This is a genomic window from Bacillus sp. AFS029637 (genome assembly GCF_002584985.1).
GTDB lineage: Bacteria > Bacillota > Bacilli > Bacillales > Bacillaceae_G > Bacillus_A.
Window position 1 is genome coordinate 1 of record NZ_NUPZ01000021.1, and the last position, 55,738, is coordinate 55,738.

At 33.6% G+C, this 55,738-nt stretch carries 52 protein-coding genes, 7 pseudogenes, 1 riboswitch and 1 other annotated feature; of the genes and pseudogenes, 42 read left to right on the forward strand and 17 right to left on the reverse strand.

Going from position 1 to position 55,738, the window contains the following annotated elements:
• Positions 1–239 (reverse strand): exosporium leader peptide-containing protein (locus tag COE49_RS09250; protein ID WP_141556625.1); only part of this gene is annotated, 239 nt, incomplete at its 3' end.
• A 316-nt stretch (positions 240–555) separates the two neighbouring features.
• Here COE49_RS09250 and COE49_RS09255 point away from each other — a divergent pair.
• Positions 556–1,092 (forward strand): C1q-like domain-containing protein, encoded by a 537-nt coding sequence (locus tag COE49_RS09255; RefSeq protein ID WP_088230335.1) that lies wholly within the window; start codon positions 556–558, stop codon positions 1,090–1,092.
• A gap of 417 nt (positions 1,093–1,509) precedes the next feature.
• On the opposite strand, the gene COE49_RS09260 is transcribed toward COE49_RS09255, so the two are convergent.
• Complete coding sequence (locus COE49_RS09260) at positions 1,510–1,704, reverse strand: hypothetical protein (protein WP_088230334.1); 195 nt, start codon at positions 1,702–1,704, stop codon at positions 1,510–1,512.
• Between the two features lie 314 nt (positions 1,705–2,018).
• Between COE49_RS09260 and COE49_RS09265 the strand changes: the two are divergent.
• From COE49_RS09265 to COE49_RS09275, 3 genes and pseudogenes are all read left to right on the forward strand, one after another.
• Positions 2,019–2,585: pseudogene (locus tag COE49_RS09265) on the forward strand (glycoside hydrolase family 25 protein); the annotation flags it as partial.
• A 390-nt stretch (positions 2,586–2,975) separates the two neighbouring features.
• The gene (locus COE49_RS09270; protein WP_088230333.1) at positions 2,976–3,827 is read left to right on the forward strand and encodes a peptidylprolyl isomerase PrsA; all 852 of its coding nucleotides are present in this window, start codon (positions 2,976–2,978) and stop codon (positions 3,825–3,827) included.
• Between the two features lie 738 nt (positions 3,828–4,565).
• Complete coding sequence (locus tag COE49_RS09275; protein ID WP_088230332.1) at positions 4,566–4,760, forward strand: hypothetical protein; 195 nt, start codon at positions 4,566–4,568, stop codon at positions 4,758–4,760.
• 218 nt (positions 4,761–4,978) lie between these two features.
• Here COE49_RS09275 and gerPF read toward each other — a convergent pair whose 3' ends face one another.
• Positions 4,979–5,194, reverse strand: coding sequence for a spore germination protein GerPF (gene gerPF / locus COE49_RS09280; protein WP_001141569.1), 216 nt, complete (start codon positions 5,192–5,194; stop codon positions 4,979–4,981).
• Between the two features lie 211 nt (positions 5,195–5,405).
• Here gerPF and COE49_RS09285 point away from each other — a divergent pair, with 211 nt between their 5' ends.
• From COE49_RS09285 to COE49_RS09300, 4 genes are all read left to right on the forward strand, one after another.
• Positions 5,406–5,741, forward strand: coding sequence for a hypothetical protein (locus tag COE49_RS09285; protein WP_088230331.1), 336 nt, complete (start codon positions 5,406–5,408; stop codon positions 5,739–5,741).
• Between the two features lie 314 nt (positions 5,742–6,055).
• Positions 6,056–6,778 carry an SDR family oxidoreductase gene (locus tag COE49_RS09290; RefSeq protein WP_140417330.1) on the forward strand — a complete coding sequence of 241 codons (723 nt, stop codon included), beginning with the start codon at positions 6,056–6,058 and terminating at the stop codon, positions 6,776–6,778.
• Positions 6,779–6,996: 218 nt separating this feature from the next.
• Positions 6,997–7,671 (forward strand): DUF6944 family repetitive protein, encoded by a 675-nt coding sequence (locus COE49_RS09295; protein WP_088230330.1) that lies wholly within the window; start codon positions 6,997–6,999, stop codon positions 7,669–7,671.
• A 195-nt stretch (positions 7,672–7,866) separates the two neighbouring features.
• Positions 7,867–8,079 (forward strand): YqaE/Pmp3 family membrane protein, encoded by a 213-nt coding sequence (locus tag COE49_RS09300; protein WP_088230329.1) that lies wholly within the window; start codon positions 7,867–7,869, stop codon positions 8,077–8,079.
• A 70-nt stretch (positions 8,080–8,149) separates the two neighbouring features.
• Here the strand turns inward: COE49_RS09300 and COE49_RS09305 are convergent, their stop codons facing one another.
• Positions 8,150–8,359, reverse strand: coding sequence for a KTSC domain-containing protein (locus COE49_RS09305; protein ID WP_140417329.1), 210 nt, complete (start codon positions 8,357–8,359; stop codon positions 8,150–8,152).
• A gap of 463 nt (positions 8,360–8,822) precedes the next feature.
• Here COE49_RS09305 and COE49_RS09310 point away from each other — a divergent pair, with 463 nt between their 5' ends.
• On the forward strand, positions 8,823–11,306 hold the full coding sequence (locus tag COE49_RS09310) for a transglycosylase domain-containing protein (protein ID WP_088230328.1): 2,484 nt from the start codon (positions 8,823–8,825) through the stop codon (positions 11,304–11,306).
• 79 nt (positions 11,307–11,385) lie between these two features.
• Here the strand turns inward: COE49_RS09310 and COE49_RS09315 are convergent, their stop codons facing one another.
• Positions 11,386–11,667 carry a hypothetical protein gene (locus COE49_RS09315; protein WP_088230327.1) on the reverse strand — a complete coding sequence of 94 codons (282 nt, stop codon included), beginning with the start codon at positions 11,665–11,667 and terminating at the stop codon, positions 11,386–11,388.
• A gap of 649 nt (positions 11,668–12,316) precedes the next feature.
• Here COE49_RS09315 and mmgD point away from each other — a divergent pair.
• The 6 genes from mmgD (at position 12,317) to COE49_RS09345 (ending at position 20,168) form a co-directional block, all read left to right on the forward strand.
• Complete coding sequence (mmgD, locus tag COE49_RS09320) at positions 12,317–13,438, forward strand: citrate synthase (RefSeq protein ID WP_140417328.1); 1,122 nt, start codon at positions 12,317–12,319, stop codon at positions 13,436–13,438.
• 98 nt (positions 13,439–13,536) lie between these two features.
• Positions 13,537–14,973, forward strand: coding sequence for a 2-methylcitrate dehydratase (prpD, locus tag COE49_RS09325; RefSeq protein WP_088230325.1), 1,437 nt, complete (start codon positions 13,537–13,539; stop codon positions 14,971–14,973).
• Between the two features lie 18 nt (positions 14,974–14,991).
• Positions 14,992–15,900 (forward strand): methylisocitrate lyase, encoded by a 909-nt coding sequence (gene prpB / locus COE49_RS09330; protein WP_000312630.1) that lies wholly within the window; start codon positions 14,992–14,994, stop codon positions 15,898–15,900.
• A gap of 154 nt (positions 15,901–16,054) precedes the next feature.
• Entirely contained in the window at positions 16,055–17,764 is a 1,710-nt protein-coding gene (locus tag COE49_RS09335; RefSeq protein ID WP_088230324.1) for an acyl-CoA dehydrogenase family protein, read from the forward strand.
• Positions 17,765–17,780: 16 nt separating this feature from the next.
• On the forward strand, positions 17,781–18,671 hold the full coding sequence (locus COE49_RS09340) for an NAD(P)-dependent oxidoreductase (RefSeq protein ID WP_098253446.1): 891 nt from the start codon (positions 17,781–17,783) through the stop codon (positions 18,669–18,671).
• A 36-nt stretch (positions 18,672–18,707) separates the two neighbouring features.
• Positions 18,708–20,168, forward strand: coding sequence for a CoA-acylating methylmalonate-semialdehyde dehydrogenase (locus COE49_RS09345; RefSeq protein WP_088230322.1), 1,461 nt, complete (start codon positions 18,708–18,710; stop codon positions 20,166–20,168).
• Positions 20,169–20,238: 70 nt separating this feature from the next.
• Here COE49_RS09345 and COE49_RS09350 read toward each other — a convergent pair whose 3' ends face one another.
• Complete coding sequence (locus tag COE49_RS09350; RefSeq protein WP_098945873.1) at positions 20,239–20,871, reverse strand: LysE family translocator; 633 nt, start codon at positions 20,869–20,871, stop codon at positions 20,239–20,241.
• 226 nt (positions 20,872–21,097) lie between these two features.
• Positions 21,098–22,153, reverse strand: a complete 1,056-nt coding sequence (locus COE49_RS09355; RefSeq protein WP_088230321.1) for an enoyl-CoA hydratase/isomerase family protein — start codon at positions 22,151–22,153, stop codon at positions 21,098–21,100.
• A 313-nt stretch (positions 22,154–22,466) separates the two neighbouring features.
• Between COE49_RS09355 and COE49_RS09360 the strand changes: the two genes are divergently transcribed.
• The 6 genes from COE49_RS09360 to COE49_RS09385 all read left to right on the forward strand — a co-directional run bounded on the left by COE49_RS09360 (position 22,467) and on the right by COE49_RS09385 (position 29,747).
• Positions 22,467–22,724, forward strand: a complete 258-nt coding sequence (locus COE49_RS09360; protein WP_001145041.1) for a hypothetical protein — start codon at positions 22,467–22,469, stop codon at positions 22,722–22,724.
• 184 nt (positions 22,725–22,908) lie between these two features.
• On the forward strand, positions 22,909–23,148 hold the full coding sequence (locus COE49_RS09365) for a DUF2584 family protein (RefSeq protein ID WP_088230320.1): 240 nt from the start codon (positions 22,909–22,911) through the stop codon (positions 23,146–23,148).
• Between the two features lie 15 nt (positions 23,149–23,163).
• The gene (locus tag COE49_RS09370) at positions 23,164–24,321 is read left to right on the forward strand and encodes an exonuclease SbcCD subunit D (protein ID WP_088230319.1); all 1,158 of its coding nucleotides are present in this window, start codon (positions 23,164–23,166) and stop codon (positions 24,319–24,321) included.
• Positions 24,318–27,407, forward strand: coding sequence for an AAA family ATPase (locus tag COE49_RS09375; protein WP_088230318.1), 3,090 nt, complete (start codon positions 24,318–24,320; stop codon positions 27,405–27,407). Before COE49_RS09370 ends, COE49_RS09375 begins: the two co-directional genes overlap by 4 nt.
• Positions 27,408–27,811: 404 nt before the next feature.
• The gene (locus COE49_RS09380) at positions 27,812–28,387 is read left to right on the forward strand and encodes a sigma-70 family RNA polymerase sigma factor (protein WP_088230317.1); all 576 of its coding nucleotides are present in this window, start codon (positions 27,812–27,814) and stop codon (positions 28,385–28,387) included.
• Entirely contained in the window at positions 28,377–29,747 is a 1,371-nt protein-coding gene (locus tag COE49_RS09385) for a DUF4179 domain-containing protein (protein ID WP_088230316.1), read from the forward strand. The genes COE49_RS09380 and COE49_RS09385 overlap by 11 nt, the downstream gene beginning before the upstream one ends.
• Positions 29,748–29,845: 98 nt before the next feature.
• Here COE49_RS09385 and COE49_RS27585 read toward each other — a convergent pair whose 3' ends face one another.
• Entirely contained in the window at positions 29,846–30,019 is a 174-nt protein-coding gene (locus COE49_RS27585; protein ID WP_088230315.1) for a hypothetical protein, read from the reverse strand.
• 342 nt (positions 30,020–30,361) lie between these two features.
• On the opposite strand from COE49_RS27585, the gene COE49_RS09395 reads away from it, so the two are divergent.
• Complete coding sequence (locus tag COE49_RS09395) at positions 30,362–30,661, forward strand: ArsR/SmtB family transcription factor (RefSeq protein WP_088230314.1); 300 nt, start codon at positions 30,362–30,364, stop codon at positions 30,659–30,661.
• A gap of 58 nt (positions 30,662–30,719) precedes the next feature.
• Here COE49_RS09395 and COE49_RS09400 read toward each other — a convergent pair whose 3' ends face one another.
• A complete protein-coding gene (locus COE49_RS09400) occupies positions 30,720–30,905 on the reverse strand; it encodes a YkvS family protein (protein ID WP_098945874.1) in 186 nt (61 codons plus the stop codon).
• 332 nt (positions 30,906–31,237) lie between these two features.
• On the opposite strand from COE49_RS09400, the gene COE49_RS09410 reads away from it, so the two are divergent.
• Positions 31,238–32,440, forward strand: a complete 1,203-nt coding sequence (locus COE49_RS09410; RefSeq protein ID WP_088230311.1) for an L-lactate MFS transporter — start codon at positions 31,238–31,240, stop codon at positions 32,438–32,440.
• A 513-nt stretch (positions 32,441–32,953) separates the two neighbouring features.
• Positions 32,954–33,496 (forward strand): chorismate pyruvate-lyase family protein, encoded by a 543-nt coding sequence (locus tag COE49_RS09415; protein WP_088230310.1) that lies wholly within the window; start codon positions 32,954–32,956, stop codon positions 33,494–33,496.
• Between the two features lie 30 nt (positions 33,497–33,526).
• Here COE49_RS09415 and COE49_RS09420 read toward each other — a convergent pair whose 3' ends face one another.
• The gene (locus COE49_RS09420; protein WP_001043907.1) at positions 33,527–33,799 is read right to left on the reverse strand and encodes an HU family DNA-binding protein; all 273 of its coding nucleotides are present in this window, start codon (positions 33,797–33,799) and stop codon (positions 33,527–33,529) included.
• 203 nt (positions 33,800–34,002) lie between these two features.
• Here COE49_RS09420 and COE49_RS09425 point away from each other — a divergent pair, with 203 nt between their 5' ends.
• Both COE49_RS09425 and COE49_RS09430 read left to right on the forward strand, forming a co-directional pair.
• A complete protein-coding gene (locus COE49_RS09425; protein ID WP_088230309.1) occupies positions 34,003–34,770 on the forward strand; it encodes a DUF3891 family protein in 768 nt (255 codons plus the stop codon).
• Positions 34,771–34,784: 14 nt separating this feature from the next.
• Entirely contained in the window at positions 34,785–35,315 is a 531-nt protein-coding gene (locus tag COE49_RS09430; RefSeq protein WP_088230308.1) for a DinB family protein, read from the forward strand.
• Between the two features lie 46 nt (positions 35,316–35,361).
• Here COE49_RS09430 and COE49_RS09435 read toward each other — a convergent pair whose 3' ends face one another.
• The gene (locus COE49_RS09435; RefSeq protein WP_098945875.1) at positions 35,362–36,729 is read right to left on the reverse strand and encodes an alanine/glycine:cation symporter family protein; all 1,368 of its coding nucleotides are present in this window, start codon (positions 36,727–36,729) and stop codon (positions 35,362–35,364) included.
• Between the two features lie 107 nt (positions 36,730–36,836).
• Positions 36,837–36,957: riboswitch (glycine riboswitch) on the reverse strand.
• Positions 36,958–37,164: 207 nt separating this feature from the next.
• A pseudogene (locus tag COE49_RS09440) lies at positions 37,165–37,741 on the reverse strand (hypothetical protein).
• A 117-nt stretch (positions 37,742–37,858) separates the two neighbouring features.
• Between COE49_RS09440 and COE49_RS09445 the strand changes: the two are divergent.
• The 6 genes from COE49_RS09445 to thrS all read left to right on the forward strand — a co-directional run bounded on the left by COE49_RS09445 (position 37,859) and on the right by thrS (position 43,301).
• Positions 37,859–38,203, forward strand: a complete 345-nt coding sequence (locus COE49_RS09445) for a hypothetical protein (RefSeq protein WP_098357256.1) — start codon at positions 37,859–37,861, stop codon at positions 38,201–38,203.
• Between the two features lie 145 nt (positions 38,204–38,348).
• A complete protein-coding gene (locus tag COE49_RS09450; RefSeq protein WP_088230306.1) occupies positions 38,349–39,167 on the forward strand; it encodes a nucleotidyltransferase family protein in 819 nt (272 codons plus the stop codon).
• A 12-nt stretch (positions 39,168–39,179) separates the two neighbouring features.
• Positions 39,180–39,338, forward strand: a complete 159-nt coding sequence (locus tag COE49_RS27590) for a PhzF family phenazine biosynthesis protein (RefSeq protein WP_176548482.1) — start codon at positions 39,180–39,182, stop codon at positions 39,336–39,338.
• A gap of 140 nt (positions 39,339–39,478) precedes the next feature.
• Positions 39,479–40,099: a YdbC family protein gene (locus tag COE49_RS09460; RefSeq protein ID WP_088230305.1), complete on the forward strand. Its 621-nt coding sequence runs from the start codon at positions 39,479–39,481 to the stop codon at positions 40,097–40,099.
• A gap of 186 nt (positions 40,100–40,285) precedes the next feature.
• The gene (gene rluF, locus COE49_RS09465) at positions 40,286–40,993 is read left to right on the forward strand and encodes a 23S rRNA pseudouridine(2604) synthase RluF (protein ID WP_140417327.1); all 708 of its coding nucleotides are present in this window, start codon (positions 40,286–40,288) and stop codon (positions 40,991–40,993) included.
• Between the two features lie 121 nt (positions 40,994–41,114).
• Positions 41,115–41,337, forward strand: a binding site (T-box leader).
• 44 nt (positions 41,338–41,381) lie between these two features.
• Positions 41,382–43,301: a threonine--tRNA ligase gene (gene thrS, locus COE49_RS09470; protein WP_088230304.1), complete on the forward strand. Its 1,920-nt coding sequence runs from the start codon at positions 41,382–41,384 to the stop codon at positions 43,299–43,301.
• A gap of 273 nt (positions 43,302–43,574) precedes the next feature.
• Here the strand turns inward: thrS and COE49_RS09475 are convergent, their stop codons facing one another.
• Positions 43,575–44,072 carry a DAPG hydrolase family protein gene (locus COE49_RS09475; RefSeq protein ID WP_098253441.1) on the reverse strand — a complete coding sequence of 166 codons (498 nt, stop codon included), beginning with the start codon at positions 44,070–44,072 and terminating at the stop codon, positions 43,575–43,577.
• A gap of 157 nt (positions 44,073–44,229) precedes the next feature.
• Between COE49_RS09475 and COE49_RS09480 the strand changes: the two are divergent.
• From COE49_RS09480 to COE49_RS28000, 8 genes and pseudogenes are all read left to right on the forward strand, one after another.
• Positions 44,230–44,376: pseudogene (locus COE49_RS09480) on the forward strand (TetR/AcrR family transcriptional regulator); the annotation flags it as partial.
• 12 nt (positions 44,377–44,388) lie between these two features.
• Positions 44,389–44,517 (forward strand): annotated as a pseudogene (locus COE49_RS09485) (IS3-like element ISBt2 family transposase); the annotation flags it as partial.
• Between the two features lie 269 nt (positions 44,518–44,786).
• Complete coding sequence (locus tag COE49_RS09490) at positions 44,787–45,554, forward strand: ABC transporter ATP-binding protein (protein ID WP_088233352.1); 768 nt, start codon at positions 44,787–44,789, stop codon at positions 45,552–45,554.
• A 12-nt stretch (positions 45,555–45,566) separates the two neighbouring features.
• On the forward strand, positions 45,567–47,450 hold the full coding sequence (locus COE49_RS09495) for an FtsX-like permease family protein (protein ID WP_088233351.1): 1,884 nt from the start codon (positions 45,567–45,569) through the stop codon (positions 47,448–47,450).
• 221 nt (positions 47,451–47,671) lie between these two features.
• Entirely contained in the window at positions 47,672–48,538 is an 867-nt protein-coding gene (locus COE49_RS09500; protein ID WP_098253440.1) for an ABC transporter permease subunit, read from the forward strand.
• A 1-nt stretch (position 48,539) separates the two neighbouring features.
• A complete protein-coding gene (locus tag COE49_RS09505; RefSeq protein WP_098945876.1) occupies positions 48,540–49,541 on the forward strand; it encodes an ABC transporter permease in 1,002 nt (333 codons plus the stop codon).
• A gap of 318 nt (positions 49,542–49,859) precedes the next feature.
• Entirely contained in the window at positions 49,860–50,150 is a 291-nt protein-coding gene (locus COE49_RS09510) for a heterocycloanthracin/sonorensin family bacteriocin (protein ID WP_098945877.1), read from the forward strand.
• A 219-nt stretch (positions 50,151–50,369) separates the two neighbouring features.
• Positions 50,370–50,507 (forward strand): annotated as a pseudogene (locus COE49_RS28000) (peptide ABC transporter permease); the annotation flags it as partial.
• A 45-nt stretch (positions 50,508–50,552) separates the two neighbouring features.
• On the opposite strand, the gene COE49_RS09515 reads toward COE49_RS28000, so the two are convergent.
• Both COE49_RS09515 and COE49_RS09520 read right to left on the reverse strand, forming a co-directional pair.
• On the reverse strand, positions 50,553–52,253 hold the full coding sequence (locus tag COE49_RS09515) for a pyruvate oxidase (protein WP_088233349.1): 1,701 nt from the start codon (positions 52,251–52,253) through the stop codon (positions 50,553–50,555).
• 81 nt (positions 52,254–52,334) lie between these two features.
• Entirely contained in the window at positions 52,335–53,072 is a 738-nt protein-coding gene (locus tag COE49_RS09520) for a ZIP family metal transporter (protein WP_088233348.1), read from the reverse strand.
• A 142-nt stretch (positions 53,073–53,214) separates the two neighbouring features.
• On the opposite strand from COE49_RS09520, the gene COE49_RS09525 reads away from it, so the two are divergent.
• Positions 53,215–54,096, forward strand: a complete 882-nt coding sequence (locus COE49_RS09525; RefSeq protein ID WP_140417548.1) for an MBL fold metallo-hydrolase — start codon at positions 53,215–53,217, stop codon at positions 54,094–54,096.
• Positions 54,097–54,161: 65 nt separating this feature from the next.
• On the opposite strand, the pseudogene COE49_RS09530 reads toward COE49_RS09525, so the two are convergent.
• Positions 54,162–54,380: pseudogene (locus COE49_RS09530) on the reverse strand (DUF2441 domain-containing protein); the annotation flags it as partial.
• A 196-nt stretch (positions 54,381–54,576) separates the two neighbouring features.
• Here COE49_RS09530 and COE49_RS09535 point away from each other — a divergent pair.
• Positions 54,577–55,470 (forward strand): alpha/beta fold hydrolase, encoded by an 894-nt coding sequence (locus COE49_RS09535; protein WP_088233346.1) that lies wholly within the window; start codon positions 54,577–54,579, stop codon positions 55,468–55,470.
• A 52-nt stretch (positions 55,471–55,522) separates the two neighbouring features.
• Here COE49_RS09535 and COE49_RS27820 read toward each other — a convergent pair.
• Positions 55,523–55,738: pseudogene (locus COE49_RS27820) on the reverse strand (hypothetical protein); the annotation flags it as partial.

Genomic DNA, 55,738 nt, shown 5'->3' on the forward strand with positions numbered 1-55,738 from the left:
CCCGTAGTCCCAGTAATGCCAGTAGGTCCAGTAACGCCGGTAGGTCCAGTAACGCCCGTAGTCCCAGTAATGCCAGTAGGTCCAGTATCTCCTGTGGCTCCAGTAACGCCAGTAGCCCCAGTAGGTCCGGTTGGTATTGTAAATGTTGGAGGAGGTGGTAGTGTCGGCCCAATCAAGTTAGGATCGAATGCAGCTCCGTAAAGAATTTCTTTTGAATTATATTTATTTTCTTTTGCCATAAAATCACCTCCAAAAATCGAAGTATTATTATTAGATGAAACTTGTAATTGAAATATGTAATTAGAGAGGGGAATCACTCAAATTTATCGTATTTTTTCCCGGTATTTAAATGTTGAATTTGTTAAATACGGAAGTTCTTTTCTGACCATTCTATATGGAACTGTATACAATTTATAAATCGAAAGGAATTGAGTTGTATATAAAAAATAAGAGTGTAAGTATAGAGCACCCTTATGAGAAATAATAATAATTAGTCCAAACTTTGTTAATCAATCTTGCATAATATGTAGTAATAAGCATGAAAGGGGAACTAGTATGTCTTGTTATTACTATTGTAAATATTGTAAGGAGTATAAAAAGAAACAGCATGACTGTTGTAAGAACACAAGTAAGTGTTATGACAACAAGGACAAGCTTGTAAGGGCATCTGCATTTAGAGCAAGAAATACGGTGGATCAAACTGTTCCTGCTAATACTTTTGTAAAGGTATTGTTCCAAAATGAACAATTTGATTTAGCAAATGAGTATAATCCAGCAACGTCTATTTTTATTCCGAAGACTAGAGGGGTTTATTCTATTATTGGAACAATTGGTTTCTTTCCAAACGATCTCAACTTAAATTATAGAGCACGTGTAGAAATTCGTGTGAATGGAAACGCTGCAATAGCTATAGATAACGACTTTTTTGGTCCGATAAATTTTGGAAATGTAGTAAGTGTTTCGACGATAATTCAATTGAATAAAGGAGATCAAGTTGAGGTCTATGCGCAAAGTAGTATAGATGGAGTTTTAAGTGCTTTAGAAGATGGGGCACATTTTGAAGCTGCAAGATTCCCTTCCCCAACTAAATGAAGTCGAAGATTAGATGTTTTGTAGAAAGTTTTAAGACCCTCATCAAACGGTGAGGTTTTTTTATTGTTTTCTAGTATATATAAGTGAATAAATTGAATATATTGTTATTTGAGCGTAATTCAGTCCCCTTCAACATTATTAAAATAGTAAGTTAAACAAAAATAAATGGTGCACAATTTTATATGTACAGAAGAATATGGAGGATGGTTCAACAAAAAAGAGCATACATAAAAAGTACGCTCTAAAGAAAGATAGGTTTTATGAGTGGATAATCTCCATACGATAATATATGCTCATTTAATGAAAACGTGTAAGGAATCAATACATTATCAATGGAATATCATAAAATGAGTAATTTAAGCCTATTAATGAAGTGTTTCTTTTAAAATTAGCTGTAAAAACTTTGAATTACGTGGATTAACAACGGGATAGGGATTGTACTTCGGTTTCATATTTCTTATAGTCTGGATATTGAGTGATAGTTTGGCATTTAGGGGTGAGAAGTTGATTAATTATAGAAACATTTGTAATTACTTCGTTACAAGGACCGAAAAATGTAACTTTTAGTTTTGAATTTGGTGGAATTTTGAATACGATAGGTTTTTTTTCCATGAAATCAGCTCCTAATATTGAGTGTGATATATGATTCACTTTTTGATTCATGTGAATAGGTGTATTAATATAATATGTAATTTTAGTGAAGTTGATTGTAATAATGTGAAAAGACATTTTCATTAAGAGAAAATGTTTTTTATTTAGCCAATTGAGGGGAAACAAATAAATGAATGGAAGTTTTTGATAATAGGTATATATTTGAAAAAATAATAATGATTCTCCTTATTTAAATAATAGATTACTAGTATTAGGCATATGAGACTTACAATAAAAAAAGCTTTGAATATGATAATAAAAAGGAGTTGAATTGTATGGGTTTTATTGTAGATATTTCAAAATGGAATGGAACTATTAATTGGGATATTGCAGCACCTCAGCTAGATTTAGTTATTGCTAGAGTTCAAGATGGCTCGAACACGGTGGATTTTATGTATCCAAGCTATGTGGATGAAATGAAAAAGCGCAGTATTCCATTTGGTAATTATGCATTTTGCCGTTTTATATCTATTGCTGATGCAAAGAAAGAAGCACAAAATTTTTGGAATCGTGGCGATAAATCTGCTAAGTTTTGGGTGGCGGATGTAGAAGTTCAAACGATGGTAGATATGCAAGGCGGAACTCAAGCATTTATAGATGAATTGCGTCGTTTAGGTGCAGAAAGAGTAGGATTATATGTAGGGCATCACACGTATGTATCGTTTGGAGCACGGAATATTGAGGCTGATTTTGTTTGGATTCCTCGTTATGGAGGAAATAAGCCAGCATATCCATGTGATATTTGGCAATATACGGATTCTGGAAATGTTTCCGGCATTGGAAAATGTGATGTGAATCAATTAATAGGAAATAAGTCACTTTCTTGGTTTATAGGTTCGAATTAAGTAAATCAAACTAGCATAGTGGATACGTAGTAGTCAAGTAATATTCTGTTAGGTACGGAGCAAATTACTAGGACAAGCTTGAATGTATGAATATTAAGGGGACTATAGCTGGATCAAAATCTTTCCATATGGGAAAGCGAAAAAAATACGGTGAATATCGGGCAAAATCATTGGATACTAGAAACACATTTGATTAGTCAGTAATGAAATGTGTTTTAATGTAAAAGTAAATAGTCTTCTTACTAATAAAATAGGAAGACTATTAACAATAGAAGATAAAAGAGCATAGTTGATTCAAATGAAATGAATTACATGCAGAAAACACACTGTTTTCACAATAACAGTGTATAGTTACTTTTACATATTGATAAAAGTGAGGTATTTGAATTGAAAAAGAAACAGTTATTTTTGGGAACGATTATTTCATGCGTAGTGTTGGCATTATCTGCATGCGGTTCCTCTGACAACGTAGTAACATCAAAAGTAGGTAACATTTCAGAGAAAGAATTAAGTAAAGAATTACATGAAAAATATGGTGAAAGTACTATATATCAAATGATGTTAAGTAAGGCATTGTTAGATAAATATAAAGTTTCAGATGAGGAAGCACAAAAGAAAGTAGAAGAAGCGAAAGAGAAAATGGGTGACAACTTTAAATCGACTTTAGAGCAATTAGGATTGAAAGACGAAGATGAATTAAAAGAGAAAATGAAGCCGGAAATTGCATTTGAGAAAGCGATTAAAGAGACTGTTACAGAAAAAGATGTAAAAGATAACTATAAACCAGAGATGAAGGTAAGTCACATATTAGTAAAAGATGAAAAGACTGCTAAAGAAGTAAAAGAGAAAATAAATAATGGTGAAGATTTTGCTGCTTTAGCGAAGCAATATTCAGAAGATACTGGTTCAAAAGAACAGGGTGGGGAAATACCTGGTTTTGCTCCTGGGCAAACTGTGAAAGAATTTGAGGAAGCTGCGTATAAATTAGATGCAGGACAAGTAAGTGAGCCAATTAAAACTACTTATGGTTACCATATTATTAAAGCGACTGATAAAAAAGAATTGAAGCCGTTTGATGAAGTGAAGGATAAAATTCGTAAAGATTTAGAAGAGCAAAGACTACAAGATACGACAGGTAAATGGAAACAACAAGTAGTTACTGATTTATTGAAAGCTGCTGATATTAAGGTAAATGATAAAGAATTTAAAGATACATTTGAATTTCTAGAAGAAAAATAATACGAATAGAGGAAAAACAGAAATTTAGCATGGAGCTAGATTTCTGTTTTTTGTTTTTATGTAAAAAAGAGAGAAAATAGGATCTTATTTGGATAATGATTTACAAATACAATGCAATATTACATCGGTGAATGTAATTAATAGTAGAATAAAGGGATTTAGATGAAAAGAAAGCGTAGATAAGAATAAACGGAATACTATATAAAAAAAAGTGTTAGATCATTGTATATAATTGTCGTAGTAAAACTCTTGAAGATTTGCTAAAACCTTATTCCGAAGCAACTAAAACAATATGTGAATGGATTTTTCATGAATAGTTGTATAATCTTAATTAGAAAAGGGAACTCATATAGAGTTCCCTTTTCTAATTAGTGTGTGTGTTATAAATAGATAGTAAGACAATACAATATTACATTTTAATATTAAGAATTACAATGTAAAATTATGGATAAAATTAAAAGAGAGAAATTAATTGTTTTATAGGTTGTTGATATTATAATGTTTTAGTTAATTAATTTTATTAAATATAAATCAAATATATTAATTTTCTTGAAGTGGATAAACATTATTTGAAGAATAATACATATAATTGTATTGAAAAAATATTGCCGTTATAGGAAATGACAAGCTGAGCATTCTATTAAGAAGGATGTTCTTTTTGCTATGAAAATGTTAGAAAAAAGAATGCTTACTTTTAATCGGATTAGTTATTAAAGAAATTAAGTTGGGAGAGATATTGTGAAAGTCATTTTTCAAAGAGAAGGTGGCGGGAAGGTTTTTGAATCGTATGATGAAAATATAAATGATTTAATGATTATATTAAAAGAAACGAAAGGGATAAAAATCGGGATGGTGGAATATGAAGTAGTAAAATATAAACTGGAGTATTTTCGTCATCCGAAAAAAGCAGAAACATGGTACGGATATTATTAATGTACAAGAAGTTGAAATGTAATATTTAGCTTTTTTACTGATGAATAAGGAAAAAAGAAAAAATCATCCGAAAAAGCAGCTAGCTTCATACTAGCTGCTGAGCCCCAGGGAAAGGGAGAAAAAGATAGGGTACTCCAAAATCAACAATAGCTGTGTAACAGCCTAGTTATAGTATAGACAAATTTAAAAATCCTAAACAGAACGATGGAAATATAGTGTTAGGCCGTACCTACTTGGTTTTGATCTGCAAGATCAGAATCAAACGTATTAGTCGCACTAACACCGCTAAAAGTATTAACAACAAAACCAACATTTGATGCACCAGATCCATTATAAGCTTTCGTATTTTCTTTCGGAGAAACGTTGTAGAAATCACCTAAGTTAAATGAACCGTTACTATTTTGTACAACTAAATTCCCTACAACTGATGGCATAATTTTCACCTGCTTTATAATTAATTGTTAACAATACTATATGGATTTATAGTCCAAATGGTTCATTTAACAAAAATTGTGGAATAGTAAAACGTGCGAATTACAGTTTAATCCTTTTACGAAAGTGTGTTAAAATTAATGTAAGGTTAAGTAACCCAAAGATTAATTTTGTATAATTAATATATATGAAAATAAAAGGAGGCAAAATGTTATGAATAATGTTATAAAAAGAGTGGATTTAACAGATGCAAAATCAAGTCCACTTGTTGCGCTAATTTATAGCAATGAAGTTATATTGGTTGAAGAAGCATTTTGTCCAAATGAAATAAAATTAAAGTTTAATGAAATAGCAATTTTATCGGCAATTAAAACAGCGCATATTACGAAAGTATCGATTAGGAAAGACCTCGAAGCGATTTTTCATGATACTGGTGTTTTATTAGTGAAGCAAAATGTTGATTATAGTAGCAATCAATCCATTACCATGCATTTTGAGCAATTCAAAAAGTTGCAAAATGAAATTGAGTATTTACATAAAAGTATGTAAATAGACTAGATGAAAATTCTTACATGAAAGTGGACTGTTTTGTGTTGGGAATTTTTTGATGAATCGCCCTGTAAACATAAATATAGTTTTATTAAGCTGCAAGATAATGTTTTTTTAAAATTGATATATTAGGTGTAGCTCGCATTTTTCAGTGTGAGAAATGTGGGGAATTAAAAGTAATATTGAATTTATAGAGATATAAACAGGAGTAACCGCTATGGTTATTCTTTTTTTACAATATCAAAAATGCTACTAAAGTATGAAGTGAGTTGATACTTTAGTAAATGGCTGTATGAAAGTGAAGAGAATAAAATATGGAAAGGGAGGCGAGGGAATTGAAGCAAAACGAAATTAGGAAACTTGTAATAATTACAGGAGTGACGCAAGGATTAGGCCGCGTAATGGTTGAAAGATTTCACGAATTGGGATGGAATATATGTGGATGTGGACGTTCAAAAGATAAAATTGAAGAACTAAAAAAACATTACGGTAATACACATGATTTTCAAATCATTGATGTTTCAGATTCTCAGCAAGTTAGTAGTTGGGCAAGTTATGTATTTCATAAATATAGAACCCCCGATTTGTTAATAAATAATGCATCAATTGTTAATCAAAATGCACCAATTTGGAAAGTTACAGCTAGTGAATTTGATAATGTAATGAATATAAACGTTAATGGTGTAGTAAATGTAATAAGAGCATTTGTCCCGGCTATGGTAGCTAGGAAAGAAGGAATTATTATTAATATGAGTTCTAGTTGGGGCAGAGAAGGTGAGGCTGAGCTTGCACCGTACTGTGCCTCAAAGTTTGCAATTGAAGGTATTACAAAATCTATGGCACTGGAATTACCTCATGGAATGGCTGTTGTCGCTTTAGATCCAGGAGGAAGCATTAAGACCCCGATGCTGTATTCATGTGCACCACAATATATAAATGAATCACCTACACCTGAAATGTGGTCACATAAAGCAATTCAATATATATTAAATATAACAATAGAGAACAATGGAGATTCATTGACGTGCCCAGGATAGCATCAAAAATAAGTATATATTGAATGATATAAATGTTTTTAATTGCATATATTTTCATTGAGAAATGTGTTGTTAAAAAAGTACCGTAAAGGTGCTTTTTTTGTATGATTAACACACTATAGAATGCACAAAATTACATATGCAAAATAAAATAAAAGATTAAGGGCGACATTTGTTTATTTCGAAAGCAGTAGAAAATTTTTGTATAGGTGATAAAAATGAATCTACGCAGTTTAAAAGTGACAGGGGCATGGTTTCAAGTAGGTGGAAATCTTACAGCGGCCATCGGAACAACAAGAGGATTTAATGGAGAAGAAAAAGTTGAATCGGATCTTGTTATTGTAGGAAGCTCATTGCAAGCCCTCGGGTATATATTACAAATTGTGGCAAATGATTATAGCGAAGATGAAGGGGAAAGAGAAAATCAAAATATATGTTTGGAGAATAAAAGGAAAATACTTGATGAAATGGGGATTGAATTATTAGCATTAGGAAATATATCAAATGTAATAGGAACGTATTTTAATATAAACGAACAACTGAAAGAGAATGATTATCTTATAATTGTCGGGAACAGTTTACAATCAATTGGTGCTTTTTTAGGTGTAGAAGCAGCATTGATGGAGAGAAAAGCCCTAGAAAGAATCATTATTCTAGGTAATTCTATGCAAAGTTTAGGGGCAGGACTTCAAGCTTATCAAGGTATTATTAATTTATCGAAGGATGAAATTGAAAATGAAGACAGTATTATGGATAAGAAGAATGAGAGGATAATAGCACTCATTGGTATTTGGATACAAGCAATCGGAACGGTTATTTCTGCAATTGGATTAACTATAATAGAGGGAGAGGAGAGAGTAGAAAACAATAAAGGGGTTAAAATGCCCATTTAAAAGAAGTATGTAAAATTTCAGTTTTACATACGGGATAACATTGATATAGTAGGTTTTTCTTTCATATGAATAGAATATATAACAGTAAAGAAGTTTTATTGTTTAATTGAAATGTATGAAACACCCAAATAATCGGGTTGGTCAGCGCATGAAAAGACGAGAAATGAAAAATATAAAACAAGGAGTTTTCAAGCGATGATGTATTTATTAGCAATTTTTCTTCCACCTGTAGCGGTATTATTTTGCGGAAAGCCATTTCAAGCAATACTAAATTTCATCTTGACATTAATATTTTGGGTACCAGGAGTTATACATGCAATTTTTGTTGTACATGAAAAAAAAGCTGATCGGCGTTTGAAAAAACAAATTCAAGCATATGATGAAATTAATAGGAGAAATAGAAGATAACTGGATCGTGAAAATCTTTTTAAACGAAAGGGGGAATTGTCCTCCTTTCGTTTTTATATGATGTTTAAGTTTAAATTTTAGTGTAGCGGTAAGAATTTTTAATATAAGTATTATGATAATAACTTTTAGAGTGTGCGTTTAATAAACCAGTGTAAATATTTTCTGGCACGTTAAAGAAATCATACATACCATTCTTTAATTGAATTCTTAAAATCATAGAAAAAGGATTATAGCCAACAGCAACTATATTTTTTGAGATAATGGGAGATAACTTCATCATTACGCAACTCCTTACTTTTTATTTTTGCTGATTTCTTGTATATATTGGGATGTGGTGTTGAAATCCTAATAATTAAAGAGGTATTATACTTATATGCAATATATTAAATGTTCGTTATACGTAATTATAAGGAAGTTCACACGAAGTACATATCGTTGTGCTATTTTTATTTCACCTTTGATTTATAAATAAGAAAATATTGACCATTTGAAAAAAAGGTATATTATTTATACGAGGTATTAAAAATTCACTTTGTACATTCTATGCTTTAAGGGGCAGCATTATTAAGAAAAATAGAAGTGAAAATAGTTTGTATAAAAAAAATTCTAAAAAGTATAATCTGTGAATTGGGAAAATATTGAATGCTCCAGGTCAATATACTTTCTTAATTAAATTTTTTAGAAAGTGACCTCAATATTTTTAAGTAAATCAACGGGAGAATTGAAAGGCAGGAGAAAGTAACATGTCAGAAAATTATCGTTCTCGAGAGGAGCGACGACAAGTTAAAAAGAAAAAACAGCCAGCTTCTAAAAATCAAAAACCAAAAGGTAAAACATCATTTTTTCGTAAGTTTTTAATTAGTTGTTTATTAATTGGTATTGTTGGTTTAGTGGCAGGTGTTGCTACCTTTTTCGTAATGATTAAGGACGCACCAAAACTTGAGAAAGCAAAACTTGTTAATCCGTTATCCTCAAAAATTTATGATAAAGATGGCAATTTGGTATATGAATATGGAAAAGAAAAAAGGACGAATGTAACGTATGATCAAATTCCTAAATTAGTAGAAGAAGCGTTTTTAGCGACAGAAGATGCACGTTTTTATGAGCATAGTGGAGTAGACTTTAAAGGTACTACACGTGCGATTTTAGTTAGTCTTAAAGGAGATTATGGTTCACAAGGTGGAAGTACGATAACGCAGCAAGTTATTAAAAACTACTTCTTATCGATGGAAAAAACGTCAAAGCGTAAGGTTCAGGAGATATATTTAGCGTATAAGCTAGAACAACAGTATTCAAAACATGAAATATTAGAGATGTATTTAAATAAAATTAATTTAGGTAACCGTTCATATGGAATCGCAACAGCAGCACAAAACTACTATGGTAAAGAATTAAAAGATTTAACATTACCAGAAGTTGCGATGCTAGCAGGTTTACCGAAAGCACCAAATAACTATGATCCAACGAAACCAGAAAATGTTCAAAGAGCAACAGAAAGAAGAAATACTGTTCTAGGCTTAATGAATCGACATGGCTATATTACAAAACAAGAAATGGAAGAAGCGTCAAAAGTTCCAGTAACAGATGGACTTAAGCCAGCAACAGAACTTCAAGCAATGCCATATCCTGCATTTATGGATGCGGTTGTGAAAGAGGTAGAAAAAGAATTACCGGATGCTAACATTGGTTCTGACGGTTTAGAAATTTATACAACATTGGATCAGGATGCACAAAAATTAGCTGATAATATTTTAAATACAAATATTATTGATTATCCAAATGATAAATTCCAAGGTGCTTTCACATTTATGGATACGAAAACAGGGGAAGTTCGTGCTATAGGTAGTGGACGCGGTGAAAATAAGGCAGTATTTAAAGGGCATAATATGGCAATCGAATTAGATCGTGCAGCTGGTTCGACAATGAAGCCAATCTTTGATTACGCTCCTGCTATTGAATACTTAAAATGGGCTACTTATCATCAAATTGATGATTCTCCATTTAAATATTCAACTGGACAAGAAGTTCGAAATGCAGACAGAAGTCATTTAGGTCCAATTACAATGCGTGAAGCATTAAAGATGTCACGTAATGTTCCTGCAGTTAAAACTGCAAAAGAAGTAGGAATTAGTAAATCGAAAGAATTCTCTGAGAAACTAGGCATTACATTTAATACAGCACCGACTGAATCAACAGCGATTGGTACAAATGAAGTATCACCAACTGAAATAGCAGGTGCTTATGCGGCATTTGGTAATAATGGTAAGTATACGAAGCCGCATTTTGTGAAGAAAGTAGTTTATCCAGACGGCAAATCACAAAGTTTTGGGCAAAAACCAAAACAAGTTATGGCGGATTCTACAGCATATATGATTACTGATATGCTTCGTTCTGTCGTTACATCAGGTACTGGTACAGCGGCCAATATAAGTTCTTTAGATGTAGCTGGTAAAACAGGTACAACAAACTATGATTCAAAACAATTAGCACAATATCACATTCCAGAAAGTGCAACTCGTGATAGTTGGTTTGCAGGTTATACGCCGCAATATACGATGGCAGTATGGACTGGATATATGAAAGATGGTAAAGACGAGTATATTAGTAGTAAAAATACGAAAATTGCACAGTTGATCTTTAAGGAAATGATGAGCGAGATGGCTACTGATAAATCGCGCTTTAAAATGCCAAGTAGTGTTATTCAAGAAGGTAGTGAATTGCGTATAAAAGGAGAGAAACGTGATTCTTCGCCAAATAGGAGCGTTCCTGATACAACTGAAAAGCCGCAACAAAATCAACAGCAAAAAACTGAAGACGAGAACAAGCAAGAAGAATTAAAGAAACAGGAAGAACTTAAGAAACAAGAAGAGCAAAAGAAACAAGAAGAGCTTAATAAGCAAGAAGAACAAAAGAAACAGGAAGAATTAAAGAAACAAGAAGAACAAAAGAAACAAAATGAAGGAAATACAACACCGCCGAATAACGGAGGAAATCAAGGGAATACAACGCCGCCAAATAACGGAGGAAGTCAAGGAAATACAACGCCGCCAAATAACGGAGGAAATCAAGGGAATACAACGCCGCCGAATAGCGGAGGAGGCCAAGGGAATACAACGCCGCCAAATAATGGTGGAGGTCAAGGGAATACAAACCCAACGCCACCAGTGACAACGCCACCGAATAATGATGGGAATGCAGGAGAGGCTCCTGTCAATAATGGACAATAAATAATACAAAAAGCACCATAAGTACCGGTAAAAACGGTTTCTTTGGTGCTTTTTGTATTATAACGAGTACTATTATTTTTTAAATGTTAAAAGTACCATAGAAATTTTGAAAATAAATGGATGGAAAATGATAAAAAACTTGAGTCGGGGGTAGTGGAGCATAACTTTGTTGATAAAAGGTAGTACTACTTGGATGCGTGCCATGATGCCAAAATGAGGGGGAGACTTGACCTGGAAATTGATATTGTTGCCAAGTTGAGGGAAGTTCAATGCCAACATCGGAACTTGCTGTATGGATGGCGGGAACATGTATTGAGGGAACAGACGGGACCACAGCAGTTATTCTTAAAGGTAGCCTCATGAAACGATCACTCCTAAGTTCAATAATAAAATAGTATATTCTTGTAGTGCATATGAAGGTACATATATAGAAATTTTAATCAAATATAGGTACAAATTCGTAGAGCACATTAAAATTGGTGATAGTGTCAGTTGAGAAGGGCGGTATTATATTTTTTTAGTTTGTAATAATTTATGGTACGTTCAAAACTGTGAATGAGTTGTAAGTTATCATGCGAAAATGAAAGAAATTTAATTTAATTATGTAAAATAATAACTTTACTAAAAATGAATAAGTTTTATATAAGAATTGTATTTATGGGATAGTGAAATAAATATCATAGAAAAACTGAGCTGTATATGTGTACAGATCGGTTTTTCTATTTCATAAATAAATGTGGAAGAATGATATATTTGACGGGAATATATGGATAATCCTTATATTTTGTTTTAAAAAGACATACAAGGAAGTCTGTCCTTTCTTTAGAAAATATGAAAACTATTCTTAAAAAATTGTATTGTTACATCGATAAAAGTATAGGAAACTTATCATTATAAAATAAATTGAAATCTTCTAAAAACTCTGATACATTGAAATAGAAATGTAGTTCCACAGTATTGTAAAGGCTTACAGTTATGTGCACGAAGATCTATTAGGATTGGAGGAAATAATGATGAAAGCTGAAGAAAAATTTTCCCCGGGATTAGATGGTATAGTAGCAGCGGAGACGAAAATCTCGTTTCTTGACACAGTAAAAGGTGAAATTGTAATTCAAGGGTATGATTTAATCGAACTCTCAAAAACAAAAGAGTATTTAGACATTGTGCACCTTTTATTGGAGGAACATCTACCGAATGAGGATGAAAAAGCAACAATTGAAAAGAAATTAAAAGAAGAATATGCGGTGCCAGAAGGTGTATTCAATGTATTAAAAGCATTACCTAAAGAAACGCATCCTATGGATGGATTACGTACAGGTGTGTCTGCATTAGCTGGTTACGATAATGATATCGAAAACCGCTCGTTAGAAGTGAATAAAAGCCGAGGGTACAAGCTATTAAGTAAAGTACCGAACATTGTAGCGAATAGCTATCATATTTTAAATAATGAGGAGCCAATTCAGCCTCTTCAAGAATTGTCATATAGTGCGAATTTCTTCTATATGTTAACTGGTAAAAAACCAACTGAGCTTGAAGAGAAGATCTTTGATCGTTCCCTTGTTTTATATAGTGAACATGAAATGCCAAACTCTACATTTACAGCTCGCGTAATTGCATCAACGCAATCAGATTTATACGGTGCTTTAACAGGAGCAGTTGCATCTCTAAAAGGTAGCTTACACGGCGGTGCAAATGAAGCAGTTATGTACATGCTTTTAGAAGCTGGAAATGTTGAGAAATTTGAAGAGTTATTACAGAAGAAACTTTATAACAAAGAAAAAATTATGGGCTTTGGACATCGCGTATATATGAAGAAGATAGATCCGAGAGCACTTATGATGAAGGAAGCTTTAAAACAGCTTTGTGATGTAAAAGGCGATTATACACTATATGAAATGTGTGAAGCTGGAGAAAAGATTATGGAGAAGGAAAAAGGCATTTATCCGAATCTTGATTACTATGCTGCTCCAGTATATTGGATGCTTGGTATTCCAATTCAACTATACACACCGATCTTCTTTAGTTCTAGAACAGTTGGACTATGTGCACACGTAATTGAGCAACATGCGAACAATCGTTTGTTCCGTCCACGTGTAAATTATATTGGCGAGCGACATGTATTTAGTAAATAAAAACAACTGGGGAGTTGTTAGCGCCGCCCGCCAGATGGGTGTTTGACCGACACCCATCATTAATAATAACGAATTTTCGACAGAAAGGGAAGAATAGTATGATTAAAACAAATGAAATTAAACAAAAAGATGCATTATTAGAAGAGATTACGGATTATGTATTAAATAAAGAGGTTACTAGTGCAGAAGCATTTAGTACTGCTCGATACGTATTACTTGATACACTTGGATGCGGAATTTTAGCACTTCAATATCCAGAGTGTACGAAATTATTAGGACCAGTTGTACCAGGAACAATCGTGCCAAACGGTACACGTGTACCAGGAACGTCTTATGTACTAGATCCAGTAAAAGGCGCATTTAATATCGGATGTATGATCCGTTGGTTAGACTATAACGATACTTGGCTTGCAGCAGAATGGGGACATCCATCTGATAACTTAGGCGGCATTTTAGCAGTTGCAGATTATATTAGCCGTGTTCGTATTTCAGAAGGAAAAGAACCATTAAAAGTACGTGAAGTATTAGAAATGATGATTAAAGCGCATGAAATTCAAGGTGTACTTGCTTTAGAAAACAGCTTAAACCGCGTTGGTCTTGACCATGTATTATACGTAAAAGTAGCAACAACTGCTGTAGTTGCGAAAATGCTTGGTGGAACACGTGAAGAAATCTTTAATGCATTATCACATGCGTGGATTGATAATTCTAGTCTTCGTACATACCGTCATGCTCCAAATACTGGATCACGTAAATCATGGGCAGCAGGTGACGCAACGAGCCGCGGTGTTCATCTTGCAATGACTGCTCTAAAAGGTGAAATGGGTTACCCTACAGCATTATCAGCGCCAGGATGGGGATTCCAAGATGTATTATTCAATAAACAAGAATTAAAATTAGCTAGACCACTAGAGTCATATGTAATGGAAAATGTATTATTTAAAGTATCATACCCAGCAGAATTCCATGCGCAAACAGCTGCAGAATGTGCAGTGAAGTTGCATCCAGAAATTAAAGAAAGATTAGATGAAGTTGATCGTATTACAATTACAACTCATGAATCAGCAATTCGTATTATCGATAAAGAAGGTCCATTAAATAACCCAGCTGATCGTGATCATTGCTTACAATATATTACGGCAATCGGTTTATTAAAAGGAGATATCGTCGCGGACGATTATGAGGATGTAGTAGCAAATGATCCACGTGTAGATGAATTACGTAATAAGATGGTTGTTGTTGAAAACAAGCAGTACAGTTTAGATTATCTTGACCCGAACAAGCGCTCAATCGCCAATGCTGTTCAGGTGCACTTTAAAGATGGTACTGTAACAGAAAATGTGGAATGTGAATACCCACTTGGTCACCGTTTCCGTAGAGACGAAGCGATTCCAAAGGTTGTTCAAAAATTCACTGCTAATATGGCAGGTCATTATTCTAATAAGCAACAAGAACAAATTCATGAAGTTTGTTTAAATGAAGAAAAACTAGAAAATATGAATGTAAACGAATTTGTAGATCTATTCTTAATTTAATAATAGGGGGAATCTAGAATGGCTTGGGTTGTGGATAAACAGTCAACACAAGAAGAGCTTGCGAATCGCTTCCGAGCTTTGGTAGAAGCAAATGAAATTTTACAAATTCCAGGTGCTCATGATGCAATGGCAGCTCTTGTTGCGAAAAATACAGGTTTTTCAGCTCTTTATTTATCGGGAGCTGCTTATACTGCAAGTAAAGGGCTACCGGATTTAGGAATCGTGACGTCTACTGAAGTAGCAGAAAGAGCAAGAGATTTAGTAAGAGCTACAGATTTACCTGTTCTTGTTGACATTGATACAGGATTTGGTGGTGTACTAAATGTAGCGAGAACTGCTGTAGAAATGGTAGAGGCGAAAGTAGCAGCTGTCCAAATTGAAGATCAGCAATTACCAAAAAAATGTGGACATTTAAATGGCAAGAAACTTGTTACTACAGAAGAATTAGTTCAAAAAATTAAAGCGATTAAAGAAGTTGCGCCGAGTTTATATATTGTAGCGCGCACGGATGCTCGTGGTGTAGAAGGGTTAGATGAAGCAATTGAAAGAGCGAATGCCTATGTAAAAGCAGGCGCGGACGCAATTTTCCCAGAAGCGCTTCAATCAGAAGAGGAATTCCGTCTATTTAATAGCAAGGTAAATGCACCTTTATTAGCGAATATGACTGAATTTGGAAAAACACCATATTATAGTGCAGAGGAATTTGCGAACATGGGCTTCCAAATGGTTATTTATCCTGTAACTTCACTTCGTGTAGCAGCGAAAGCGTATGAGAATGTGTTTACTTTAATTAAGGAAACAGGTTCTCAAAAAGATGCACTTTCTAATATGCAAACGAGAAGTGAGTTATATGAAACAATTTCATATCATGACTTTGAAGAGCTAGATACTGGTATTGCAAAAACAGTATTATCAGAAGATCAATAGATAAGACAGCGAAGGCGATGAAAATACATCTTTGGCAAAATAAAATGCTTGATGTGAAAAATCATCGCCTTCTATTTTCAAAAAAAGATATTCCACTCATCGTAGACGAGCATAAGCAAAAAAGCTATGAAAGCCGAATGATAGGGGGATACATATGGAGAAAACGAAGTTACCATGGGATGAATTTTTTTCACTTAATAAAGATGTAAATCATACTTACTTTACACCAGAAGATTTTTCAGGTGATGAGGAATTAATCGCAAAAACAACGGAACAATTTGTTAAACAAGAAATTGTTCCACAAATGGAGAATATTGAACAACATAACTACAAAATTTCTCGTCAATTATTTGAAAAGGCTGGGGAACTTGGGTTATTAAGTATCGAAGTCCCAGAAGAATACGGCGGGTTCGAGTTAGGAAAGGCAGTTTCAGGACTAGTAGCAGAGAAAATGGGTTATGCTGGTGCGTTTAGCGTTTCTTTTAATATACACGCTGGTGTAGGTACATTGCCTTACATATATTACGGAACGAAAGAACAAAAAGAAAAATATTTGCCAAAAATCGCATCGGGAGAATGGATTGGTGCTTATGCATTAACTGAGCCAAATGCTGGTTCAGATGCATTAAGCGCAAAAACGAGTGCGGTATTGAACGAAGATGGTACAGCTTGGAAGTTAAATGGCGAGAAGCAGTGGATTACAAATGCTCATATGGCAGATGTATACGTTGTTTTTGCAAAGACAAATAAAGGAATGACAGCATTTATTGTCGAAAGAACATGTGAAGGTGTATCCATTGGTTTAGAAGAAAAGAAAATGGGTATTAAAGGCTCTTCAACAGCGACTCTTATTTTAGAAGATGTTGTCATCCCTGTTGAAAATGTTTTAGGGGAAGTTGGGAAAGGGCATCATGTAGCTCTTAATATTCTTAATTTTGCTAGACTAAAACTTGCCTTTGGAAATATTGGAACAGCAAAACAAGCAATTGGATTGTCAGTTCAATATGGTAAAGAACGAAAACAGTTCCAAACGGAATTAGTAGACTTTACGATGATTCAAGAGAAAATTGCGAATATGATCATTGCTACATATGGAGCAGAAAGTGCAGCTTACCGTACAGCTGGTGTAATTGATGAGGCAATTCATGAGAGTGATGAGGATCTTATGAAAAAAATGTCCCAATTCGCAATTGAATGTGCACTAAATAAAGTAAATGCTTCTGAAACACTTGGTCATATCGTAGATGAAGCCGTCCAAATTCATGGTGGTTACGGTTATATGCAAGAATACGAAGTAGAACGATTATATCGTGATGCTCGAATTAGTCGTATTTTTGAAGGTACGAATGAAATTAATAGATTAACAGTTGCCAAAATGTTAATGAAACAAATGGAGCAAATTGAAGATCATGAAGTAGAAAGTGATTTGGAAAACGTCGAAAGAAACCATCGTTACATTTTATTAGCGAAAAAATTGTTGAGACAATCTTTGAAAACGCTCTCTAAAACACCGGGCTTAAAAATTGATCAAGAGCAAGAATATTCACGTGTATTATCAAATATGTTGACGGACGTGTACGTCATGGAATCAGCATTTTTACGTACGAGAAAAGCAGTAAGTAAAAATGGTGAAGAAAAAGAGTGTACGAAGCAAATGATTACTGACGTTATTTGTGAAGAAGGATATCGTAAAGTAGAAGAAGCAGCAATATCTATTCTTTCAGCGGCAGTCACAGAAGAACATAATAGACATGATATTTTATCCGAAATCCGTCAATTATTAGTGCCTTTATACACGAACGTATTTACGAAAAAGAGGGAAATTGCGAAAGCTAGTATAAATCGCGGAAAATATATTGTGTAATTAGGAGGAAAGCGATATGAAAAAGATTGGTTTTATCGGCTTAGGTAATATGGGTCTTCCGATGTCTAAAAATTTAGTTAAATCAAGTTACACAGTATATGGAGTGGACTTAAATAAAGAGGCTGAAGCTTCCTTTGAAAAAGAAGGAGGAATTATTGGCTTATCAATCTCAAAACTAGCAGAGACATGTGATGTAATTTTTACAAGTTTACCTTCACCTCGTGCTGTTGAAGCGGTATATTTTGGAGAAGAAGGATTATTTGAAAATAGCCACTCGAATGTCGTTTTAATTGATACAAGTACTGTATCTCCACAGTTAAACAAACAGTTGGAGGAGTCGGCGAAGGAAAAGAAAGTAGACTTTTTAGCAGCACCTGTTAGCGGTGGTGTAATTGGAGCAGAAAATCGTACTTTAACGTTTATGGTTGGTGGATCAAAAGAGGTATATGATAAAACTGAATCTATCATGGAAGTGTTAGGAGCGAATATTTTCCACGTTAGCGAGCAAATTGATAGTGGTACAACGGTTAAATTAATTAATAATCTATTAATTGGTTTTTATACTGCTGGTGTGAGTGAAGCTTTAACATTAGCGAAAAAGAACAATATGGATTTAGATAAAATGTTTGATATTTTAAATGTAAGTTACGGTCAAAGTAGAATTTATGAGCGTAATTATAAAAGTTTCATTGCATCAGAAAACTATGAGCCAGGCTTTACTGTAAATCTATTAAAAAAAGACTTAGGCTTTGCGGTTGATTTAGCTAAGGAAAGTGAGCTCCACTTACCAGTAAGCGAAATGCTATTAAACGTATATGAAGAAGCGAGTGAAGCAGGATATGGTGAAAACGATATGGCTGCTTTATATAAGAAAGTTAGCGAACAATTCATTTCGAATCAAAAATAATAGACCTATTTCATTCATAAAAAAGGAGAGAATATAATGATTACAACTGAAATTAAACGAGTGAAAAATCATATTAATGGCGAGTGGGTTGAATCAACAGGTACGGAAGTAGAAGCAGTTCCGAATCCAGCGACTGGAAAAATTATTGCTTACGTTCCACTATCTCCAAAAGAGGATGTTGAAAAAGCGGTTGAAGCAGCAAAAGAGGCGTACAAAACATGGTCAAAAGTACCAGTTCCAAATCGTTCAAGACAATTATACAAATATCTACAGCTTTTACAAGAAAATAAAGATGAACTTGCAAAAATCATTACGTTAGAAAATGGAAAAACGCTAACGGATGCAACTGGTGAAGTACAGCGTGGTATTGAGGCAGTAGAACTTGCAACATCAGCACCAAATTTAATGATGGGACAAGCTCTCCCGAATATTGCTAGTGGAATTGATGGATCGATTTGGCGCTACCCAATTGGAGTTGTTGCTGGTATTACACCATTCAACTTCCCAATGATGATTCCGTTATGGATGTTCCCACTTGCAATTGCTTGTGGTAATACGTTCGTATTAAAGACATCAGAAAGAACACCACTTTTAGCAGAGCGACTTGTAGAGTTATTCTATGAAGCTGGTTTTCCAAAAGGGGTATTAAACTTAGTGCAAGGTGGAAAAGATGTTGTAAATAGTATTTTAGAAAGTAAAGATATTCAAGCGGTTTCGTTCGTTGGCTCTGAACCGGTAGCTCGTTACGTATATGAAACAGGTACGAAACACGGAAAACGTGTACAAGCGTTAGCTGGTGCAAAAAACCATGCAATTGTAATGCCAGATTGCAACCTTGAGAAAACAGTGCAAGGTGTAATTGGATCTGCATTTGCAAGTAGCGGAGAACGCTGCATGGCATGTTCAGTAGTAGCAGTAGTTGATGAAATTGCTGACGAATTTATTGATGTATTAGTAGCGGAAACGAAGAAGCTAAAAGTAGGTGATGGTTTCAACGAAGATAATTATGTTGGACCATTAATCCGTGAATCTCATAAAGAGCGCGTTTTAGGCTATATTAATAGCGGTGTAGCTGACGGGGCAACTTTATTAGTAGATGGCCGTAAAATTAATGAAGAAGTTGGAGAAGGTTACTTTGTTGGTGCAACAATCTTCGATGATGTAAATCAAGAAATGAAAATTTGGCAGGATGAAATTTTCGCTCCAGTATTAAGTGTTGTACGAGTAAAAGATTTAGAAGAAGGTATCAAACTGACAAATCAATCTAAGTTTGCAAATGGTGCGGTTATTTATACTTCAAACGGTAAGCATGCACAAACATTCCGCGATAATATTGATGCTGGTATGATCGGTGTAAACGTAAACGTTCCAGCACCAATGGCATTCTTCGCATTTGCAGGAAATAAAGCTTCGTTCTTTGGTGATTTAGGTACAAATGGTACGGATGGCGTTCAATTCTATACGCGCAAAAAGGTTGTAACTGAACGCTGGTTTTAATATAAAGTAGATAGTCAAATCAGTGATTAAAAGAAAACCACCACTATTAATAGTGGTGGTTTTCTTCTTGTTAATTGCTTTTTTCAAAAGCTAGTTTAATACCAAAACCAATTAAGACAATTCCCGTTAACCCTTGAATATAACGTTGCGTCTTCGGTTTTTTCATAAAAGCACTAATTTTATCAATTAAAAATATATATAAAGCGAACCAAATAACTGTTAAAACTAGGTAAGTAAGGCCCATTACGAGAAGTTGGATAAACGTATTATGATTTGGATTTAAAAATTGCGGTAAAAATGTTAAAAAGAAGACTGCAACTTTAGGATTTAATAAATTCGTAAGAAACCCTTGGCGAAAGCAAGAAGTGTGTTCGTCTTCATTATTCAAAGAAATATCGTTCGTATCGACGCCTTCTTTATTTCTTACTGCTAAAAGGGCTTTAATACCAATATAAATTAAATATAGAGCTCCAACGTACTTGAAAATAGAAAATAAAAGGGCTGACTTTACAATAAGTGCGGAAAGTCCGATTACTGCTGCTAAAGTATGGATTAATAGTGCAACACATGTACCGAACACTGTTTTCACTCCACCCACCTTACCAGCAACTAATGTGTTCTTCGTAGCCATTGCAGTGTCAGGACCGGGTAAAATAATAAGACAAATAGACATAATGATGAATAGAAAATAATTTTCAATCATAGTCGCTCCTCCTTTTTTTTATTTTTAGAATATTTGATTAAAATTAGTGTAGCACACATTCCTATTTAATAAAATTAAATTTTATTAAAAAATATTAAATGATAAAGAGGCTATATAGTCATGTAATTACACGACTATATAGCCTCAATTTTATCCCGCATGAACGGGTGATTGGTGAGGGCTAATAATAAGCAGGAGATGAACCTTCACTTATTAAAGTTTCACTTTATGCATTAAGTAAGTTAAAGAAACGATTTACATCTTCTTCTGAAACATCACTTAACTGCTTATATTTATAATTCGGATTTTGATCTTTATCAACGACAACGGAGCGTACTCCTTCGAAGAAATCTTCATGTCTCATAAAATTTTTAGCTAGTATAAGGTCCGTAGCGAAACATTCTTCAACGGACTTATCTTTTCCATCAATAAATTGTTTTAATGTTACTTTTAGTGAAATAGGTGATTTTGATAATAGCGTTTCTTTCGTTTTTAGTGCAAATGAGCTTGGATCATTCTCCAATGATTGAATGATTTCTTCAATTGTATCGAATGCAAAATGTGAATTGATTACTTCTAATGAAGGAGCAAGCTCGCTTTCTAAGTTTGGACCAGTTGCAAATGTACGAATGACTTCTTTTAAATTAGTATGTACATCATCTTCATTATGCCAATTTACACTTTCAAGTTCAGTAAGGAAATTTGGTAATGTATCTGATGGCATAAAGTAGTCAGCAGCGTTTATAAACAATACGTCAGCAGCTTTTAAAATAGATGCTGTTAAAGCAACGTAACGACCTGAATATTCAGGTGATTTGTTTAAGAAATATGCAGCACCGACGTCTGGAAAGAAGCCGATGTTCATCTCAGGCATTGCCCATTTTGTACGATCTGTTACAATTCGATACTTCGCGCCATTTGTCAGACCGACACCACCACCCATTACAATGCCATCTAAACAAGCGATAATCGGTTTTTTATATTGATAAATGTAAGTGTCAATTTCATACTCTTCTTCGAAAAATTGCTCAGCATGCTGTAAGGCAACTTCGCTTGAACGTGCTTCGTAGAGGGTTTTAATGTCACCACCTGCACAAAAACCTTTTGTGCCAGCTCCTTTTAATACGATAATCGCAATACGTTCATCGTGTTCCCACTCTTTAAGTTTTTGTCCAATTGGTTGTAACATATCATAGGATAAAGAATTAAGCGCCTTTGGACGGTTTAAAGTAATTGATGCAACGCCGTTTTCACTAACAGAAAATAAAACGTGTTCAGTCATGATTCATCCTCCTTTACATATCTTCTTATTCTTAATTCTTTATATGTACTGAAATGTCCTTTATAAATTTTGTCTAAAGTTGACGGTATGTGTTAAAATGTCCACCGCATATTTTGACGAGTTATATTTGCAGGATTTCGGTGATGGAAGAGGAATATTACAACATTACTGTAAGAGTAAATATTTGAAGTTATGGTGATAAAAGCGCTATTATATATGTGTAAAATGTGTATAGTTACTTAAAAAATAGAATTGTTGAAATTGTAACGAGTGGCTAGTATGTTAATTAGAAATAGGGGAAGGAGAAATCGGAATGCCAGTACCTTTACTATTATCGGTTATTATTTTGTCTTCGTTAATGATAGGGATAACGCAGTATTTTCATCATACAGATACGACAGAAGAAGTGAAGGATAAAGTACGTCTCGTATTTCCGATTTTTATTATATCTATTTCTTTTTGCATTCTATTAAATAAGGATGGATACATTGTCGCAGTATTTTCATTTTTTGTAGCGATCGTTTTCATTACAGTTTTATATTATGTAATGAAAGAATTTATACAAAAATAAAGATGTCATAATCGGCATTTTTATTTTGAGAATATATAAAATTTCACGTACCGTATTTTAAATAAAAAATATAAAACATCTTACAAATAGAAAAGTGCTTACTTTGTCGTGTATTTACTTGTCAATCTCGCATAGCCACTATACTATTAAAATGTAGAGATTATAAAAAGGGGTTGTATCTATCATGAAATTTGAGATGCACACAAAAATTGTTTCAAATGAAAAAGAAGTAAGATTACATATAGAAGAAAACATATTTCAATTAATTTTAGATGGTTATCACTTATTTACAATGCAAGAAATATTACCTTTATATAAATCCAATGAAGAAAGAATTGGTAGTGCGATGATACAAAAGTTAGAGTGGGAGAACGGAAAAACTACAATAAACTATCAACTCGTATCACTAAAATCAGTAAATTAAAAGGAGCAGAAAAATATGAAGTTATTTCATACAGCTGATTGGCATTTAGGTAAGCTTGTTCATGGCGTGTATATGACTGAAGACCAAAAGGTTGTATTAGATCAGTTTGTACAAGCTGTTGAAGAAAAAAAACCAGATGCCGTAATTATTGCAGGGGATTTATACGACCGGGCAATTCCACCGACAGAAGCAGTAGACTTATTAAATGATGTGTTACAAAAAATAGTTATCGACTTACAAACACCTGTTATCGCAGTTGCAGGAAACCATGATAGTCCAGACCGTATACATTTTGGAAGTAATTTAATGAAGAAACAGGGGTTACATATTGTAGGGCAATTTCAATTCCCGTATGAACCTGTTGTATTAAATGATGAATATGGAGAGGTTCATTTCCATCTCGTTCCGTATGCGGATCCAAGCATAGTTAGACATATATTGAAAAATGAAGACGTACGTTCTCATGATGATGCGATGCGTATTTTTATGAATGAGCTTTCTGAAACGATGGATAAAGAAGCTAGACATGTATTTGTTGGACACGCATTTGTAACTTCTTCAGGAGAAGCAGAGGAGAATACAAGCGACGCAGAACGACCACTTTCAATTGGTGGTGCTGAATATGTAAATAGTCATTATTTTGATAAGTTTCATTACACAGCGCTTGGGCATTTACATCAAGCGCATTTCGTACGTAATGAGACAATTCGATATTCAGGTTCGCCACTTGCATATTCTATTTCAGAAGAAAAACATAAAAAAGGATATTATATTGTTGAACTAGACGAGGAAGGCGAAGTAACAATTGAAAAAAGGTTACTTACACCACGTCGTAAAATGCGAACAGTAGAAGCGGAAATAGATGATTTATTACAGCATTCAGTAAGTGAAGATTACGTATTTGTAAAATTATTAGATGAAAATCCTGTCTTACAGCCAATGGAGAAAATACGCTCTGTATATCCAAATGCAATGCACGTTGAAAGAGCAATGCAAAGGCGAGAGCTTACAGATACAAATGAAGTAACTGTTTCAAGACATAAAATGGATGATTTATCTCTATTAAAGGCTTTTTATAAAGAAATGAAAGGCTTAGATTTATCTGAAGAGAAAGAACGTCTATTTATAGAAGTTTTACAAACAGTGCAAGAACGGGAAGGTGAACGAGGATGAGACCGATTCAGCTTATTATGACAGCATTTGGGCCATATAAACAGAAAGAAGTAATCGATTTTGATGATCTTGGAGCGCATCGTATTTTCGCCATTTCTGGGAATACGGGAGCTGGAAAGACAACGATTTTTGATGCAATTTGTTATGTGTTGTATGGTGAGGCTAGTGGAGAAGAGCGTAGTGATACGAGTATGCTTCGAAGTCAATTTGCTGATGATAATGTTTATACAAGTGTAGAATTAACCTTCCAGTTAAAAGGAAAGCGCTATGAAATAAAACGACAACTTGGTCATAAAAAACAAGGGAATAAGACGATTACAGGGCATGCAGTAGAATTATACGAAGTGATTGATGAAGAGAAGGTTCCAGCTGTTGATCGTTTTCATGTAACGGATGTAAATAAAAAAGTGGAAGATTTAATTGGTTTAAGCAAACATCAATTTAGCCAAATTGTTATGTTACCACAAGGCGAATTCCGAAAACTATTAACTTCTGAGACAGAAAATAAAGAAGAGATTTTACGTCGTATTTTTAAAACAGATCGTTATAAATTAATGCGTGAGTTACTAGATCAAAAACGTAAACAATGGAAAGATGTTTTGCAAGAAAAACAAAAAGAACGAGAATTATATTTCCGTAATGTTTTTAAATTACCAATCCGCGATGGAGCATTATTAGAGACGTTAGTGGAACAAGAACATGTAAACACGCATCAAGTAGTAGAAGCATTAGAGCAAGAAACAGCTGCGTATAAGGCAGAGGTTGATCAATTACAAGTCGAACAAGATAACCAAACGAAGCAATTGAAAGATGCAGAAACACGCTTTCATGCAGCAAAATCTGTAAATGAGAAATTTACAGATTTACAGCAAAAAAATGAGAGATATAATACATTACAAGAAAACCGTACAGTCATTGAAATGAAAGAGAAGTCCTTTAAACGTGCTGAACAAGCGAAGCGTTTACTGCCATTTGAGCAATGGTATGAGGAAGCAATGCAAAATGAGCAGAAGGCTGAAAGTTTGTTAAAACAGATAATCGCCAAAAAAGAACATATACTAAACAGTTTTGAGCTTGCTCAGGAAAAATATGAAACAGTAAAGAATAAAGAATCAGAACGAGAAGATGCTAAGAAATTTTTTCAAAGATTAGAAGAGTTACAACCAATTATTGCATCATTAGCTGAGAAAAAGTTGAATTTACAAAATGCTGAAATTCAAATAGGGAAATTAAAAGAAAGTATGCAAAAGTTCGATCAACTATTAGAAGAGCATATAAATCAAAAACAGAAAATGTCTGGTGAATTACAGCAATTAGAACGAGCACTTGAGCAATATGTAACTAAAGTAGAAGAACTAACAAATATGCGAGAAGATGCAAAGATTTTAAAGCAAGCATATGATGTTTGGCAAGAAAAACAAAAATTCGAGCAAGAAAAAGAGGCCGCATTTATTAAGATGCAACAGGCCACTCGTGCGTATGAAAATATGGAACGCCGCTGGTTAAGTGAACAAGCAGGTATATTAGCACTTCATTTACATGATGGTGAATCTTGTCCAGTATGTGGTAGTACGAATCATCCGAAAAAAGCGACAGAGCAAAGTGATGCGATCGATGAAAAAGAGTTAAACGATTTAAGAGATAAGAAGAACGTTGCTGAAAAATTACATGTTCAAGTAGAGGAGAAATGGAATTTCTATCGACTACAATATGAAAAGGTGATAGAAGAAGTTATGAATCGAGGGTACCACTCAGAACAATTAGTTGAAACATACAGTGTGCTCGTTCAAAAAGGAAAACAATTAGCAGCAGAAGTGAATACGTTAAAAGAAAGCGAAGAAAGACGTAAACAAATCACTGTGAATATAAAAAGCCTAGAAGAAAAAGTAGATGAACTTCAGAAACAAAAACGTGAAGTAGAAACATTGCAGCACCGTACAGAAATGGAGTGCATGCAACTTCGTACGTCATATGAACATGATAAGCAAAATATTCCAGATAACTTACAAACAGTACAAGCTTGGAAAATACAGTTTGACCAAGCTATGCAACAATTCAGGCTAATGGAAGATGAATGGAAGAAAGTGCAAGAAGCATATCAACATTGGCAAAATGAAAATATACGTATTCAAGCAGAACATGAGGGGGCTTCTAATCAATTTGAAAGTGCAAAATTGAAGAAAGAAGAGACTTTCGCGCGCTTTATGAAAGAACTTGAACAGAGTGGTTTTACAGATCCATTCACGTATAAAGAAGCTAAGTTAAATGATGCTGAGATGGAGATGTTACAAAAAGAAATTCAAAGTTATTATTCATCTCTTGAAGTACTTGTAAAGCAAATCGAAGAGTTACGTACTGAATTGAAAGATAAACAGTATATGGATATTACTTCATTAGGTGAACACATACAAGAATTAGAAATTAATCTTGATATAATTAAAGAAAAACGTCAACGCGCGCAAAATGCTGTAGTATATATTTCTGATTTACATGAAAATATTAGACGTATTGATGAACAAATTCATGAAGAAGAAAAGGCATTCCAAGAACTTGTTGATTTATATGAAGTAATGAAAGGTGATAACGAAAGCCGTATATCATTTGAACGTTACATCTTAATTGAGTATTTAGAACAAATTGTTCAAATCGCAAATGAGCGACTACGTAAATTATCAAATGGACAATTTTATTTAAAACGAAGTGAACGAGTTGAAAAGAGAAATCGTCAAAGTGGATTAGGTCTAGATGTATACGACGCATACACCGGCCAAACACGTGATGTAAAAACATTATCTGGCGGTGAGAAATTTAATGCATCGCTTTGCTTAGCACTTGGAATGGCAGACGTAATTCAAGCGTATGAAGGTGGTATTTCCATCGAAACGATGTTTATCGATGAAGGATTCGGTTCATTAGATGAGGAGTCATTAACGAAAGCGGTTGACGCTTTAATTGACTTACAAAAATCAGGCCGATTTATCGGTGTTATTTCACACGTTCAAGAGCTGAAAAACGCAATGCCAGCTGTATTAGAAGTAACGAAGCAGAAGGATGGGTGTAGTCAGACGAGGTTTGTGGTGAAGTAAGTTTTGGAAATACAGTAGGAATTTCATAGTTATCCTGAATTTTATAGAATGAACTAGTGTTAAGTCGGTTTATATTGAAGTGCAATTGCACTTTAATATAACACCGGCTTTTTTGTTGAGAAAATCTTTATAATCTAATTTTATATTATAAAATTAGATTATAAATCGTCGGCTCATCATATCCTAAAAAAATTCGCAATCAAAATTTTTTTTAATAAAAAATATGAACCTTTTTATGGAAACGAGCGAATATAAGAGTGAGAAATACATTGGGAGAAAAAGGGGATGTGAAATAGAAAAGAAATCTCGGAAGTGACTGTAAATATAGTAGCGACCATTAAGAAGAGGAAAAAGAAGTCAATTTATAAAAAGGCACTATTAAGGGAGACAGAGGAGGTCCAAACGTGGACAAAATAGAATGGAAAGAATGGTTAGAAAGGATGGTTGCTGGTGACCAAAAAGCCTTTCAGCACATATATGAATTAACCAGTAAAGATGTTTTTCGAACGGTATCGTTTCTTATTGAGGATCAACATGATGTAGATGACATAGTAAATGGTGTTTATATTCGTATGTGGAAATCAATTGCGAAATATGATCCACAACGTCCATTTTCATTTTGGTTACATAGTCTAGTTGTGCATGAGATACAAGATTGGAGAAGGAAGCTATGGCGCAGGTTCCGGATTTTGGAGAAAAATAAAGAATTCTGGCAGGATCAGTTTTATAAAACGGATGAAGAGGTACTACATAAGGAAACACGAAGTGAATTGCTAGAATTAGTGAAAACACTGTCATATAAACATCGTGAAGTAATTATTATGCGTTACTTTCATGAATACAGCTTAGAGGAGATTGGCTTACTTGTCGGAATCCCGATAGGAACAGTGAAATCCCGATTGCATACGGCGCATAGACAGTTGCGAAAAGAGATGGGGAAGTTACCGGTTGAAGAGGGGGAAAAAATAAATGGATTTTGAAAAACAATTGCGTGATGAATTTCAGAGAGAATCCGAGAGTATGCAACCATCGAATAAATTGAACAAGAGGGTAAGTGCTTCATTTGAAGAATATCGCCAAACAAAGCAAATATATAAAAGTGTGATAAAGAGACGATTATTAATGGGTCTTACTGCAGTAACATGTTTTGGAGCAATATTTATATTTAATACATCAATGCCAAGCTATGCGAATATATCTACGCTACAGTCAATTTTTAAACCAGTATTAGAACATTTCCATATAAAGGAAGGGGCTGAAAAAATTACGAAAGAATCTACTACTGTTAAGGAAAGTAATGGGGTAAAAGTCACAATTAATAGTACAATCTATGACGGAGTAACATTAATTGTTTCCTATACTGTAGAAGGGAATAAGCCATTTAGTGAAGAACCGAAAATACAAACAGATAAGAGTTTTATTACTATAGAGAATGAGAAGAATTTTGTAGCACAGAAACAAGAATATGGTGAATTTAAAGATAAAGATCATAAAGTTTACTCAGGAGCGATAACATTTGCCCTTAATAATGGTAGCTTTAACAAAAGCCTGGAAGATCAGGAAGATGCCGATCGAATTCAAGTATCTAATATAGCGAACAATTTTACTCTTTCTCTTAATGTAGAGCGATTGGGTGGAAGAGAAGGAACGACTCAAGGTAAATGGAACTTTGATTTACCCGTTCAAAGTATACCAGCAAAACAAAGTGAGAAAGAAATTAACCTCAATAAAGACTTAAGTGCTATACGTACTAATGCGAAATTGGAAAAAGTCATTGTAACACCCCTTAGAATATACTTGCAAGGAACTGCGTCGGAGAAAGGCGGTCCATTTGAGTATCTTGTATTAGATGATAAAGGAGAGGTTTTAAAGCGAACGGAAAATCAGGTAATGGTAGATACTAGCAAGAATAATTCGGTCTCAACAGCAGCGTATGAAACACGTAGTCAGAATATCAAATCTATAAAAGTTATTCCATACGTCTATGGAAAAAAACACTCGGGCTATGACACGAAAAATAAAATTCTTGTTAATAAAGTAGGGGAGACAAAAATTCCTCTCGGTGATAACAAAGAAATGACAATAACTAGAATTGAAGAAAAGGCTGGAGAAACATATGTATACTATAAAACTACAAACCCTATTAGTAACTTATGGCCATTCTTCTTAGTAGATGAAGATGGAAGAGAGGAATTCGGTAAGCAGGAAACTCGTATCAGTACAGTTAAAGGACAAGAATCTGTAGAAGTCTTTAGAACGACATTTGGAGATAAAAAAATATTTGTCGTAAATCCAAATGATGTGTATTATGATCAAGCCTTTACGGTTGAATTTAAATAAAATAGTATAGATTTAATGTTTAAATTTGATTTAATTAAGAAGAGACTATATAAAATAAAACGCCGTCTTTAAATTGGAGACGACGTTTTATTTTTTATTTATGAGTTGTTTGGAGATGGCGGCGTATTTGCCAAACGGTTATAAGCTTTAAAAGCTGCAATTGCCGATATAACACCACCTGCTAAAAATAAAGTTGATCCGCCAACTAAAATGATCCGACTGACATATGTCTCACGTGCTTCTTCTACTTGTTCTTGTGACACTGTAGGCATATAAAATCCTCCTTTACATAATTGTTTTGTAAATAGTATATACAAACGCCTAAAATATGTTAAAATCACAGGATAGTTCTATGGAGAAGGTAATAGGTGTAGTATGAATTTAGAATACAAGTGGTTTAACAAATCTTCATTATAAATTTATGCAAACTTCACATACAGCACATATTAAAATTGTATTATGTATATGTGCCAAATAAATAAAGTGAATAATAGTAAGTTCTATTTTTGAAAATTGAAAATCCTATTATTTTTATATAAAGGTCTTGATTAGGAATTTTTAGTTTTGGAAATGGTTCTTAATAAAAAGGAATTCATATAAAAGGGGAATGTCTTATGACAACATATACGAGTGAGATGAAGAAAACTATAGTTTCAGAAGAAGATGTAGATATTTTAAAAATTATGGCGCATCCAATCCGATTACAAATTGTAAATGAATTAAGCACAAGAAAAACATGCAACGTAACACAATTAACAGAATTGCTAAATATTCCACAATCGACTGTTTCGCAACATTTATCAAAAATGAAAGGTAAAGTGTTACGAGCGGAGAGAAGGGGTTTAGAAATTTATTATCACATTAATAACTTAAAAGCGAGCAAGATTGTTAGTGTTTTAGGATATATAAATTAATGAAGTACTACAACATAAAATAGCCTCTGCTGTTAAGCAGGGGCTATTTTATGTTGTTTTATTTACTTGCATTTAAAATTTTATAGTTTTTATGATTTACAATTGTTCGATCAAATTCAAAAGTACCACCGCTTACATCTGTAATTTCAACTAAAACCGATTCAGTATATAGTTTTAGTACAGTTCCTGTAATCTTTAAATTATTTCGTTGAAAAAGTATAGTATCCCCTACGTTTGCTTTCATAGTACCTCCTTATAAAAGACAGAAATATTTGTTTATTATATATATTAAACCACGTACGGTTATATTAGTGAATATTTAGTTTTTTATCAATGAAAAACGACTCACAAAACAATACAAATAGCTACTACGTATTTAATAAGCAGTTTTTTTGTATTTCACCTTTCGTTTTCTGTAACTGATTCCATATATTTGACGCTCTGTCTTGTAAGTGCTTACACCAATAGGAACATCCTATACAATGAAGTTGTTAAATCAAATGAGGTGACTAAGATGAATATGAAAAAAGTAAACTTAGCAAATACAATTGAAATAGAAAGAGGAGGCGGGATGATATGAAAAAACCATCAGTTAATCCATGGCTTGTTGTCCTTGGCACAGTCATCGTACAAATGGGGCTTGGAACGATATATACATGGAGCTTATTTAATCAGCCTTTAGTTAGTAAATACGGTTGGAGCCTAAACGCAGTTGCTATAACTTTCTCAATTACTAGTCTTTCTTTAGCAGTTTCAACTTTGTTTGCGAGTAAATTGCAAGAAAAATGGGGACTTCGTAAACTTATTATGATAGCTGGACTAGCATTAGGAATGGGATTAGTGCTTAGCTCACAAGCGTCTTCACTAGTATTACTTTATGTACTAGCAGGAGTTGTTGTAGGTTACGCAGATGGTACAGCTTATATTACTTCACTATCTAATTTAATTAAGTGGTTCCCAGAACGTAAAGGTTTAATCTCTGGTATATCTGTAGCTGCATATGGTTCAGGTAGCTTAATCTTTAAATATATTAACGCATATTTGATTGAATCGGTTGGTGTATCACAAGCATTTATATATTGGGGTGTAATTGTTACAACGATGATTGTAATTGGTGCTTGTTTAATCCATCAAGCTGCTGATCAAGGTGCAGTTCAAGCAACAAAAACTAAGGAATATACAACAAAAGAAATGTTAGGTACAAAACAAGTATACTTATTATTTATTATGTTATTTACATCATGTATGAGTGGTTTATACTTAATTGGCATGGTAAAAGACATTGGTGTTCAACTTGTAGGGCTTACTGCAGCAACAGCAGCTAATGCGGTCGCTATGGTTGCAATCTTCAATACATTAGGTCGTATTATTCTAGGACCGTTATCAGATAAAATCGGTCGTTTAAAAATCGTTACTGGTACTTTTGTTGTTATGGCGACTTCAGTCTTGGTTCTAAGTTTCGTAGATTTAAATTATGGTATCTACTTCGTCTGTGTAGCAAGTGTAGCGTTTTGCTTTGGTGGAAATATCACGATTTTCCCAGCTATTGTTGGTGATTTCTTCGGTATGAAAAACCACAGTAAGAATTACGGAATTGTGTATCAAGGATTTGGATTTGGAGCGCTTGCAGGTTCCTTTATCGGTGCACTTCTAGGTGGATTCAAACCAACCTTTATGGTGATCGGCGTATTATGTGTCGTGTCATTTATTATCGCACTTTTAATTCAAGCACCTAATCAGAAAAAAGAACAAGAAGATGAATATCGCAGCGTAGCGTAAGCATATAAATCTTCTATCACACTATTATTACTAAAAAGCACCCTATTAAATAGGGTGCTTTTTTACGGTATATTATAAAATTATGAAAGGGAAGTGGATGACAAACCACTTCCTTTTTTCTTCATGAACTATGTTTTTAGTATTTGCCTTTATTCAGGATTTGTTATTATCGGAATTTTATCGAATGATGAAATCAACAGTATATAAATTTTTTGGAAATCTTTATAAGCTAAAAAAATCAATATAGATATTTGTATTTCCAAAAGTGTAGAAATATTTATCTGAAAAATAAAAAAAGATTGACAAGTTAAATGAGAGGGATTATCATTTCGGTGTAGGTTATAAATGAAAGTGATTATCAATTGAGTGATTTTCTGTACTTGTTATAATAAAAGCAATATTGATATTACAAAGGGGCGTATATGAAATACAACAATTAGATGCAAGAGAACTTTTGAAAAATCGTTAAGTTCATACTAGTTAATGAAATATTTTATAGAAGAGGTGTTCCTCATGTTAGTGGTGGAAAATAGAAAAAGCGAATTAACTTATAATGTACAAGCAATTAAAAATATTTTATTTTCTGGAGATACGCCATCTATTCGTGCTTTAGAGAAGCTTTTGAATGATACAGTTCAATTGGATGTTCTCGAACAAGAGGTAATTGATAGACAGTACATTCCGAAAGAAGTAAAGAATTTCTTTGATAAAAACGGAACATTTCTTTACCGCGTATCTAATGTTAGTTATAAAGGTAAGGTATTATCTGAAAATCTAATTTTTGTGGACACATCGTTTTTACCGGATACTATAAAGCAAGAATTAGAGAATGGAAATATTCCAGTTGAAAAACTTATAGAAAAAATGGAAGTAAGAAGAAACGTATTATACGAAGGATATCAGCCATCCGGAAATATTATCGAATTGTTTGATGGATGTTCTGTTGCCGCGAATGTTTATCCGACTAGAAAATATCAAATTATAAGTAACTGCAAATGTATATTTTATATTTGTGAAGTGTATCATGCGGAGAATATAAAGGAATTGCTTAAATAAAACAAGAAACCAGCNNGCTGGTTTCTTGTTTTATTTTACAGCTTCTTTTAATTCTTTACCTGCTTTAAATGCTGGAACTTTACCAGCAGCGATTTGAATTTCCTCACCAGTTTGTGGATTACGACCTGTACGAGCAGATCTTTCACGCACTTCGAAAGTTCCAAATCCAATTAGTTGAACTTTATCGCCAGATTGTAATGCAGTAGCAATTGTGTCAAATACGGATTGTACAGCTGCAGAAGCATCCTTTTGAGAAATATCAGCTGACTGTGCTACGTTTTTAATTAGTTCTGTTTTGTTCATGTTTTCACCTCATAAAAATTTTTTAGAAAGAATGTTTTAGTATAATAGATAGTAAAAATAAAGCTAATTCTATGATTAGAAAGAATGCTGTATAGTTATGTTAATTTCGTTGCAAGAGACTGAATCCCTGCTAATAATCAGGGATTAATTAAGAATTGATGTATACCAAAAGCTGTAGTATGGAGATGAGGGGGAGTATACGGATGATTTTTCGTGAAAAGAATGAGAAAGAAAGTATATTAATTCGTCAACATGATCATGGTTTTTTAGCTGGAGAGATTGCTAGTAAAATAAAAGAAAGTTTCTTTGAAAATCAGCAGTATTTAAAGGAAACTATTGATGCAATATATGAACATGATAGAGGATGGATAGGACTTGATAAAGTACCAATTTTAAATGATGTCAAAAATATCCCGTATACATTTATGGATTGTCCAAGCTCATTGCGTTTTGTTTTTTATACGATTGGTTTAAATGAAATTGAAGAATCTAATCCATACGGGGCGTTACTGTGTAGTAAACACTTTTTATCATTTCCACTAAATGAAGAAGACGAAGAGATGATGTCTTTTTATAGGAATGAATTGGAACGACAAAAAAGAATATTGAAAACCTTAACAAAAGAACAATTTACGATGTTCGATAAACATTATAGATTATTAAAGTTTTGTGATGAACTTTCTTTATATGTATGTATGAATAAACCTGGTGTCAAAAAGAAAGATGAAATTGACTTATTTAAATATGGTTTTGAGGGAACAGAAATGTTTAATAGTAAGGAGGAGCAACCTATTCAAGCTGAATGGCTGGATGAAGAAACAATTCGAATTACACCATTTCCATTTAAAAGAGAATTTTATACGTATGTAAAATATAAAACTATAAATAAACGTTCAATAGAAGAAAAAGGGATTATAAAGGCTGATAGAGAATCGGAAATGAAGAAACAAAAAATTTGTTTTATAGGATAGGGAGGAGATTTAGATTGAAGGATTACATGTTAAAACAGTTTGATTACCATGCTTGGGCTAATACAAAATTATTCAATCGACTAAAGGAATTACCAAACTATGAGACAATCTTTAATGAAAAGATACAGAGTGTATTTCCATCAATTAAGGATACTTTTGCACATATTTATATTACAGACCAAGTGTGGTTACACATATTACATGGCAGTAGTATGAGTGAAGCAATACAAGATCGAGAAACGCTACAAAAGCAAATCGAAACAAAATCGTTACATGAATTAGAAAAAATGTTTGAAAACATTGCAAATCAATATAAAGAATTTTTAAGTACAATACGAGATGTAAATGCGGTATTTGTAATTAAAAACCCTTATGTAGGAAAATTAGAAACTTCAATTTTAGAGTTAGTACAACATGTCGTAAATCATGGTACATATCATAGAGGAAATATAACAGCGATGATTCGTCAACTTGGTCACTCTTCAACAATGATGGATTTTATACTTTATTTACATATGGTTCAGAAGGGACAGGAATTGAAATAGAAAAAAAAGAATGGCTATTATAGATAAGCCATTCTTTTTTTAGTGATTAACTAGCCTGTTTTTTATGACTTTCTTTCAATTTCTCTGCTTGTAAAAAGCGATTCGTTTCAGCGACAACAATACCACTTAATCCGATTAGGCCAATTAAGTTTGGAATTGCCATCAGTCCATTTGCAATATCAGCAAATGTCCATACGATGCCTAGTTTTAAATTGGCACCAATAGCAATCATAACAATGAAGATTGCCTTATAATATCGTACTGCACCTTCTCCAAATAAATACGCTACACATTTCTCACCGTAATACGACCAACCTAAAATAGTAGAGTAGGCGAATAGAATAATTGCGATACCAAGAATCATACTACCAGCAGTGCCGAATACAGATTGGAATGCTATAGTTGTTGCTTCAACGCCAGTTTTACCTGACTTCCATGCACCTGTAGTAATTAATACAAGTCCTGTAATTGTACATACGATAAATGTATCAAGAAAAGTACCAGTCATAGAAACCAGTGCTTGTTTTGCAGGGGAATCAGTTTTTGCTGCCGCTGCCGCGATAGGAGCACTTCCTAAACCAGCTTCGTTCGCAAATACACCGCGTGCCATCCCGATTTGAATAGCTGATGCAACCGTTGCACCGATAAAACCACCAGCAGCTGCAGTACCATTAAATGCACCAGAAAAAATAAGTGAAAATGCTTCTGGAATTTGATCGTAATGATAGAAAATAATAATAAGGCCAGCAATAATATAAAAGAAAGCTTTAATAGGAACTACATATCCTGTCACTTTCCCGATTTTTTTTACACCGCCTAAAATAACGATAGCGATTAAAAATGACATGAATATACCAGTTAAAGCGGGGGGAAAAGAGAAATTAATTCGCATTGCCTCTGAAACTGAGTTTGATTGCACCATATTACCGATACCGAAAGAAGCAGTAGTACCGAATATCGCAAATAAAACCGCCAGCCATTTCTTACCTAAACCACGTTCTAAATAATACATTGGTCCACCTGAATATTCGCCATTTTCATTACTAACACGGTATTTCACTGCAAGAATTGCTTCGGCATACTTTGTTGCCATACCGAACAAAGCAGTAATCCACATCCAAAAAATTGCACCAGGACCACCAATTGTAACTGCGGTTGCTACGCCAGCTATATTTCCCATACCAATCGTTGCCGCCATAGCTGTCATAAGTGCTTGGAAATGACTAATATCTCCAGAGGAAGATGTATCTTCTGATTTTTTAAATGCAAGTTTATGAGCGTATAATAATTTACTAAACTGTAAACCTTTTAGACGCACTGTGAGAATGATACCAGTCCCAACGAGTAACAACAACGTTGGTAATCCCCACACATAGTGATTGATTTGTTCTAATACTTTACTTACTGTCTCCATCGTTATTCTCCTTTTTTAGAAAAAATAAAAACCACTTCAAGTAAATGAAATGGTCTCTGGAGAAACAAGGAATAGAAAAATAAACCGATACAAATCGGCTTTTTCTTTCGCTTGTCTCTGTCCTTTTACCTGAGAGATTATCCGCTAAAGTAGCGGATTTGCTCCTTCGGTGCTCGTTTTCCTCCGCGCTACAAAAAAGCGAGAGGGAGTCTCTCCAGAGATTCGTCCCCATGCAGTTCTACTTGTAAACAAGACCTGAGAGTTTCAAAGTCGGTTAACAACTTTTTGCCCCGTCGGTAGATCAATAGACCTTCTCCTGAATGGTTCATCCGAATTATAAAATTTATAAAAACATTGATTGTAAATCAATAAAAACATTATAGACAGACAAAATGTGAAATGCAATCTTTTTTTATTTTAAAATAATAAACAGTTTTATTTTTTTGCAAGTCCTAATTTCTCTTCAACTTCAGTTAAAGTAGATAAAGCGATGACAATATGTTGATCTGCAAGCCCTAAAGCATGTTTTGTATTTTTAATTATTATACTGTTTGGAGTAGAGTTAGTGGTTCCGTCTATAATTAAATCCGCCGCGTTTTTCATAAATTTAGAAGCAGTCTTAAATTCAGTTGTGAAATAAACTAGTTGTTCTTGTATTTGTACTTCCGATATATTTTCTTTAATTTTCATAGTGTCTATTTCGTTCAAAATTTTTTCATATTGTTTGGAAATAGCACTCATTGTAACTAATAGTTTATCTCTGTTTACTGAATCTCCGTTCGTGTTAATTTCTTCCCAAGCAGGTAACCAATCTTTTTCGATGATGTCATTATAATTATTAGTTAATTCATTAATTTTAGGTTGCAATTTAGTTTTGAATGTTTTTTGTATTAACCGTTTCTACAGTGATTTTTTCGTTATTATTTTTATCTTTAATTGTGTAGAAAACTGTACTGGTAATGATAAAAATAGAAATAACAATTGTCCATTTATTTAAAAGCCATTTCTTCAATGTGTAACGCCTCCAAAGTTAAATATCCTATAATTACAATATGCAACAGTGATGTTATTAAAGGTAGGTAATTTAGGATAGAATTAACTGTATACTTAAATAATTGAATTTAGTAAAATGATGAAAGTACTATGCGGGAAGAAAGGATTTTTATTGAAAATGAATAGAAGAAAACTAGTTTCAAATATTTCAATTGCTGTGTTATTAGTTAGTTTAATTGCATTCATATTTATGAATAAAGAATCTGAAATTAAAGATTTTCCAGTGCCAATGTCAGCAATTCATATTAACGATGATAATGAAGAGGATTATAAATATATAAGTGTAATGCCTATTAAAAAGGTAATTGGATGGGAGGACTTAGGCGAAAACGGGCATACTGTTAGTTTTAAAAAAGGGGAAAGGAAGGTAACGATATTACATTATCCGGGAGAAATTACATATTATTTATTTGAAAAATAATTGATAATAAAAGAGATAGGAAGTGAATGGTATTGTAGGATTGTTTACTTCCTATCTTTTTCGAATTATAATTCTGAATTATTTGAATTATAATTACTATGTGTATAAAATAAAATAATATTTAGTATGGAGATGAGATGATAATTTGCCAAGTATAAAAAAGATAGGTCGTTTTTGTCCTACTGATGATGAAGGATATATTATAAATGATGCACATATTGAAAAAGTTCAACCTATATTTATGGGGGCCATACGAGAAATAAAAAATACTTGTTGTGAATTGTTACAGGATGATTTACACAGTGTTTATATAAGAGGCTCAATTCCAAGGGGGATTGGAATTGAAGGAGTTGCAGATATAGATGTGATTATAGTAGTACGAAAGGATCCTAAATTAATAGACTTAAGCTGGCGAAAGAAACTAGAAGTTCAAAGTTTGCAAAAGTTTAATTGTATAACAGGAGTGGAATTGAGTTTTTACAGTAAAAAAGAGGTGATAAATTCCAAGAGTTTTTCTTTTATAAGCTTCATGATACAGACACATGGAGTATGTATATTTGGTGAAGATGTAACATTGTCTTTACCTAAATATAAAGTTAGTCAGGAGTTAGCCTATGAACACCTTATTCAATTGCGGAAACAAATTGGACAAGCACGCAAAGAATTAATTTATAATAAAGGCGTGGATGATATTGCGGATTGTTGCCGTTGGATAATGAAGATCATAATCAGAGCAGGTCTAGCATTAACTATTGATAGAGAAGGGCTGTATTCAAGAGATTTATACCCAGCGTATACACTATTCAGTAAGCATTTTCCCGAACAAGAAGAAAATATGAGAAAGGCATTACAATATGTAATTGAACCGATAAATGATATAAATGAAATTTTATTATTTTTAAATACGTTTGGTGAATGGCTGATAGAAAGAGCGGATGTTTTTTTGAATTCTATAGATAACTAGAAGAATATAATCATGTTATGTAAACAAATAAATGATCTAAATGTTCGTGATTTTGCAGACTATTATGGGATCCTGGAAGATGTGACAACAGGAAGTTCAAATGGATGTTTAGCAGCGTATCTTTTAAAGTATCGTAATTTTTGGAACAGAAAAGATAAATCTGTGTGTTGAACAAGGATACGAGATGAAAAGGCCTTCTTTAATACATATAAGAGCTGAAGAAATAGAGAGTAAAAATAATATTCGTTTAGGGGAAAAAGTAGAAAGTATTGCAGATGGGAAATGGAATGTAAGATAAGGGGGAATTAAAAATGTTACTAAAAACAATCTACTGTAAGGTAGCAGAAGAGAAAAAGGAATTATTTTCAAGAGCACAAGAAAAATGGCGTGATATACAGCACTTAGATGGTTTTCATGGGCAATTTGGTGGATGGAGTGAAGAGGAGGCATGTGTATTTACTTTATGGGAAGATAGAAGTAAATATCAATCATTTATAAATGGTGCTCACGATACAATTTATTTAAATAGTAAACAAGAGGATACGTTCCTTTCATGTGAAATTGAATTGTTTCAAACGTTGTATGATATAACTAATACGCCTTTGAAAGATGTTGTTACAGAAGGATCATTCGTAAGAGTTGCTATATGTGATATAAAGTTGGAAAAGGAAAAGTACTTTTTACATAAACAAGAAACGATTTGGAATAAAGGAATGGAAAAAGTAAAAGGGATGATAGGTGGAGTAGTTGGGAAGTCTTTAAAAACTGAAAATCGTTACATCGTGTTAACTTATTGGAAAGATGAAATGGCACATCAAAATTATGTAGAAGAGATTTTCCCAGAGTTGTATAAACTAGCTAATATTCATGAGGATTTAGAAGATATAAGAGGAAAACAAGCTGTATGTAAGGAAGAGTGGCTTGTATATTAAGCGCAGAAAAAGTGCATAAATGAATGTATAATAAAGATATTTTCTTATAAACGAGTAATTAATAGAAGACGTCATATACCCTTTCATGTTAATATATTTAAGTTATAATAGAAGGCTTACCCTTTTGTATTGTACGGTAGTAGCAGTGTGAGCTTGAAATTTTGTTTAGAAAAGGATGTGCCTAATTTGCGTATCAATAAATTTATTAGTGAAGCTGGAAAAGCGTCCCGACGTGGAGCAGATAAATTAATTAATGAGAGAAGAGTAATTATTAACGGTAAGGTTGCAAAAATTGGTGACCAAGTAAATCCAGGTGATGATGTGCGCGTAAATGGAGAGCAACTTCGTATTGCTCGAGATCACGTATATATCGCTTTAAATAAACCAGTAGGTATTACATGTACAAGTGAAAAATCAGTAAAAGGTAATATTATCGATTTAGTGAATCATCCTTTACGAATTAGTCATATTGGACGTCTCGATAAAGACTCAGACGGCTTAATTTTGTTAACGAATGATGGCGATATCGTTAATGAAATTTTACGTGCGGAAAACAAACATGAGAAAGAATATATCGTTTCAGTAGATAAGCCAATTACACCTGATTTTCTAGAGAAAATGGCAGCTGGTGTGAAAATTTTAGGAACGAAAACGCTACCTTGTGAGATCACACAGTTATCAAAATATGAGTTCCAAATTATTTTGACACAAGGGTTGAATCGCCAAATTCGTCGTATGTGTGAAGCTTTAGGTTATCAAGTATACACGTTAAAACGTACGAGAATTATGAATATTGAATTGAATAATTTACCTGTTGGACAGTGGAGAGATTTAACGAAAAAAGAGAAAAGACGTCTATTTTCAGACTTAAATTACGAACCACAAGATTGGTAAAATTGTGAAGTGAAACCAAAAATCTATTTTTGGTTTCTTTTTTTATTAAATAAAATTTTTTTTAACACTTGCAAAAATAAAATGAATAAGATATAGTAAATAACAATTAATGGATGTACTTATAAAAGCAAAGAAAAGGACACGAGTTATTTTACCCGGTTATACAGAGAAGGAAGGAAAGCTGAGAACTTCCTAACGCAGAAAAATAACTTACCACCTTAGAGCTGCACTGGGGAAATTAAGTATCTAGTGCCGTGTAAACGACGTTACCGTAAAAGAAGCCATTGTTTGTTTACAATGGGAATCTGGGTGGAACCACGGGTATAAGCACGCTCGTCCCTATTTTAGGGATGAGTGTGCTTTTTATTATGAAATGGAGAGATGAAAAATGAAAGAACAGATGATTGAAATTAAATTTCCGGATGGTAGTGTTAAAGAGTTTGTGAAAGGAATTACTTTAGAAGAAATAGCTGGATCCATTAGCAGCAGTTTAAAAAAGAAAGCAGTTGCAGGAAAAGTAAATGATCAGTTATATGATTTACGCCGAAATATTGAAGAAAATGCGGAAGTAGAAATCGTTTCTATGGATTCCGATGAAGGTGTAGAAATTACAAGACACTCCGCGGCACATATTTTAGCGCAAGCTGTAAAAAGATTGTATGGTGATATAAAGCTTGGAGTAGGGCCAGTTATTGAAAATGGATTTTATTATGATATGGATCTTCCAAGTAGTGTAAACGTAGAAGATTTACCAAAAATCGAAAAAGAAATGAAAAATATTATAAAAGAAAATATAAATATAGAGCGAGTTGAGGTTTCTCGAGAAGAAGCAGAAAAATTATTTCAAGAAATGAACGATCTTTTGAAATTAGAACTTTTAGAAGCAATTCCTAATGAGGAAAGTGTAACACTTTATAAACAAGGTGAATTTGTAGATTTATGTAGAGGACCCCATTTACCATCTACAGGGTATTTGAAAGCATTTCAATTAACTAACGTTTCTGGTGCATATTGGCGAGGTGATAGTAACAATCAAGTGCTTCAGCGCATATACGGTGTTGCATTTTCTTCTCAAAAAGAATTAGAAGAGTATTTACATTTTGTTGAGGAAGCAGCAAAGAGAAATCATCGTAAGTTAGGTAGTGAATTGGAGTTATTTATGTTTTCTGAAGAGGCTCCGGGAATGCCGTTTTATTTACCGAAAGGACAGATTATTCGTAACGAATTAGAAGCATTTTTAAGAGGCATTCAAAAAGAGTACAATTATCAAGAAGTACGCACTCCGTTCATGATGAACCAAGAATTATGGGAGAAATCAGGGCATTGGGGTCACTATAAGGACAATATGTATTTCTCAGAAGTAGATCATAAAAGTTTTGCATTAAAACCGATGAACTGCCCTGGACATATGCTTATGTTTAAAAATAAATTGCATTCTTATCGTGAATTACCGATTCGCATGTGTGAGTTTGGTCAAGTACATCGACATGAATTTAGTGGTGCTTTAAACGGATTATTAAGAGTTCGTACTTTCTGCCAAGATGATGCTCATTTATTCGTAACACCAGAACAAATTGAAGATGAGATCAAATCAGTAATGGCACAAATTGATTACGTATATAAAACTTTTGGATTTGAATATGAAGTAGAGCTATCTACTCGTCCAGAAGATTCAATGGGTGACGATAAATTATGGGAGCAAGCAGAAGCGGCGTTAGCAAATGTATTGCATTCATTGAATTATAAATATAGACTAAATGAAGGGGACGGTGCTTTTTACGGGCCAAAAATTGATTTCCATATAAAAGATGCTTTAAATAGAAGTCATCAGTGCGGAACAATCCAGCTTGATTTCCAAATGCCAGAGAAATTTGATTTGAATTATATAGATGAGAAGAATGAAAAGAAAAGACCAGTTGTCATTCACCGAGCAGTTTTAGGATCCTTAGATCGTTTCTTAGCAATATTAATTGAGCACTTTGGAGGCGCGTTCCCGGCATGGGTGGCACCAGTTCAAGTAAAAGTAATTCCAGTTTCAAATGCAGTACATGAACAATATGCAAATGAAGTGGTAAATAAATTAGCGCAAGCTGGTATTCGTGTTGAGCAAGATATGCGAGATGAAAAATTAGGATATAAAATAAGAGAAGCACAAATGCAAAAAGTACCGTATGTTCTCGTTATTGGTGATAAAGAAATGGAAAGCAAAGCTGTAAATGTACGGAAATATGGAGAAGAGAAGTCGGAAGGTGTTTCGTTAAATATATTTGCGGCAAGTATTGAAGAGGAAATAAAGAATAGAAAATAAAAATTGATTAGAAAATACACCATTTTAATGAAGTAAACTCGAATAGTGGTACATGAAAAAACATCTCCTGAATTGGCATACTAAGTATGTAATTTCAATGGAGGTGTTTTTCATTTGAAGGGAAGAGTATGTTACCGAGAAGAAGTAAAGTGGAAGTGGAAATGGATTGATTCGATATTGAATGGCCTCCAGTATTTTAGACGTATCTAAAACATTGGAGGCCAATTTGTTTTCTAGTTAGTCACTTATTACAAGTAAAGCTGTTAAGTTGTCTTACAGATTTTCTTCAAAAAGTTGCGGTAAAAATTTACTGAACTGACTCATTTCTTCTACATTGTGTTTATATAAACCACTTAGATTAATAAATGGTGGTAATCCTTTCGGGAAAATGAATGTAGAAGTCATTACTGTACCGTTTTCGGATTTTTCGTATTGATGTATTACTTGTGAAATTACATCGTCATCATCATCTAAACATGAACCCATTAAAACATGGCTGTAATGGGTATTTATAGGACAATCTTTAGGGTCTTCCCATCTAATTCTTAGTGGGAATTCTAGTCCATCCCCCGCAGATTCAATCGAAGCTGATATGGCTCCTACGTGTCCATGTACTTTAGGGTCAACTAACCACTTAAAATCAACATGCTCTTCTGGGTGCCATAGTTTATATCGTTCAGAGTTATCAATATTATCCCACCACCAGTCAATCATTTCTGGTGTTACGTCATTCAATTCATGTTCGACTACTAGTGATACTTGGTTTTTCATTTTTATACCTCCTATTTTTTAACCAACATAGTGTCGGTTATTTATATTTATTATTATAGTTTGTGTATCGCATGCGTTCAATAAACAGAAATAGCTGATCTGTTGTATTCTGAACACCTTATAAAAATATGTCTAAAAAAATTTAGGAGGGGAAAAATTGGCAAAAGCATATACTGATTTACGTATAGCTCGTACTAAAGAAGCAATACGTGATGCACGAACTGAATTAATACATGAAAAAGGGATGGACTCCATTACGGTTAAGGATATTACAACTAAAGCCAATAGTAATCGAGGGACATTTACTCCGAATTAAAATGTTTCTCAAATTAAGATATGGATGAAATGGTATCGTACAGATCAAACGTATTGTTTTCAATTATTTGTAGGAAAACAATATCTTTTTGGGAATGGGGCAAAAGAGTTAAGTGAATTGGAGCAGATTGTTTGAGTGTTTTAATCTGTGTCCCGATTTTGCGGTTTATTTCCAAGTGGTGTGTTTTCTTTTCTACCTTACAAAATTGTAAGGTAAATGTAAGGGAAATCGAATGAACGAGTTTTAGAAAAGTGAGAATATGAAGTAGGAGATAGGTTCATGGTACTTATGTAACTCTTTATATTTGAAAAGTTAAAAAATTCTTAAGGATTTACATGAGAAAAAGATAAGAAATATATGAGAAATTTATACTATACAAAAGGGATGGAGTGAAAGTGATGTCAACAAATGTAGTAACTGTAGAAAGTGTAGAAAAAACGTATGGGAAAAGAAATGAAAATCAGTCGAAAGCATTAAGGGGTGTTTCATTAAGTATTAAAGAAGGGGAGTTTGTAGGGATTATGGGTCCTTCTGGATCTGGAAAAACGACATTACTTAATGTGATTAGTACACTTGATCAAGCGACTGGTGGTAGTGTGACGATAGCTGGCATAAATATTACTTCTATGAAAGGTAATGCATTATCAGATTTTCGATCTCAAAAATTAGGATTCATTTTTCAAGATTTTAACTTACTAGAAAATTTATCAATTTATGAAAACATCGCTTTACCACTTTCTTTGCAAGGAGTACCATCAAGTGAGATTACTGGAAAGGTCAATGAAGTTGCAAATAAATTAGGGATTACTGAAATTTTAACGAAATATCCGTCCGCTGTTTCTGGCGGTCAAAAGCAAAGAACAGCGGCAGCACGAGCTTTAGTACATAATCCAGCAATCGTATTAGCAGATGAACCGACAGGAGCGCTTGATAGTAAAAACGCAAAAAGTTTATTAGAAGCGATGCAAGATTTACATGAAAATCACAATGTAAGTATTTTAATGGTTACACACGATGCTTTTAGTGCGAGTTATTGTGAACGTATTTTATTTATTCAAGACGGTCTTCTATATAAAGAGTTACATCGTCAAGGAACACGAGAAAATTTCTATCAAGACATTTTAGGTGTGCTTGCTCATATGGGCTCAGCTGCTGAGTCTAAGTAGGGGGGCGAGACTATGTTATTCAAATTATCACGTCATAGTATGAAAAAGATGTTAAAAGACTATATGGTTTTACTGATTGGTCTCGTTATTAGTATTAGTATTTTTTATATGTTCCAAACGATGGCGATGAATAGTGAATTTACGAAAGATAATAGTCTGATTAGTAGTATTAGACTCGTCTTCTGGGTTGGTGCAATACTATTATCTTTCATTACGGTATTTTATATTATATATGCCAACTCTTTCTTGCTCACATTAAGAAGAAAAGAACTAGGTATGTACATGATGCTTGGAGCAAAAAAGAAAAAAGTAGCACAGCTATTATTTATTGAAACATTCGGTATGGGTATTGTTAGTATTATTATCGGTATTTTAGTAGGAATGTTACTAGCAAGTGTAGCAGGAAACTTTTTAATAAATGGCATGGAAATTTCAGCAAAAGGTAGTTATTCATCTGTATATACACCAGCGATTATAGTTACAGCTATATTCTTCTTAATACTATTTTTTATTACTGGTTTAATGAATAGCATCCGTTTATTACGTAAAACAGAACTAGAGTTAATTCGTGAAGATGAAACATTAGATGAAGTGAAGAAAAGTAAAACTCGCATTATTATAATGACAGTATTTGGTATGTTACTAGTAAGTACAGGGTACTATTTTATGGTGAATATAAAATTATTTGCGGAAGTCGGTTTTATAATAGCGACAATCGTTACGACACTTGGAACGTATTTTATTTTCAGTTCATTGCTCCCATTTTTTGTGATGAAAATTAAAGGAAATAAAAAACGAAATGAAACGGGCTTAAATAGTTTTACATATGCACAGCTACGCTTTCGAGTAAATAGTTTATCGAGAGTATTAGGCACTGTAGCGATGCTAATTGCATTAGGTGCAGGTGCAATGACAGCAGGTATGGCATTTCAAAAAAATGTAGGTATTATGACAGACTTCTCACGTGTTTATGATGTTGTCATTCATGATCCAAATGAACAAGATAGAGCAGCATTAAAAGAAATGGAAATTGTTGAAGAAAGCAAGTATAAGTATAAAGTAGATGGAGAAGCGGTGTATTACTTACGTAACGACTTAACTGCAAAACCGCCACTTGTTTCCGATCATTTTGATACAAAAACTTTAAAAGAGCCTGCACGTAAACGTGTGGCTGAACCTTTAACTGAACCTGTCTATTCTGCTTTGGACGCTCCCGAAGCAGCGAATAAGCTTCCTCGCATGCCAAAAGATTGGGAAGATGCAGTTGTAAGAGAAATACAAATTACACATAATCAATTTAACGGAAAACCTGTAAGAATTGCTGATGAGGAGCATTATAAGGCAGTTCAAGGAACAGAACATAGTGTAATACTAGTAAGAGTAGACGATATGAAAAAATATAAACCATTGTTGCTCGACATAGATAAGAGACAAAAAGAATTAATTGAAAAAACAATAGGTGCAAAAGTAGAACTATATACGAAAATGACAATTTATCAGTTCATGAACAGTTTCATGAGCGGAACAATGTTTATGGGATTTTTCCTCGGAATTGCCTTTTTAGCAATGATGGCAAGTTCCCTTATGTTCAAAATATTAACAGGTGCTTCACGTGACGTACGCCGCTATGAAATGTTACGAAAAATCGGTGTGAGACGCAGTATGTTAACGAAAAGTATATATAAAGAAATTTCATATTTATTTATCTTCCCAGCGATTATTGGTATTTCCCACGTGTTAGTAGGGCTTAACTTATTCAGCTTTATATTAGTTGACCCATTTGTGAAAGTATGGGTGCCGATAGGGATCTTCTTGGTCATTTACTTTATTTATTACTGGATAACGGTTCAATTGTATAAAGGTATGGTAATGCCGAAAGAAGAGGTAGCAAAATAGTTTAAGAAAAAAGCCCTTGTTTTGAAAACAAGGGCTCTTTTCTAGTATGTAATGAATTGAGAAGGAAAATGTTGGATAAAAGTCGAAAAATATAATACAGCTCCGAGAAATGACGGGAATCGCAACGTTTTGTCGAGAGAGGGGTGATTTCATTACAAGGTATAGGCACAATACATGGTATTTATTTCTGAATATTCATTTAAATAAAAGGGGTAATTGTTATGTTTATTCGAATTGGTAAGTGGTGTGGGGTTACATGTTTACAATTGTTTGCCGCATTTATTTGTATTCTTTTTTTAGGGGCGCTACCACGTTTATTTAAAGGACTGCAAATTGATTTAATCGGTTTTTGGAACACAGTTGTGTTTCTTGGAGAGAAGTTACTTCAACCGGGTGAAATTACTTATGGATTTCGGAATTCAAGAAAGTTATTTCCACAAATATGGATTCATTATGTAGAGACAATGTTTGTGTTCCTTTCCGCATTTATACTATCTTTACTTATTGCATATTTTATCGTCGTGTGGGTATTACAACGCTCGCAATCAAAGCAACGAATATGGAATGGAGTTTTTGTAGCGCTTGAAAGTATTCCAGATATTTTATTAATTTTACTATCTCAGCTTCTAGTTGTAATTATCTTTCAAAAAACAGGATTTATGCCGGTGAAACATGCGGGATTGGGTGAGGAAAAAGTGCGCATGTTACCAATAATATGCCTTGCTATACCTACAACATTATTATTTATTAAGCTACTATTATTACGTTTTAGAGAAGAATTAGAGAAAGATTATAGTATATTTGCCAAGAGTAAAGGATTAAGTTTAAGATATATTTTGACGCATCATATTTCAAGAAATGTCTTGTTAACAACAGTCTATTATGCAAAAACAAATATTTTATTTATGTTATCAAATTTATATATTATTGAATGGCTATTTAATACGTACGGCATGTTTGTTTTTGTAAAAGAAAATTCTAAATTAGAAATATTTACAGTGAGTTTAGTTATATTATACGTACCGCTTTTTATACTATTTCGTATATTACATACGCTGCTGCAAAATGTTATAAAGGAGCGTGTGTAACATGTGGCAAGTTGTAAAAAGGGATGTTAGATTTTGGATAGGTGTTACTTTTTTGAGTGTATTAATGATTGTTAGTATTGGAAATACGGTGTTTTTTGATGGGAATATTCGTGAAATAACGATGATGTATAACGAGAAGGGAGAATTAGAGGCTGCTCCATTTTCACCATCTAGTAAATTTTGGTTCGGAACTGATGTGAAAGGACGCGATCTTTTTCAATTAATAATAGAAGGGGCAAAATGGACCGTAGGAGCGAGTATCGTTATCGCAGTTTTACGTGTAGTAATTGGCGGAGCTATTGGCTTATTACTTGGTATGTACAGTAAACGCTCATTTCCAGTTATTTCATCCTTTTTTGATCCCTTTAGTATTGTACCGATGATTATGATTTCCTATTTTATATTAAAGGAAGTTTTAATGTTCGACAGTGGGGAGGCAGCTGCTCCGTTTCATTTGCGAGTTGCATTTCAAATTTTAGTTCTTACATGTCTTGCAGTACCGACAGTTATGTTGTATGTAGCGCAAGAAGTGAAGCGTATTAAGAAAGAAGAATTTATGTTGGCGGCAACAGTGCTTGGAGGAAGTAAGTGGCAGAGACTGAAGCACCATGTATGGCCACATATGTTACCATCTTTTCTTTTATTAGTAGCTCAACAATTTGTAAGTGTGCTATTACTTCTTATGCATCTTGGTTTACTTAAGTTGTTTTTCGGAGGAACGATAATGTTTGGATTAGATCCAGATAGTGTAACAAAAGAATGGACAGGATTAATTGGCCAAAACTTCCGTCACTTAACTACACACACATGGATTGTATTAATACCAATCGCTTTCTATAGTATGACAATATTGTCGGGAAATCTGATTAGTAATAGTATGCAAGATGCGATAAAACTAGGAAACGTAAGAATGCCAAAGAAGAAGGATAAAGAAGTGAAAGTAGAGAAACAATCGCAGCCTACCGTGAACGGTTTTTCATTTCATAGAGAGCTATCAAAATAGAGGAAGGTAGCTGAAAATAATAAGTTTTCAGCTACCTTTTTTATATTTTAAAGGGGAGGTAAAACTGCAAATACTTGTTTATACGGAAAAGCAATTTTTCCAGCAAGTGCACCAGGGAAATTATAATTTCCATTTATAAAAATGAACCCATAGTAAAAAAACTAAAAATGGGTATATGAACAAGGTGCATCATCTAGTGATAGGTCATATTTTGTTGGTGTACGTATTGAACTTAGTTTATAGCGCTATTTCTACTTAGATTTAACAGACAGAAATATAGGAAAGCATCTATGGGGTCGTAGTTAATAAATGGAGGTTATGAAAATGAATAAGTTTCAACAAGAACTACAAACGTTAAGCCTGAATGATTACCATTCTGGAAATATTGTGTATTGGGACCAGCAAAATCAATATCCATATTACTATATAGAAGATGCTGCTCGTCGCTGTGGCGGTTGTGGTCGTTGTGGTGGTGGTGGATTTCGTTGTGGTGGATTCCGTTGTTTTGGTTGCTTCGGTTGCTTTAGTTGTGGCGGCTGTGGTGGTTGCTCTAATTGTTTTAATGGTTTTACTGATACTACTGGTACTATTGTAACATATGAATATTGATAAGAGACAAAAGGAATCCATTTTGAAAAAGATTGATTAAAACGGATTCATACTTTTTAAAGCATTATACAAATTTTATAAAAAAGCGCTAACAAGTTTGCAAACGAGCTTGCTAACACATATACGAAATAGATATAAAATATCGCTGATATGTCACTTGAAAAAAAGACTTAATTAAGTAGATAATATTAATGTGAATACTCAAAAATCATTCGTGATATTAGTAATAGTATGCAAGAGGCAGTTAAGCTAGGAAATGTGAAAAGGCCAAAGAGGGAAAATAAAGAAGTGAAAGTAGATAAGAAAATACAGTCTAATGTGAATAATATTTCTTTTTATAGAGAGGTACAAAAATAAAATAAGATAGCTGAAGACAATTTGTTTTCAGCTATCTTATTTTGTTTAAAGGGGAGGTAAATCAATTTTACCTTCTTCAAATAATTCTTTTATCATATGTTTCGTATAACCAGCTGCTTGACCAAATGTGATTTTTGCTGGCATTGGTGCTTCATTTACATCTACAACTACATCAATAATACACGGTCTGTTTTGTTTTACTGCACTTTCGAAAGCAGGAAGTAGTTCATCTAAATTCTCAACACGGTATCCAATACCACCACAAGCTTCTGCGTATTTTGCAAAATCAGGGTTTGTTAAATCTGTGCCGAATTCTATATTACCCATAACCTCTTGCTCGAATTTAATCATAGCAATTTTATTGTTGTTCAATACGACAACAACGATTGGTAGCTTATATTTAACAGCTGTTACAAAGTCGTTCATTGTCATTCCAAACCCACCATCACCACAAACTGCAAACACTTGTTTATCCGGGAACGCAATTTTCCCAGCGAGGGCACCAGGTAAACCACAACCAAGTGTTGCAAGCCAGCTAGAAATGATAAATTGTTGGTTTGTCATACGGAAATGTCTTGCTGTCCATACTGTTACATTGCCAACATCGACTGAAAGGATTGCATCATCTTCTGCCACTTGCTGTAAGGCATGCATAACTCGCTGTGGTTTAATTGGAGTGGATGAGTCTTCTTCTTGATTGTGTAATTTTTCTTCCCACTTTTTCATCATTTCTTGATGGTGTTCTAAGAAAGTATGGTCTTCATGTTTTTCAACATTTGCAACTAACCATTTTAATGTTTTATCAGCATCACCAGCTAAGCCGATATCTGTCACATAACGCTTTCCGATTTGGGCAGGATCTGTATCGATATGAATTGTTTTTGCCTTTTCGGGTAAGAAACCAGTAAATGGATAAGAAGTACCAACCATAATTAAAGTATCCGCATGTTTCATTGCTTCATAAGAAGGTTTCGTTCCAATTAATCCTAATCCACCGATACAAAGAGGGTGTTCATCAGGAATAATTCCTTTAGCTGGTAAGGTAAGAACGATTGGAGCGCCAATGTGTTCTGCAAATGCAAGTAAAGACTCTCTCGCATGTTTTGCGCCTTTTCCAGCTAAAATAACAGGCTTTGTCGCTTCATTTATTGCGAGTTTCGCGGCAGATAAATCTTCTTTTTGAGGAAATAGCTCAGGCAATGTAAAAGAAGTGTTTGTAACACGAGCACCATTTTTCACTTCAAATTTCGGCACATCATCTGGAATAGTAAGAACGGACACACCTTTTTTCGTATAAGCCATTCGAATGGCTTGGTTCACTACAGCAGGTAACTGTTCTGCTGACATAATGCGCTGGTTATAAACCGCAACATCATCAAACATTCTTTCCAAGTTTACTTCTTGGAAAAAATCTGTTCCGAGCAAATCGCTTTCTACTTGTCCTGAAATTGCTAGTACAGGGGCTTTATCGAGTTTGGCATCATATAAACCATTGAGTAAATGGATTGCACCTGGTCCTGCAATAGCCATACATACGCCTAGTTTTCCTGTTAATTTCGCATAGGCAGCCGCTGCTAATGCGCCAGCTTCTTCGTGGCGAACTTGGATGAATTTAATTTTGTCTTGTTTTTTTCTTAAAGCTTCAATTATAGAATTGATGGAATCCCCAGGCATACCGTATATGTGTTCTACTCCCCAGTCAATTAATAAATCAACTAATGCTTCACCAGCTGTTTTCTCAAACATAATGGTTCCTCCTTATAATAGGTAGATAACATTATGTTTTGGAGAAAAAGGAAAAATATACAAATGAAAAAAATTTTAGCTTTAATGATGACCAGCGAATAGTGTAAATACTGTTATTAGTAATAAACCACTAGTTGCCCATGTTAAAAACGTAAGGAAAGAGAGCTGTTTTTTAGCTTTCCAAAGCATTTCATGAATTGTGACATAGCCAAGTGAACCGATAGCACTTCCCATAATGAGCCCTTGCAGGTGAAGAGCTTTTCCTTCCATCAAAATGCCAAAAACCGTACCGGTACCGAGAATAAGAGAGAGTAATAAAGTTGTTAATAAAAAGGAAATATATTTATGCTTTGTAAAGAGAAAGGGGATTATTAAAGCTAATCCTTCTGGAATATGATGAATAACAATTGCTATTAAAAAGGGAATGGCAGATTCGGCATGACTAATAAAAGCTGTGCCTAAGGCGAATCCACTTGGCATATTGTGAATGAATATAGCGAAAGAGAGAAAAAGGAAAGTTTGCCATGCTTGTTGATCTTTTTTATGTATCATTGGATGATGAAAATAGTTATCTAATAAGCTCATAACTAAAATACCGATAGCTATACCAAGTATAGGACCAATTATTTCATAGCCTGAAAATGTTTCAGGAATAATTTCAAGTGATAAAAGTCCAAACAAAATCCCACCACATAATGCGTATAAACGATGCATTTTTTCTTCAATTAGTTGGCGTGTTGCTACTCCAACTGCCCCTCCTAATAGTAATCCCCCGAATGAAAAAAACGTAACAATCATTGGAATCCATAATCGTTCCATAGTATCACACTCCGATTCTATACCCTTATTTTTAGCTTACGAGAGGGAAAGTTAGATTAGTCCAAATTATTATGACTAATTATAGAGAAAAAACTGTAAATTTATTATAATTTACATATTAAATTGAAGAGAGTAGTAGTAAATGGAGGGATTAGTTATGCAACAAATTAAAAAAATAGGAAACTCATTTTGGTATATGACACCTGTTTCTGAAACGGATAGACCTATATTAGGAATGGTCGTTGGAAAAGAGAAAACTTTAATGATTGATGCAGGGAATTCAGAAGCACATGCACAATTATTTTTAGAAATGTTAAAAGAACAGAATGTATCAAGTCCTGATTTTGTGGCGTTAACCCATTGGCACTGGGATCATATTTTTGGATTGCCTGTACTGCAAGATGCATTATCTATTGCGTATTCTGAAACAAAAAAAGAGATGAATACATTAGTTTCTTATGAATGGACAGATGCAGCTCTAGACGCACGAGTAAAAGAAGGTACTGAAATTGAATTTTGTGCGGATTGTATCAAAAAAGAGTTTAGTGAAAAACCAAGAAACATTAAAATTATTCCTCCGACCGTAACGTTCCAGAATCAGCTTGAATTAGATCTTGGTGAAGTGACATGTGTGTTAAAACATGTTGGAGGAGATCATGCACATGACTCTGTTGTTATGTATATTAAAGAAGAAAAGATATTGTTTTTAGGAGACTGTATATATGCAGATATTTTTTCGGCAAAGAGGAACTATACGACGAAACGAACATTTAAGTTAATTGAAGAATTAGAGGGATTTGATGCTGAGACATATATTCTTTCTCATGGGACGGCTATAAATCGGGCTGAATTTTTACAAGAAATTCATTTATTGAAAACAGTAGGAACCTATACAGAGACTTTTAAAGGTGATAGAGAGAAGATAAAGGCAGCGTATAAACAAGAAATAGATAGAGAATTAAATGAAGATGAGTTAGAAACGATAGAGTATTTTGTAAATGGTTATGAAATGGTTAAAAGGTAATAATAATTCAATTAGAATATACAAAAAAGTATTGAAGGTTAATTCAATACTTTTTTGTATATGGTTTATAGCATATTGGCAGTTGAAAAATCATCAATAATGTCCACCACTTCAATTTCGCCATTAATCAGTAGCTCAGGAAGTTCATTTCTAATATTTCCTTTCCAATACTCTCTAGCTTGTTCAATTTTTTGAGAGAAAGGAATACCATCTTCTTTCGGTAAAAGGTTCCCATCACCTTCAAAAGAATTTCCAGTCACTCGTAGTTTAACAATCTGCACAACTCAAATATTTTGAGTTGTGTTTTTTTGTTAATTCCTAGTTATTTTCATATGGATGTGAAGTTTATTTTTGTTGTTTTAGTAATTTTCGAATCAGAATAGGAAAGAGATTAGAGGCGGAAAAATAAAGGAGAAAATGCTAATAATTAGAATATGTACATTTAAGTAGCAGTAAATGAGCGATAAGGAGAGAAGATAAGTGATTCAGTATATGTTGCAAGATGGTGTACACTATTTGAAAATCAATGAGATTTTGCATTGGTGTAAAGTTGCAGGGAGAGCTCATAATACAGTTCCTCTTATTATTGTACATGGTGGTCCAGGTGGTAATCATTATGTATTCGAAAGAACACTTGGGTTGAGGTTAGAAGGATATATGACTGTAGTTTATTACGAACAAAGAGGATGTGGACGAAGTGAGGCACCACAAGATGATGGTGAGTACTCAATCAATACTCTAGTTGAAGATTTAGAGGAATTAAGAAAGCAATTAAATGTAGAGAAGATAAATTTGTTAGGATATTCTTTTGGTGGACAGCTTTGTTTAGAGTATGCTTTGAAATATCCGAAAAAGGTCGCAAAAATGGTATTACAAGCACCATTGTTAGATGATTTTAATGATATGTATACTGTGCAGATAGAAGGTTTTCTACAAGTAACGAAAGGGGAAATGAAAGAACAAATATCGATAATAAGCAAGTCAGAAATTCCTTTAAAAGAAAGATATAATCAAGTGTGGAATATAGTTGATAAAGAAACTGTAGATCGACTATTGTTTAAAGGTGAAGAATTTGCAAAGTTAAATCGAAGTCTTTGGGAGGAAAGTCAGTTAAATAATACAGGGAAGATGAGTAAAGTTATTTTTGAAACAAAATCACCTTTACCGCTTATTGAGCGCATTAAAGATTTAGAAATTGATACGTGTGTCATAGTCGGGGCGCATGACTATAACACGGGTGTAGGAATGAGTAATAGAATAACGAGAAAATTGAAAAATAGTAAACTTGTTATATTTGAAAATAGTGCGCATTTTCCAGATATCGAGGAGACGGATAAAGTATGTGAAACGCTTATTGAGTTTTTGGAACGATAGGAGGATGTTAAGATCAAACCAAGTTAATAGAGTGGAAGCTTTTATTAAGAAACTATAGGGGATCGCTAGCATTTCGGAAAATCCCTACGCTAAGAGCATACGAAATTTTATACAGTTTTTCGGTTAATCCAATAACAAAAAAGAATCCTAAAACCGCATCAGTATAGGACTGTATAAAAACGCATAGATCCATAGAACAAAAAAGGAGGTTCCCTTGTGAGAGTGGGGTTTCTCCTTTTCTTGCTACCGATAATGTTACGTTATGGTG

Bases quoted from the DNA above. Each gene is read 5' to 3' on its own strand.
- COE49_RS09415 (WP_088230310.1), top strand. From the start codon at position 32,954: ATGTTAGTGGTGGAAAATAGAAAAAGCGAATTAACTTATAATGTACAA.
- COE49_RS09255 (WP_088230335.1), top strand. From the start codon at position 556: ATGTCTTGTTATTACTATTGTAAATATTGTAAGGAGTATAAAAAGAAA.
- COE49_RS09285 (WP_088230331.1), top strand. From the start codon at position 5,406: ATGAATAATGTTATAAAAAGAGTGGATTTAACAGATGCAAAATCAAGT.
- COE49_RS09525 (WP_140417548.1), top strand. From the start codon at position 53,215: ATGGAGGGATTAGTTATGCAACAAATTAAAAAAATAGGAAACTCATTT.
- COE49_RS09445 (WP_098357256.1), top strand. From the start codon at position 37,859: ATGATGAAAGTACTATGCGGGAAGAAAGGATTTTTATTGAAAATGAAT.
- COE49_RS09375 (WP_088230318.1), top strand. From the start codon at position 24,318: ATGAGACCGATTCAGCTTATTATGACAGCATTTGGGCCATATAAACAG.
- COE49_RS09505 (WP_098945876.1), top strand. From the start codon at position 48,540: ATGTGGCAAGTTGTAAAAAGGGATGTTAGATTTTGGATAGGTGTTACT.
- COE49_RS09490 (WP_088233352.1), top strand. From the start codon at position 44,787: ATGTCAACAAATGTAGTAACTGTAGAAAGTGTAGAAAAAACGTATGGG.
- COE49_RS09315 (WP_088230327.1), bottom strand. From the start codon at position 11,667: ATGAGGCTACCTTTAAGAATAACTGCTGTGGTCCCGTCTGTTCCCTCA.
- COE49_RS09475 (WP_098253441.1), bottom strand. From the start codon at position 44,072: ATGAAAAACCAAGTATCACTAGTAGTCGAACATGAATTGAATGACGTA.
- COE49_RS09310 (WP_088230328.1), top strand. From the start codon at position 8,823: ATGTCAGAAAATTATCGTTCTCGAGAGGAGCGACGACAAGTTAAAAAG.
- COE49_RS09370 (WP_088230319.1), top strand. From the start codon at position 23,164: ATGAAGTTATTTCATACAGCTGATTGGCATTTAGGTAAGCTTGTTCAT.
- COE49_RS09385 (WP_088230316.1), top strand. From the start codon at position 28,377: ATGGATTTTGAAAAACAATTGCGTGATGAATTTCAGAGAGAATCCGAG.
- prpB (WP_000312630.1), top strand. From the start codon at position 14,992: ATGGCTTGGGTTGTGGATAAACAGTCAACACAAGAAGAGCTTGCGAAT.
- COE49_RS09260 (WP_088230334.1), bottom strand. From the start codon at position 1,704: ATGGAAAAAAAACCTATCGTATTCAAAATTCCACCAAATTCAAAACTA.
- COE49_RS09300 (WP_088230329.1), top strand. From the start codon at position 7,867: ATGATGTATTTATTAGCAATTTTTCTTCCACCTGTAGCGGTATTATTT.
- COE49_RS09520 (WP_088233348.1), bottom strand. From the start codon at position 53,072: ATGGAACGATTATGGATTCCAATGATTGTTACGTTTTTTTCATTCGGG.
- COE49_RS09365 (WP_088230320.1), top strand. From the start codon at position 22,909: ATGAAATTTGAGATGCACACAAAAATTGTTTCAAATGAAAAAGAAGTA.
- COE49_RS09425 (WP_088230309.1), top strand. From the start codon at position 34,003: ATGATTTTTCGTGAAAAGAATGAGAAAGAAAGTATATTAATTCGTCAA.
- COE49_RS09400 (WP_098945874.1), bottom strand. From the start codon at position 30,905: ATGAAAGCAAACGTAGGGGATACTATACTTTTTCAACGAAATAATTTA.
- gerPF (WP_001141569.1), bottom strand. From the start codon at position 5,194: ATGCCATCAGTTGTAGGGAATTTAGTTGTACAAAATAGTAACGGTTCA.
- COE49_RS09515 (WP_088233349.1), bottom strand. From the start codon at position 52,253: ATGTTTGAGAAAACAGCTGGTGAAGCATTAGTTGATTTATTAATTGAC.
- COE49_RS09495 (WP_088233351.1), top strand. From the start codon at position 45,567: ATGTTATTCAAATTATCACGTCATAGTATGAAAAAGATGTTAAAAGAC.
- COE49_RS09350 (WP_098945873.1), bottom strand. From the start codon at position 20,871: ATGATTGAAAATTATTTTCTATTCATCATTATGTCTATTTGTCTTATT.
- COE49_RS09420 (WP_001043907.1), bottom strand. From the start codon at position 33,799: ATGAACAAAACAGAACTAATTAAAAACGTAGCACAGTCAGCTGATATT.
- thrS (WP_088230304.1), top strand. From the start codon at position 41,382: ATGAAAGAACAGATGATTGAAATTAAATTTCCGGATGGTAGTGTTAAA.
- mmgD (WP_140417328.1), top strand. From the start codon at position 12,317: ATGATGAAAGCTGAAGAAAAATTTTCCCCGGGATTAGATGGTATAGTA.
- COE49_RS09435 (WP_098945875.1), bottom strand. From the start codon at position 36,729: ATGGAGACAGTAAGTAAAGTATTAGAACAAATCAATCACTATGTGTGG.
- COE49_RS09360 (WP_001145041.1), top strand. From the start codon at position 22,467: ATGCCAGTACCTTTACTATTATCGGTTATTATTTTGTCTTCGTTAATG.
- COE49_RS09305 (WP_140417329.1), bottom strand. From the start codon at position 8,359: ATGATGAAGTTATCTCCCATTATCTCAAAAAATATAGTTGCTGTTGGC.
- COE49_RS09410 (WP_088230311.1), top strand. From the start codon at position 31,238: ATGAAAAAACCATCAGTTAATCCATGGCTTGTTGTCCTTGGCACAGTC.
- COE49_RS27585 (WP_088230315.1), bottom strand. From the start codon at position 30,019: ATGCCTACAGTGTCACAAGAACAAGTAGAAGAAGCACGTGAGACATAT.
- COE49_RS09345 (WP_088230322.1), top strand. From the start codon at position 18,708: ATGATTACAACTGAAATTAAACGAGTGAAAAATCATATTAATGGCGAG.
- prpD (WP_088230325.1), top strand. From the start codon at position 13,537: ATGATTAAAACAAATGAAATTAAACAAAAAGATGCATTATTAGAAGAG.
- COE49_RS09290 (WP_140417330.1), top strand. From the start codon at position 6,056: ATGGAAAGGGAGGCGAGGGAATTGAAGCAAAACGAAATTAGGAAACTT.
- COE49_RS09340 (WP_098253446.1), top strand. From the start codon at position 17,781: ATGAAAAAGATTGGTTTTATCGGCTTAGGTAATATGGGTCTTCCGATG.
- COE49_RS09355 (WP_088230321.1), bottom strand. From the start codon at position 22,153: ATGACTGAACACGTTTTATTTTCTGTTAGTGAAAACGGCGTTGCATCA.
- COE49_RS09460 (WP_088230305.1), top strand. From the start codon at position 39,479: ATGTTACTAAAAACAATCTACTGTAAGGTAGCAGAAGAGAAAAAGGAA.
- COE49_RS09395 (WP_088230314.1), top strand. From the start codon at position 30,362: ATGACAACATATACGAGTGAGATGAAGAAAACTATAGTTTCAGAAGAA.
- COE49_RS27590 (WP_176548482.1), top strand. From the start codon at position 39,180: ATGTTATGTAAACAAATAAATGATCTAAATGTTCGTGATTTTGCAGAC.
- COE49_RS09510 (WP_098945877.1), top strand. From the start codon at position 49,860: ATGAAAATGAATAAGTTTCAACAAGAACTACAAACGTTAAGCCTGAAT.
- COE49_RS09295 (WP_088230330.1), top strand. From the start codon at position 6,997: ATGAATCTACGCAGTTTAAAAGTGACAGGGGCATGGTTTCAAGTAGGT.
- COE49_RS09500 (WP_098253440.1), top strand. From the start codon at position 47,672: ATGTTTATTCGAATTGGTAAGTGGTGTGGGGTTACATGTTTACAATTG.
- COE49_RS09335 (WP_088230324.1), top strand. From the start codon at position 16,055: ATGGAGAAAACGAAGTTACCATGGGATGAATTTTTTTCACTTAATAAA.